Genomic DNA, 55,452 nt, shown 5'->3' on the forward strand with positions numbered 1-55,452 from the left:
AACAGCTTGAAGAAAACGGCGACTACACCGCGCGTCTGGCGCTGCTGGAGGAGCAAAAATCCCTGCCGTGGCAGGCGGTATGGGAGATGTACTGCCAGCGTCACGATGCGCCTGCTGGCAGCCAGTGGCTGGACAACGTGCGGGCGTATGAGAAAGACGTGCTCGCCGCTCGTCAGTAAAAAATATCGCCCGGCAGCGCATTGCATGCCGGGCCTACAGGTAAAAGCAGGCCGGGTAAGCGTAGCGCCACCCGGCATTTTCAAAGGAAACACTGTATGCAGACCATCACCACCTCCTGGTTCGTCCAGGGCATGATCAAAGCCACCTCCGACGCCTGGCTGAAGGGCTGGGACGAGCGCAACGGCGGCAACCTCACGCTGCGCCTGGACGATGCGGACATCGAGCCGTACGCCGCCGATTTTCACCAGAAGCCGCGCTATATTGCCCTGAGTCAGCCGATGCCGCTGCTCGCCAACACGCCGTTTATCGTTACCGGTTCCGGGAAGTTCTTCCGTAACGTTCAACTGGACCCGGAAGCCAATCTCGGCGTCGTGAGGGTAGACAGCGACGGCGCGGGATACCACATTCTGTGGGGGCTAACGGACGACGCGGTGCCGACCTCTGAACTGCCGGCGCACTTCCTCTCCCACTGCGAGCGCATCAAGGCGACTGACGGCAAAGACCGCGTCATCATGCACTGCCACGCCACTAACCTGATCGCCCTGACCTACGTGCTGGAAAATAATTCTGATTTCTTTACCCGCAAGCTGTGGGAAGGCAGTACCGAATGCCTGGTGGTCTTCCCGGACGGTGTCGGTATTCTGCCGTGGATGGTGCCGGGTACCGACGAAATCGGTCAGGCGACCGCGACGGATATGCAAAAGCACGCCCTGGTGCTGTGGCCGTTCCACGGCGTCTTCGGCAGCGGCCCGACGCTGGATGAAACCTTCGGCCTGATCGACACCGCCGAGAAATCCGCGGAGGTGCTGGTGAAGGTCTATTCCATGGGCGGCATGAAGCAGACCATCACCCGGGAAGAGCTGATCGCGCTGGGCAAACGTTTTGGCGTTACCCCGATGCAGTCGGCCCTGGATTTATACGCGTAACGCCACAGGCGATAGTTAAGGAGAATTATCATGAGCTTTATGTTGGCACTTCCCAAAATTAGCCTGCATGGCGCGGGTGCAATCGGCGATATGGTCAACCTGGTAGCGACCAGGCAGTGGGGCAAAGCGCTGGTTGTCACCGACGGCCAACTGGTGAAACTGGGCTTGCTCGACAGCCTGTTTACCGCGCTGGACGCCCATCAAATGTCATGTCAACTGTTCGATGAGGTGTTTCCGAACCCGACGGAAGCGCTGGTGCAAAAAGGATTTGCGGCTTACCGGGACGCGGAGTGTGATTACATCATCGCCTTTGGCGGCGGCAGCCCGATTGATACCGCCAAGGCGATTAAAATCCTCACCGCTAATCCAGGCCCGTCTACCGATTACTCCGGCGTCGGCAAGGTGAAAAATGCAGGCGTGCCGCTGGTGGCGATTAACACTACCGCAGGCACCGCGGCAGAGATGACCAGCAACGCGGTGATCATCGATTCCGCGCGTCAGGTGAAAGAGGTGATTATCGACCCGAACATCATCCCGGATATTGCCGTGGACGATGCCAGCGTGATGCTTGATATTCCGGCCTCCGTGACCGCCGCGACCGGTATGGATGCGTTAACGCACGCCATTGAAGCCTACGTGTCCGTTGGCGCGCACCCGCTGACCGATGCCAACGCGCTGGAAGCGATTCGCCTGATCAGCCTCTGGCTGCCGAAAGCGGTCGACGACGGTCATAACCTGGAAGCGCGCGAGCAGATGGCGTTTGGTCAGTACCTGGCAGGTATGGCGTTTAACAGCGCCGGGCTGGGGCTGGTACATGCTCTGGCGCACCAGCCGGGCGCAACGCACAACCTGCCGCATGGCGTGTGCAACGCCATCCTGCTGCCGATCATCGAAAACTTTAACCGCCCGAACGCGGTCGCGCGTTTTGCCCGCGTGGCGCAGGCAATGGGCGTCGATACCCGCGGGATGAGCGATGAAGCCGCCAGCATGTCCGCCATTCAGGCGATTCGTGACCTGAGCGCCCGCGTCGGCATTCCGTCTGGCTTCAGCCAGCTCGGCGTCACCAAAGCCGATATCGAAGGCTGGCTGGATAAAGCCCTCGCCGATCCGTGCGCGCCGTGCAACCCGCGCACCGCCAGCCGCGACGAGGTCCGCGAGCTGTACCTGGAGGCATTATGATCCGCAAAGCGTTTGTGATGCAGATAAACCCGGACGCGCACGAGGAGTACGCGCGTCGCCACAATCCGATCTGGCCCGAACTGGAAGCGGTGCTGAAAGCCCACGGCGCGCACCACTACGCCATTTATCTCGACAGAGAACGCAACCTGCTGTTTGCGACGGTGGAGATTGAGTCGGAGGAGCGCTGGAACGCGGTGGCGAATACCGACGTGTGCCAGCGCTGGTGGAAATATATGGCTGACGTCATGCCGTCGAACCCGGATAACAGCCCGGTGAGTTCGGAACTGAAAGAGGTGTTTTACTTAGCGTAACGGCAAAGCAGGTGATGGAACGCACGCGTCACCTGCTTTTAGCGCAAGGTTCTCAATCCATAAACTACCGTATCATGCTCCCAGATGATGGTTTCGTTCCTCTCTTTCGCATCGTGACAGTACTGTTCGATAACGGCAATCTGCTCGGGCGATAACGCACAAAACGGTTTCGTATAACGATAGATATTGAGCTCTTCTAGTGAGCAAACGCGTCTGGCATTCTCAAACAGCCCTACCTTTTTCATCACCTTAAGCAGATTAATATCAAGGGCTTCGATGATAAGTTCAATCTTGTTTATCTTGACTCTTATCGTATCAATCGCCGTTCTTGCGTCATTCACGTTTGGCGCTTTAACCCAGACAGGTTCGTGATGGGAAATACGGTTGCGATACTCTCTCAGTTCAAAGATGAGATCGATCAGCGTTTTTCTGACTTTTTGCGGGTTCGTGTTGATTCTGGCGTAATTTTTAAAGACTTTACTCAATGATTTTGGCCATAAATACCCGTGGTTATCTCGCGGCGCGGGAGCGTTAAACTCATTATTCAAAACATAATGCCAGGTACTAAAATCCGTTGAGGCAATAATACGATCGTGACTCCATTCCGGGACCGGTTGCACCTGAGCATAAGCTCCTCGCCTGCGTCTCATCTCTTTTTTGCGCCATTCCCGGGTAAGGCACTCTTGAGCCTTTTCGATGTTTTTATAGAAATGACACTCATCCCGGTCTTTTGTGCAGTGAATCGTTTCCCACCACATATCGCCAAATCTCACCCTGGCTTCTCTGTCGACGGCGTTTCTTAAAGAGATCTCAAGGTTTTGGAGGAGAGGATAAATGGACGCTGCTGCATGCTGAGACCAGATGTATATGCCGTATAATTCGCATTCATTATTCGGACGAAACGTTGTGCGATATCCGTCCAGACGTATTGATGAGATCAATGAAAAAATCGGTTTATAATTAGTAGCTTGCGGCATTTATTCGTGCTCCCAGAACGATGTGCCGAAGCATACCATAGACCTGTAGATACAGTTGACGGTGGATCCTTCAACCGTTAGAATTTGGTCCTGAAAGCCTGTACTGTCTACTTCCCCTTTTTATAGGTTCTGGTTGCGTACACCATAGGCAAAGCGATTTATGAAACCCACCTCTGGTGGGTTTCGTCGTTTTACAGCGCCTATGCCTGGTTCGCCTCCACCGTGTTACTTCGTGCAGCAATCTCCCGCCTGCTGCTCAGCGTAAACGCCGACACCACCGTAATCGCCAGCACGAAACAGCCCAGCATCAGGTACGTCTCCTGGAAGCCGATCCGGTCATACATATTCCCGGCAAAGGCGGAGAGGAAAATCGCTGCCGACTGTTTGGCAAACTGAAAACCAATCAGATAGATTGTGGCCGACAGGCGCGTATCAAACACTCCGGTAATGTATTTGAATGCCCCCACCAGCAGGAACGGGACTTCCAGGGCGTGCAGCATCTTGAGGGCGATGACCTCCACGGCAGTGGTGGCAAACGACGAGCCGATAATGCGCGTCGCCATAATCACCCCGGCGATCAGCAGCGTGTTCTTCGCGCCGATGCGGTTAATGATCCACGGCGAGCAGAACATGATGATGGCGTTACAAATCTCCCCCGCCGTGGTGGCAAAACCAAAGGCGCGGGTCCCTTCCTGCGGCGTGGCGAAGAAGGTTTTAAAGAAGGTGGCAAACTGCTGGTCGAAAACGTCATACACGCAGGCCACGCCAATCACGTACAGGATGAACATCCACATTCTGCGCTGGCGGAACAGGTTGAACACGGTTTTAGCGGTGATCTGCGGCTGGTTCGCGCCCAGGGCGTTCATCACCTGCGCCGTCTGGTTGGGTTTCGGTTTCGCGACCACCAGCAACAGCATCAGCAAAAGCGCCGCCGCCGATCCCATCCAGAAAACATACGACGGGTCGATGCCGAACAGGATGCCGCCCGTTGAGGCGCACAGCCCCCAGCCGAGGCAGCCAAACATGCGCGCCTTGCCGTATTCAAAGAGGCTGTTGCGGCTCACGCGTTCAATGTAGGCCTCAATGGCCCCGGATCCGGCTGAAAAAACAAAGCCGATATACAACCCGCCGCTCAGCGCGCCCAGCCAGATATTGGTTTTCAACAGTGGCGCGAAGACGTACAGGAAAAACGGCGCGAACAGAAACAGCAGCACCGAGATTATCCACAGCAGGTGTTTTTTCAGCCCCAGCTTGTCCGAAATGACGCCCAGCACCGGCTGGAAGGCAATGGCCGATAGCGAGATGCAGGAGAAGACAATCCCGGTATGGGTTTTGTTCAGACCGATGATGTCCGACAGCCAGATCGGCAGGAACGGAAAACAGGTGGCCATGATGAAGAAGTAGAGAAAGAAGAACAGCCCGAAGATCCAGAAATTGGGGTTGTCTTTGTGGGTACAGGTTGTTGTGTTCATTATTTTTATCCTCAACGGAGGGCCGGTTGCCCGGCCCGTCACCTTTACACGCGTTCTACGCCAATCAGAATGGCGGTTTCCGGATCCAGAATCGGCAGCGCAATACCCGCCCGCATCAGCCATTCGCCGCTTGCCGTTTGCGGAGCTTCCATCCACGCCGGCAGCTTGCGCATGGTGTGCCCGCCCTCGCCCGTGATCTGAATGTTCGGGTGATCCAGCAGCGTGATGCGGTACTGCGCGCTGGCGTCTAGCCCCGGCATGCGCAGCGGCATCATCAGGGTGTAATCCGGCATCGCGAGCTGGCTGACCATAAACAGCCCCTGCGTTTTGTCTTCGCTCACTATACCCTGCGCCAGCGTGGTGGCATCCGGCATGTCCACGCGCCACTGGGTACCGTGATGAATCACCTCACGCCACCGCTTATACAGCGCGGCATAATGGCGATAGCCCTCACGCTCCTGCGCATCGACGGTGAGCGGATCCAACTCCAGCCCCATGTGCCCAAACAGCGCCGTCAGCCCACGGAAAGCGATGCTGTGCTGGCGGAAGGTAGCGTGACATTTGTGATGACCGATATGCGCCCCCATCACCTCCGGCGGGAAAAAGTAGCTCATGCCGCGCTGGATCGTGTTGCGCTCCAGCGCGTCGTTGTTGTCGGAAGCCCAGAAGCGGTGGCTGCGGGTCAGCACTTCATAATCGATTCGCCCCCCGCCGGAGGAGCAGGATTCAAATTCAATGTGCGGAAAACGCTCGCCCAGCACGTCCAGCAGGCGGTAAAACTGGCGGGTCTGCGCGTCGGCGGCGGCTTTACCGTTGTGCCCGGGCTGCACCAATTCGCGGTTCATGTCCCATTTCACGTAGTCAACCGCATGCTCGCCCAGCAGCCAGCTCATGCGCTCCACCAGGTAATCAAAGGCCTGCGGGATGTTGAGATTGAGCACCAGCTGGTGTCGTCCGGTCGCCTGGGGATAGCCCGGCAGCGCCAGCACCCAGTCAGGATGCGCGCGATAGAGATCGGAATCCGGGTTAATCATCTCCGGCTCGATCCAGATGCCAAACTCCATGCCGAGCCGTTTAACGTGACTGATTACCGGCGTCAGGCCGTTCGGGTATTTTTTCTCATCCAGGTACCAGTCGCCCAGCGCGGCATGGTCGTCGTTGCGGCCTTTGAACCAGCCGTCGTCAATGATAAAGCGCTCCACGCCCAGCGCGGCGGCCTCATCGGCCATGCGCATGATGTACTCCGGATCGTGGCTGAAGTAGATCCCCTCCCAGGTATTGAGGTGTACCGGGCGCGGTTTGTTTTCCGGGAAGCGGATGATGCTGTCGCGCAGGTAGTGGTGGAACTGCTGGCTCATGCCGTTCAGCCCGTGCGGGGAGTAGCTGGCATACAGGCGCGGCGTCCAGAGCGTTTCGCCCTCTTCAATCGCCATTTCACCCGACAGGTAGAGCGCTTCGGCCTGTATATAACGGCGACCATCGGTTTTCGCTTCCGCGCGCAGGCGGTGGTTGCCGCTCCAGCCCAAATGCACGCCCCAGACGTCGCCCTGCATTTCGCTGAACGATGGCGTACCGGCGATCAGCGCCGGGAAATGTTCGTGGGACGTTTTACCCCGACGGTTTTCAATCACAAAGCTGTCGTGTTCAAGCGTGACGCGGTGCGGCTGAAATTCCCTGATCCAGCGTCCGTGAAAGGCCATAACCTCCTGCGCGCGCTCGGCCACCGGCAGCGTGACGGCGAATCGGTCCACCTGCCACGCCAGCGCTTTCAGGTTGGTTACTCCATGGCGCACCACCAGCACGCCGCTGGCCTCCAGCGTCAGCTCGCTGGTCAGACGCAGTCCCGCGCATTCATCTTCGGCGGTTATCGTCAGGCTGTTTACGTCCTGCTGCACCTGCGTGGTTTTAAACACCGGGGAACCGTCCAGCCCATGGCGATGTCCCTCAATACCGGGCGAGCCAAACAGCCCGTGCCCCAGCTCGGCCATCAGCGTTACCGGGGAGTCCACATCCAGCCTGCCGTTTGCCACCGGCCGCGCCAGCGTAGCGACATTCTGCGGCGAAAAGTGCTGAAGGTGCGGCCCCCAGTAGAGAATTTCGGCGAACGGTTGGGTTTTTATCACCACATCAATCGTGGTGCTTTCGAGTCGTAAAATGGCATCTTGCATCAGACATCTCCTGTCGTCGGGATGCCTTGAGTGTTGATCCGAAACGTTTCGGATGCAAACCAAAACGTTTCGGATCTGTGATCGGGTTTGGAAATTTACGCGGTTTAGGCCGTCTGGCCCGGGAAGAATTCGGGCTGCCAGAGCACCTGGAGCCGTTCGACGTCGTCGCCGTTAATCAGCTGGCGCACCATATCGGCAATCTGTTTCCCGACGCCCTGACGAGTGGACTGGATCACTGCCGCCACGTCAGCATCAACGATGCTGTCCTGCGGAAGTCCGTCATAAACCACCAGCGCAACGGCGTTCTCGCCTGTCAGGCGGCCCAGTTCCGCCAGCGCCATCGCCGCGCCATCGCCGTGGGTGTTGCAGTCTGTAATGATGGCCGTGGGGGGCTGCGGCAGGGAGAGAAGTTCTTTCGTGGTGGCATACCCCACGCGGCGCGAAGGGGGCATAGCGCGCAGCCATTCGCTGGAGAGCCCGGCTTCCCGCAGCGCGTCCAGGTAGCCCTGTCGCCGCTGGGTGATGAATGCCTGATTATTGCTTTCGCCCAGCAGGGCGATGCGCTGATGGCCTTTCTCAATCAGCCAGCGGGTGGCCTGGTACGTGCCAGCATAGTTGTCGAAGTCGAACCATGCGTACGGCTGCGGCAGCTGGCTGCGGCCGAGCGCCAGGAAGGGGAAACCGGCGGCCTGAAGCTGCTCAAGACGCGGATCGCGATCCAGCGTATGGGCCACAATCAGCGCATCCACGCGGCGGCTTTGCACCATGCGCATATAGCTGTGCTTATCCGCCAGATCATCGTCGGCGATGAGCAGCAGGTCGATCTCATGTCGCGCCAGTTCGTGGCTAATTTCGCCGACCATGTCCATAAAAACGCTGTTATTGAGCGGAACAGGATGCACGGGAAAAACGAGGCCGACGGCATCAATTTTGCCCATCTTCAGGCGGCGCGCAAACGTATTAGGTCGGTAACCACGGCGCTGGGCCTCCGCCTCCACGCGGGCGCGCGTCTCAGCAGAAACATCGTCATACCCGTTGAGGGCGCGGCTGACGGTAGTGACGGACAGCCCCAATTCTTTAGCAATGGCTTTGAGCGACATGATTTTCCGTATCTTCGTTAATTTTGTTCCGCCACCAGAAGGGCGTGGGTGTCTGGCTCCAGCGCCTTAAAGATATGCGGCTGATCGGCAGGGTAGCAAATGTAATCGCCCGGGCCGAGTTCTTCCGCCGCGTCGATCAGGCCGACCATCGCCCGCCCCTGGGTCACGATAATATGCTCAACCGACCCCGGCGGATGCGGCTGGGAAATACGGTCTGCGCCCGGCTGCGTCAGCAGCAGATAGATATCACGACGCGCGCCCGGCGGACACGCCGCCAGCAAAATCGCCTCGTAGTTTGCCTGCCCGGCAACCACCTTGGTGCCCTCGCCACGGCGGATCACCTGCGTGACGGGCTGCTGCGGCTCCAGTAACCGGGCAAACGGGATATCCAGCGCCACGCAAAGCGACCAGAGCGTTTCCAGGCTAGGATTGCCGTTGCCAGACTCCAGCTGAGAAAGCGTAGATTTGGCGATCCCGGCACGGCGGGCAATTTCCGCCAGTGACAGCCCGGTTCGCAGGCGTTCCCGCACCAGGCTTTTGGCGATCACGCTGATTGGCTGCGTCATAAAAACGGCCTCTGTCTCTCTATAACGAACGATTCGTTCATCTTGTAAAACGATTTTGATGCGTTCATTATAATGGAAATACGTTCGATATGGCTAAAATGATATGAAGAATCCCCTCTCTTGCCTGAAAGGCGACACGATAAAAGCGATAATTTTGGTCTGCCTCGCGGTAGGCGTGGTCGGCATGTCTTACGGCTCCCTGGCGATGGCCTACGGTTTTCCGCTGTGGGTGCCGTTTGCGCTTTCCCTCACGGTGCTGGCGGGCGCATCCGAGTTTATGTTTATCGGCATTGTGGCAAGCGGAGGTAACCCGCTGGCGGCAGCGGCCGCCGGTTTGCTGGTCAACGCGCGCCATGTGCCGTTTGGCGTGACGGTGCGTGAACTGGTGGGCAAACGGGGTTTGAGCTATCTCGGCTGTCACATCATGAACGATGAAAGCGTGGTGTTTGGCCTGTCGCAAAAAACGCCCGAGCAGCGTAAAGCGGCCTACTGGCTGTGCGGTTTAGGTGTGGCGATTATCTGGCCGGTGGGGGCACTGTTGGGTGCCATGGTCGGTAAACTGCTGCCGGACCCGGAGACCATCGGGCTGGACGCGGTGTTTCCGGCGATCCTGCTGGCGTTAGTGGTACCCGCGTTTAAGAACCGTACCACGCTGATCCGCGCCTGCAGCGGTGCCGCGCTATCACTGGCTGCCGTGCCGTTTGCCCCGGTGGGTTTACCGGTTCTGCTCTCGTTACTCGGTCTCGCTGCGAGGAAAAAATAATGGGAAACATGACGTTTTTTATTCTCGGCATCGCCATTCTTTCTGCCGGAACCTACCTGATGCGTCTCGGCGGGGCAAAGCTGGGCAACCGGCTGGCTCTCTCTGAACGATCGCAGGCGCTGCTTTCCGATGCGGCTACCGTTTTGCTGTTCTCCGTCGCGCTGGCGACCACGTTTTATGAAGGGGAACATTTTGCGGGCATGGCGCGCGTGCTGGGCGTGGGGTTCGCGGTGTTTCTGGCATGGCGAAAAATGCCGTTAATTGTGGTGATCGTCGCGGCGGCGGTGGTGACGGCGCTGCTACGTCTGGCGGGTATAAATTAAAAAAGCGCCCCAGGGGCGCTCTTTCGACGGTATAGCGAAATTATTTGTTCAGTTCAGCGGTCATGTGTACGCGGTTACCGGTGAACGCCTGGGTAATTTTGTAGGATGACGCGCCCGCTTCCTGAGCCTGAGCCGCGATTTTCGCTTCTGCGCTATCAATGGTGGAAGCAGAGGCGGTCACTGTCTGTGCAGCGAAAGAACCGAAAGAAGCAGCCAGAGCGATTACAGCGACAAAAGTTTTGATGCTTTTCATGATATAAACCCTTTCATTAAGTTGTTTAGGTAAGGCACCGTGCCTTGATGAGATAAATACTAGCCCTCATCCTGAACAACTAAAAGCGGAAGGATTTGCTATTATCATTCAAAATTACTGATCAACCATTAACCGCTGCGGATGGGTATAAATCGTCGCCCTGCCCGGCTTGCAGAACCCCACCAGCGTCAGATTGCAGCGCTCCGCCACCTCCACCGCCAGCGTGGTTGCCGCCGACACCGCAAACAGAATTTCCACGCCGCACATCGCGGACTTCTGCACCATCTCATAGCTGGCGCGGCTGGAAACAAGCGCCGCGCCCTGCTGCCAGAGATCGCTCTCCCCCGCACGACGGCCTAATAGCTTGTCGAGCGCGACGTGGCGGCCCACGTCCTCATGCCCTCCAGCAATATCTCCTGACGGCAATACCCACGCCGCCGCGTGCGTGCAGCCGCTCAGTTGGCCGATGGGCTGAACATCGTTGAGATTTTCCAGCGCACGGTCGAGATGCGCCAGATTGAAGGTCTGGGTAAACGGCAGTGGCGCAACGGGCTTGCCAATATCATTAAGCTGCTCAACACCACAGACACCGCACCCTGTACGCCCGGCCAGCGCGCGGCGGCGCTCTTTCAGCCCCATAAAGCGGCGGCTGGAGAGTTCGATTTGCACTTCAAGACCGTTACACGCCTGAACCACGTCCATGCCGTAGATCTCCTGCGGGTGCGCAATGATGCCTTCCGAAAGGGAAAAACCGATGGCGAACAGTTCGAGATCTTTGGGTGAGGCCATCATCACCACGTGCGAAATACCGTTGTAAACGAGGGCAACGGGCACTTCTTCAGCCAGAAAATCGGGTGTGGCATGGGTAATGCGGGGCGGTCTGCGTACCGACATTTCCACAATGCCCGCAGGCAGTGGCGATGAGCGGGTAGCACGGTTTTGTTTAGACACAGCGGTATTCCTGAACAACCACGGAAGTAGGCCTGCTATTGCAGCATAAACCGCAGGCCTTACGCATAGTATGGATCAACTTTTCGACACTCATTGTCCTACTCATTAAGAAGAGGTGCAACCCGGCCCCCGCTACACACCTTTAACATGCAGAGCTTATAGTGTGATCAGTGTCACACTTTATAATCAACACAGTGATAATACGTTCACTTTGTATTAACGCCGTTGGAACAGGTATACCGACATTGTGGTATTCTGATGATATCCCTCGGAGAAATGAGGGATTAACGCAAATTTTTCTCCTTTGCGGTCAATTCTCAACCGCGAAGTTAAAACTACATATATAAGCAATGTCGAACAAGGAGTGACCCATGCAGGTCAGCAGAAGGCAGTTCTTTAAGATCTGCGCTGGCGGTATGGCAGGCACCACGGCGGCGGCACTGGGCTTTGCGCCCGGCGTAGCGCTGGCGGAAACGCGGCAGTACAAACTGCTGCGCACCCGCGAAACCCGTAACACCTGTACGTACTGCTCCGTCGGCTGTGGGCTGTTGATGTATAGCCTCGGCGACGGTGCGAAAAACGCCAAAGCGTCTATTTTCCATATCGAAGGCGACCCGGACCATCCGGTCAACCGCGGCGCGCTGTGCCCGAAAGGGGCCGGTCTGGTGGACTTTATCCACTCCGAAAGCCGTCTGAAATTCCCGGAATATCGCGCACCTGGCTCCGATAAATGGCAGCAAATCAGCTGGGAAGAGGCGTTTGACCGCATCGCAAAACATATTAAAGAAGACCGCGATGCCAACTTTATTGAGAAGAACGCCGACGGCGTCACGGTCAACCGCTGGCTCTCCACCGGGATGCTGTGTGCTTCTGCCTCCAGCAACGAAACCGGCTATTTAACCCAGAAATTCACGCGCGCACTCGGTATGCTCGCGGTCGACAACCAGGCGCGTGTCTGACACGGACCAACGGTAGCAAGTCTTGCTCCAACATTTGGTCGCGGTGCGATGACCAACCACTGGGTCGACATCAAGAACGCCAACCTCATTGTGGTGATGGGCGGTAACGCCGCTGAAGCGCACCCTGTCGGGTTCCGCTGGGCGATGGAAGCCAAAATCCACAACGGTGCGAAACTGATTGTGATCGATCCCCGCTTTACGCGTACTGCGTCAGTGGCGGATTTCTACACCCCTATTCGTTCAGGTACTGACATCACTTTCCTGTCAGGCGTACTGCTGTACCTGATGACCAACGAAAAATATAACCGCGAGTACACCGAAGCCTATACCAACGCCAGCCTGATCGTGCGTGAGGATTACCACTTCGAAGATGGCCTGTTCAGCGGTTATGACGCGGAAAAACGCAAGTACGACAAAACCAGCTGGAACTACGAGCTGGATGAGAAAGGCTTTGCGAAGCGCGACACCACTCTTCAACACCCGCGCTGCGTATGGAACCTGCTGAAAGAGCATGTTTCCCGCTACACGCCGGACGTTGTTGAGAACATCTGCGGCACGCCGAAGGCGGACTTCCTGAAGGTCTGCGAGCTGATCGCGGAGACCAGCGCGAAGGACAAAACCGCGTCGTTCCTGTATGCACTCGGCTGGACGCAGCACTCCATCGGCGCGCAGAACATCCGCACCATGGCGATGGTTCAGCTGCTGCTCGGCAACATGGGGATGGCAGGCGGCGGCGTGAACGCCCTGCGCGGTCACTCTAACATCCAGGGTTTGACCGACCTCGGCCTGCTGTCTCAGAGCCTGACGGGTTACATGAACCTGCCAAGCGAGAAACAGACTGACCTGCAGACCTACCTGACGGCCAGCACGCCAAAACCGCTGCTCGAAGGCCAGGTGAACTACTGGGGCAACTATCCGAAGTTCTTCGTCTCGCTGATGAAAGCCTTCTACGGCGACAAAGCGACGGCGGAAAACAGCTGGGGCTTTGACTGGCTGCCGAAGTGGGACAAAGGTTACGACGTTCTCCAGTACTTCGAAATGATGCATCAGGGCCAGGTCAACGGCTATATCTGCCAGGGCTTTAACCCGGTGGCGTCGTTCCCGAACAAGAACAAGGTTGTCGAGTCTCTCTCGAAGCTGAAGTTCCTGGTGACGATTGACCCGCTCAACACCGAGACCTCGACCTTCTGGCAGAACCACGGTGAGTCGAACGACGTCGATCCGTCGAAGATTCAGACCGAAGTGTTCCGCCTGCCGTCTACCTGCTTCGCGGAAGAGAACGGTTCTATCGTCAACTCCGGCCGCTGGCTGCAGTGGCACTGGAAAGGCGCGGACGCCCCGGGCATCGCCATGAACGACGGCGAGATCCTGGCCGGCATCTTCTTACGCCTGCGTAAGATGTATGCGGCAGAAGGCGGCGCGAACCCTGAGCCGGTGCTGAACATGACCTGGAACTACTCGACGCCGGAAAATCCTGCGCCGGAAGAAGTGGCCATGGAGAGCAACGGTAAGGCGCTGGCGGACGTTATCGACCCGGTCACCGGCGCGGTTCTGGCGAAGAAAGGCGATCAGCTCAGCACCTTCGCGCACCTGCGCGATGACGGTACCACCTCCAGCGGCTGCTGGATCTTTGCCGGTAGCTGGACGCCGAAAGGCAACCAGATGGCCAACCGCGACAACGCCGACCCGTCGGGCCTCGGCAATACGCTGGGCTGGGCATGGGCATGGCCGCTGAACCGCCGCATCCTCTATAACCGCGCCTCCGCTGACCCGCAGGGTAACCCGTGGGATCCGAAGCGTCAGCTGCTGAAGTGGGACGGCGCGAAATGGGGCGGCGTGGATATTCCGGACTACAGCACTGCCGCACCAGGCAGCGACGTTGGGCCGTTTATCATGCAGCCTGAAGGGATGGGCCGTCTGTTTGCTATCGATAAGATGGCGGAAGGGCCGTTCCCGGAACATTACGAGCCGTTTGAGACGCCGCTGGGCACCAACCCGCTGCACCCGAACGTGGTCTCTAACCCGGCAGCGCGTATCTTCAAGGGCGACTTTGAAGCGCTGGGTAAAAAGGACAAGTTCCCGTACGTGGGCACCACTTACCGTCTGACCGAGCACTTCCACTACTGGACCAAGCACGCGCTGCTTAACGCCATCGCGCAGCCGGAACAGTTTGTGGAGATCGGCGAGAAGCTGGCGAACAAGCTCGGCATTGCCCATGGCGATACCGTGAAGGTCTCCTCTAACCGCGGCTACATCAAGGCCAAGGCGGTGGTGACCAAGCGTATTCGCACGCTGAACGTTCACGGTCAGCAGGTGGATACCATCGGCATCCCAATTCACTGGGGCTATGAGGGCGTGGCGAAGAAAGGGTTCATTGCGAACACCCTGACGCCGTTCGTCGGCGATGCGAACACGCAGACGCCGGAGTTTAAGGCCTTCCTCGTGAACGTGGAAAAGGTGTAACGGAGACGACTTATGGCTTATCAATCTCAAGACATTATCCGTCGTTCCGCGACTAACGGTTTCACGCCCGCGCCACAGGCGCGGGACCACCAGCAGGAAGTGGCGAAGCTGATCGACGTGACCACCTGTATCGGCTGTAAAGCCTGTCAGGTGGCCTGCTCTGAGTGGAACGACATCCGTGACGAAGTGGGTCATAACGTCGGGGTGTACGACAACCCGGCAGACCTGACCGCAAAGTCCTGGACGGTAATGCGTTTCTCGGAAGTGGAGCAGAACGACAAACTGGAATGGCTTATCCGCAAAGACGGCTGTATGCACTGCGCGGATCCGGGCTGCCTGAAGGCGTGTCCGTCAGAAGGGGCTATCATTCAGTATGCCAACGGCATCGTCGACTTCCAGTCCGAGCAGTGCATTGGCTGCGGCTACTGCATCGCGGGCTGTCCGTTCGACGTGCCGCGCATGAACCCGGAAGACAACCGCGTCTACAAATGTACCCTGTGCGTTGACCGCGTTAACGTGGGCCAGGAGCCTGCATGCGTGAAGACCTGCCCAACCGGCGCTATCCACTTTGGCTCCAAAGAGGATATGAAAACGCTGGCGGCAGAGCGCGTGGGCGAGTTGAAAACCCGTGGTTACGACAACGCGGGCCTGTACGATCCGGCCGGGGTTGGCGGTACGCACGTGATGTACGTCCTGCACCACGCCGACAAGCCGAACCTGTATCACGGCCTGCCAGAGAACCCGGAAATCAGCGCCACCGTGAAGTTCTGGAAAGGCATCTGGAAACCGCTGGCCGCGGTGGGCTTTGCTGCCACCTTCGCAGCGAGCATCTTCCACTACGTCGGCGTCGGTCCGAACCGTGCGGAAGAGGAAGACGACAACCTGCATGAAGAGAAAGACGAGGTGCGCAAATGAGAAAACGTGACACCATCGTGCGCTACACCGCGCCGGAACGCATCAACCACTGGGTCACCGCCTTCTGCTTCATGCTGGCGGCGATAAGCGGGCTGGGGTTCTTCTTCCCCTCCTTCAACTGGCTGATGCAGATCCTGGGCACGCCGCAGCTGGCGCGCATCCTTCACCCGTTCGTGGGTGTGGTGATGTTTGCCTCGTTTATCATCATGTTTTTCCGCTACTGGCACCATAACCTAATCAATCGGGATGATATCTTTTGGGCGAAGAATATTCGTAAGATCGTCGTCAACGAGGAAGTAGGTGATACCGGGCGTTATAACTTCGGCCAGAAATGCGTATTCTGGGCGGCGATTATCTTCCTGGTCCTGTTGCTGGTGAGCGGCGTGATCATCTGGCGTCCGTACTTTGCGCCTGCTTTCTCAATCCCGGTGATCCGATTTGCGCTAATGCTGCATTCATTTGCCGCAGTGGCGTTAATTGTGGTTATCATGGTGCATATTTACGCCGCCCTCTGGGTGAAAGGCACCATTACCGCGATGGTGGAAGGATGGGTAACCAAAACGTGGGCGAAGAAACATCACCCGCGCTGGTACCGTGAAGTCCGCCAGAAACAGGAAAAGTCATCTGAATGAGTATTCGCATAATCCCGCAAGATGAGCTGGGGTCGAGCGAGAAACGTACGGCGGAGTATATTCCGCCGTTGTTATTCCCCAGACTCAAGAACCTCTACAACCGCCGCGCAGAGCGTCTGCGCGAGCTGGCAGAGAACAACCCTCTGGGCGATTTTCTGCGTTTTGCCGCGCTGGTCGCCCATGCACAGGAGGTGGTGCTGTACGACCACCCGCTGCAAATGGACCTGACCGCGCGCATTAAAGAAGCTAACGAGCAGGGCAAGCCGCCGCTGGATATTCACGTCCTGCCGCGCGACAAGCACTGGCATAAGCTGCTTCATTCGCTGATTGCCGAGCTGAAGCCGGAGATGAGCGGCACCGCGCTGGCGGTCATCGAGAATCTGGAAAAAGCCTCTGACCTGGAGCTGGAAGAGATGGCGAGCGCGCTGTTTGCATCCGACTTCTCGCTGGTCAGCAGCGATAAAGCGCCGTTTATCTGGGCTGCGCTGTCGCTCTACTGGGCGCAAATGGCGAGCCTGATCCCGGGCAAAGCCCGCGCCGAATACGGCGAAGCGCGCCAGTTCTGCCCGGTCTGCGGCTCAATGCCGGTCTCCAGCATGGTGCAGATTGGGACCACGCAGGGGCTGCGCTACCTGCACTGCAACCTGTGTGAAACCGAGTGGCACGTGGTGCGCGTGAAGTGCAGCAACTGCGAGCAGACTCGCGATCTCAACTACTGGTCGCTGGAAAATGAAGACGCGGCGGTGAAAGCCGAAAGCTGCGGCGACTGCGGAACCTACCTGAAGATCCTGTATCAGGAAAAAGACCCGAAAGTCGAAGCGGTGGCCGACGATCTCGCCTCGCTGATTCTGGATGCGAAGATGGAGCAGGAGGGCTTTGCCCGCAGCTCGATCAACCCGTTCCTGTTCCCGGGCGAAGGGGAGTAATCTCCGTGAGAGTGCCGGGCGGCGCGAGCTTGCCCGGCCTACACCTGGTAAGGCGTAAGGACCTCGTCAATACCCGCAAAAACTTTCGTGTTGCGAGAAATCAACGGACATTTTCTGCTCTGCGCTGTAGCCAGGATGATAGCATCAGGCAGTTTCATTCCATGCTTCTCACGTAGTAAAACGCTTCTTTCCGCGATATCCCGAGACACATCAATAATTTCAAAAGCGCCCATCACGGCTGCCGTTTTCGCTTCATGACCATGCCTGCGAGCGCCCACCATCACTTCCATCCAGGTAATTAAGCTGATGGCACGATGCGACGCGGTATGCTCAATCGCATCCGCAGCTTCAACACGGTTGTTGAAAAGATCAATGAGAATATTGGTATCAAACACTGCCATGTGCTCCATGATTACCACTCCTCACGCAGCTTGCGTTCATACTCAAGCCCGTCCTCTTTTCTGTCTCCCCACAGACCAAGCGCATTTCGGATAACAGAAGAACTCTGCTGGTCGAGATACAGCTCAATCGCTTCGCGAAGCAGTTCAGCACGTGGTTGATTTCGCAATTGCTTGAGGTTATCCAAACGTTGAATCACGTCATCAGACAAATCGATAAGTATTCTGCCCATATCAAGTTCCGCCAAAACGCTCATATATCACCTTAGTATATCATCATTGGTTAATTTTCAGGCAAAATACTCTTTATCAATTTAGGGTGAAAGGACGTTTTTTAGGGAATGATCGATTTTGCGAGCCGATTTCCACAATATGCACCTCTCAACATTTCTCTGTTTTCATCTGCTGTAAACCAGGCTATAAACTGTATAAACGCACAGTAAAAGGACGTAACCATGGCTCTGGAGAAGGGTATTGATAAGCTGGTACAGGAGTTTATTGCCGCAGGACGACCTTCCTCGCGAAAGCAGAGTATTGATGACCGGAGAAGCGGATATGTCGCCAGCACAGCGCTGGCCGGGGAAAAAGAAACTCGTGTCCAGGTTGAAACGCTAGTTCTTGAGGATTTGACCTTTCGGGTATTTTCGCCTGTCAATGCCCCTGAAACGTTACCTTGTGCCCTCTACTATCATGGCGGTTGTTTTGTCAGCGGTGGGTTTGAAACCCATGATAATCAGCTTCGCCAACTGGCGTTTTACGGTAACTGTCGGGTCATTGCGGTTCAGTACAGACTCGCACCCGAGCATACCTTCCCGGCTGCGCATGACGATGCAGAGAGAGCGGCAGATCTTGTCTGGCAAAATGCAGAACAATTAGGTGTGGATAAAAACCGGATTACACTTTGTGGAGACAGCGCGGGAGGCCATCTTGCGCTGGTAACATCATTGCGGCTTAAGGCCAAAGGTCTCTGGGATCCCGCACAGCTCATTCTTATCTACCCCATGCTCGACGCTACGGCCAGTTTTGAAAGCTATACCCTCAATGGCATGGATTACGTGATTACTCGCGATACCCTTTTGAGCGGCTATGAAATGTATCTGGCTGGAGCCGACCGTCAGCATCCTGAAGTCAGCCCGCTGTGGCGCAACGACTTTAGCGGTCTGCCAAAGGTCCACATTGTTACCGCTGAGTATGATCCGTTACGCGACGAAGGCGAGGCGCTTTGTCAGCGCCTCACGGAGCAAGGCGTGAAGTGTACCGCTCAACGATGGCGGGGTGTAATACACGGCTTCTTTCAGTTGGGTGGAATTAGCCAGTCAGCGCGAGACGTTATGCGAGATATTGCCTGGCGCATTAACCATGACGGGCGAGAGTGAGAAGGAGACTACTCCTCCTCGTTCCCGCCCTCTTCATAAGCGCCATACGGCTTCGCAGGAAGAACGATATAGGTGCCTTCAAACACCGCGCCCGGCGTTTCATCGCCGAACAGCTCAACTTGCATTTGCACGCGCGCTTTGCGGCCACGTGCCAGACGATCGAGATCGCCGCCCAGCGCGCCAAGGTCCGCCACCGCGCTCGGCTTGCCGCTGATAGGCGCACTGTAGCGGATGTGGGCATCGGCCAGAATAATGGTGCCGCCAAGATGCCGCTCGCGCAGCATTAGCCAGATCAGCCCCCAGCCGGTGAGCGTCGCCAGGGAAAACAGGCTGCCGGCAAACAGGGTGTGGTGAGGGTTCTGATTGCCGGTTTCCGGCATGGTGGTAATGAATTTTTGCCCGGTGTACTGCTGAATGCGCACGCCCATCTTTTCACTCAGAGGGATGTGTTCATACCAGGCCTGCTGCAGCTGCCCGCACCAGTCCGCGCGATGAAGAATATCGTCCAGCGTGGCGATGGGTTTGATCATCAAAAAGTGGCGAATCGGCGTGGTTTGCGGGGCGGTGATTTCACCCTGGTTAACAAAACCGAGTTTGGCAAAAAACTCCACGGCATCTTCCCGGGCGCTACAGGTGACGCGCTTAACGCCTTCCTGACGGGCGACGGACTCCAGCGTCATCGCCATTAGCGTCCCCAGCCCTTTATCCTGCACGGAAGGGTGAACCGCCATAAAACGAATCGACGCTTCGTTATCAGCGTTGATATACAGTCGCCCGACGGCGACGAGGTTGCCCTCTTCGTCCATCACCATCTGATGATGGGCCATCGCATCCCAGGCGTCGCGTTCAGATCCTTTTGGCTGATGCAGTGGCTTGCGCAGCATTTCCCAGCGGAACTGGTAATACGCTTCTAACTCTTCTTCCGTTTGCGGTACTCGAAGGTGATACATAGCTGTACTCTCTCTTGTTACCCGCGGCCACGCCGCCAGTTGGCTCATACCTGGAGCCAGAATGTGACGGGGCCATCGTTCACCAGCGAGACCTGCATATCTGCAGCGAATCGTCCGGTTTGCGTATTCATTTCCTGTTGGCGACAACGCTCAACAAAGTATTCGTAAAGTGCTTCTGCACGATCCGGCGCGGCGCCTTTAGAGAAACTCGGGCGCATGCCGCGCTCGGTATCCGCTGCCAGCGTAAACTGGGAAACCACCAGCACGCTGCCGCCCGCCTGCTGGACGTTCAGATTCATCTTGCCTTCCGCATCGCTGAATATGCGGTAGCCCAGCACGCGCTCGCATAAGCGGTTCGCTTTTTGTTCGTCATCATCCTTTTCGACACCTAACAACACCAAAAGTCCTGGGCCAATTTCACCCGTCACCTCTCCCTCCACGGTGACGCTGGCACGGGTTACGCGCTGTATCAATGCAATCATGGTTGGTCTGCTTCTAATTGTTTTTCAGCTTCTGCTGCTTTTTTAAGTTCGCGGTATACGCCGAGAGTGACAGTTATTTCGGCGCCAAGCAAGACGATACACCAGGTCCAGTAAACCCAGACAAATAAAATGGGGATCACCGCCAGCACGCCGTAAATCAGCTGATAAGACGGGAACATGGTGATGTAAAGGGCAAACCCTTTTTTACCCAGTTCAAAAAGCACTGCCGCCACCAGCGCCCCAACTACCGCATCGCGGTTAGGCACGCGCGTGGTCGGTACAACGCTATAGAGCAGCCAGAACGAGAGCCAGGACAGGATCAGCGGAAAAATACGCAGCACGTTATCAATCACGCTGTTTAAATCACTCGCCCAGCGCAAGGAGAGAAGATACGAACTGATTGCCAGACTCGCCCCAGCCAGCAACGGCCCCAGCGTTAAAATCATCCAGTAGACGGCAAAGGAATAGACCTTAGGACGGATTTTTTTGCTTCGCCAGATGGTGTTAAGCGCGCTGTCGATAGAGTACATCAGCAGCAGCGCGGTGACGATAAGGCCGCACGCCCCCACCGCCGTCATTTTGCTGGAGTTGGCAACAAACTGCTCGATGTAGTTCTGGATAACATCCCCGGTGGCCGGGATGAAGTTCGCGAAGACGAAATGGCGAAGCTGCAGGCTAACGTCCGCGAACATCGGGAAAGCGGAAAAGAGCGCAAAGATAACCGCCACCAGCGGCACTAATGAGAGCAACGACACGTAGGCGAGGTTACCCGCCAGCGTGGTCATGTTGTCCTCATCAATGCGGTGCCAGAGCAACTTCAGCCAGGCCCTCAGCGGGCGAGTATGATGCGTGGCTTTTTGATGAACGGTTTTTAGCATAACTGCTTCGCAAAGTAGTTCGGTATCGTCTCTTTTCCGGTCACCAGAATTGACGTGATACCCAACTGGTTAGCTCCCTCTATATTATCGGCGTTGTCATCGAAAAAGACCGCATCGGCCGCGGTGAATCCCTCTGCCTGCAAAACAGCCTGATAAATTCGCGCTTCAGGCTTACGCATACCCATCTCTTGCGAAAGATAGATCTTATCTGCCGCCGCCTTAACTTCGGGATATTCCTCTGGCCAGAAGGTCGTGTGCAGACGGTTGGTGTTAGACAGCACGACCACCCGGTGCCCCTGCTCGCGCAGTTTGTGCATAATGTCGATCACTTCCGGACGGATCGCGACGAATACCGCCTGCCAGCCGTGAGAAAATTGTTCATAGCTTAACGAAAGCCCCATCTCCTGGCAGAAGCGTTCAGCAAACTCTTCATCGCTAATCTCGCCGCGCTCATGCTGATGGAAGGTCTCACCCATCGCGAAATCCTGCTTTAACGTCGCCAGCGGCACACGGCTAAAGTCGCTCCAGGCACCCAGCACCCGGTTAAAATCGATATCGACGATTACGTTTCCTAAGTCAAAGATATAAAGCATGTTTATCTCCTTTCGCCGTGGAGAGATAACTGTAGCGGGAATCACGAGATTTGACTATGCGTGCCGTCTAAGGTGTGCGATTGATTTTTACGGCGCGTTTTTACGGCAGTACAGCGAAGGGACGTTTGACGCGGCAAAAAGCCACGCTCCATGGTACTCATCAATCATCAGGCTCAGATCTCTTCCCGGCGTGCGATAAAAACCCGGTAGCGTTGCATTGATATCAGCCTCATCCGCACTATCGGCGAAGGTTTTAACAATACGATCGTTATTTAATACGCGCGCGTTCTGGTGATCGCTGTAGTGGAAATAGATGGTGCGGTTGACTTCAGAAACCACGTGACCAAACAGTTTACCGTTAATGACAGCGGTCCCTTCCCGATGCTGCATTCGCCATGAAACCGTTCCTACAAATCGGTTTTTTCCAATCGTCCACTCCACATCACCTGTACAGCGTATCGGCGCACTCGAAAAATGCGAATACGCTAGCCAGCCGCTGGTAACAGCAGCCCCCAGCAACGCCGCCAGCAAAATAATACGATTCCCGAGTGTCATCATTGCTCATGCGCCCAAAAATAATGCGTGGTACATAACGCTGCCGCGTCATGTCGCGCATCGTTATTACAGACAAACGCCGCGATTCGCTCCGTTTTACTATAGCCGATGAGAAAAACGTATCGGTTTCCGGCACACAGGCTGGGATAATTTTTTAACAAGCGAAGGTAATGGTCCTGCATATGTTCATTAGGTGCATAAAAGAGTTGGCAGGCGTTGGTCGTGCTGCCCATTGAAAGTGGAATGTAGTGACTAAACGGCATGTTTTGGTGATGTTTATATAATATGACCCCGTTAATAAGCGCGATCAGAAAAAGCGTAGCGGTGGCTATTATTAACCACGCCGGCTTCTTCATCGCGGTGCCTTCGGCTATTGCCGCGTCTTCACTGGCAATTACCGGCTCGGCGGTTGGGGTAAATACTTCAACCTGGGTGGCTTCGGAAAGCGTCAGCCCGCGACGCGAAATCGTTTTTACCGTATCGCGCGGTAACCCCACTTCAGCCAGCGCATTGCGCAATGTCAAAATGGCCTGGTAAAAGGTATTCGGTGTGGTGACATCATTACGCTCACCCCATCCCACCACCATTAACTGATTTTGCGAAATTATTTCGCCAGGATGGGTAACGAGATAAAGAAAGCAGAGATTGGCAGGAAGCTGCAAATGTATCGTGCGCCCGGTAATATGATTCGCCAGGGTTTTGTTTTCGGGGTCATACTCGACCAGCTTGTTAATAAGATACAATTTTACCTTCCTCTGCAATAACAATATTTAACCCCACAAACCCAAAAAACATACGTATATTTAACAACAGTATAGGTCAGAAGGATTAGAGCGCGACACACCCGTACCTAAGATTAGAAACATCGCATTATTTTTCAATTGATTACAAGTCGGTTTTCTTAGGTGAGCCTCAGCTAAAAGGACATAATGAGATTTCATTACACTTCACCAGGTCAAATAATTATATTGAGCCACACGTTGAGAAAAGACTGACGTTCAGGCAGATCGAGGTGACGATTCTTTAGCTATTAGTGCTATTTCGTCAATTTACTTCCGGGGTTGTTTTTGCCGAATAATCTTAGTGGATTGATGAATATTCCTGGGTAAGGTCTGGCAATCAATGTTCTGTCGCTATGTCTGCGGCCTGCAAGAATAGAGACAGCCAGGAATTTATTTTCTCTGGCATTATTTCTCATAAATACGACAGAAACGCTGGATATGTTTCAAGATTGACACATTTGAAAGGCAGTGAAATATTGATAATGAAAATAAGACAGGAGTGGACTGGATGATAACATCGTCGCAAAAGGTTGTCCGCTGTATAAGCTGCGAATTGTCCTGTCAGTTATTTCCGGATAACACGGTGCGCTCACAATACTGTGGCAGCGCCTCCTTCGCAGTTTGGCCGGTGGGAAATCATTTCCTGCAACTTGCAGTAGAAAATAAAATATTGTCTGGAAACAAGAATCATTTATTACGCGGATTTATTTTTGTAGATTTTTCGATGTATAACCTGCGCCTGCTTGTCGATCCGCAATGGATTGAACATCTGGCGATGACCAACATGCACATCGTGCTTATCGCGGACCGTAAACTGGAGGCGTTGGCTCACTACTTTTTCGCTCACCACAGTGAAATAAAGGGAATTATTTATTCAGATGACGATGACGCTATATTGCAGGAAAAAATTAACCATCTTTTTTCCGGCAGGCGAGTGAGCAGCCGGCGTGGTAATACCCTGAACACTGTTGAATTCACTTTACTTAACAGACTTATTTCAGGGGTGTGTCTCCGGGAGATAATAAAAACAACCAGCGTTGATGTGAAAAAAATTTACGTTCATAAAATACGATTAGAGAGGAAGTTAGGTACCAGCATTCATAAAATACTCGTTTCTATTTTGTAATTTCAACTTCTTAACATACCCACATTTAATGGTGTGGAGGATGTTTTACGCCTGAAAGAAAGGGGGCAGTTATGCCATATTTATTGAAACATTCACCTGTCGCCGTTGCGATTTCGCTGGCACTATCGTCAGCGCTATTTACCGCGAATGCTGCAGTTATCGATTTTGCTAATTTACCAGCCACCGGAGCAGTAACGGATTTGCCTGCGGAAATACAGGCGCTGATTCCTGCAACGGCAAACGCGAACTTTAGCAAAAATACCAGCAATCCTAACTATGTCTACCAGTACAGCCCTGGCAATATTCCAGTCTACGGGGATGGGATCACTCTCGAAGGGCCGGGGGCGGAAGCCTTTGAGCACTCCGTGACCGTTATTCAGAACTCCACGTCCGGCAGCCCGGGGGTGATATTTGGTGACGACCTGACTATTCGTACCCAGTCAAAAGTGGCTGCCAATAACGGTAAAGATGTCGACGGTATTCGTACCCACGGTATGAACACGCCGAATAACCCGGTGTTTATCATTACCGGCGACCGCACCCACATTTACGTTAATGGCCAAAGCGGCGATGGCATCAATGCCGGGTACAGCTCCTTCAGCCAGGGTTCTCTCGGCTCCGCCAATATTTATGTGGGTGACGATCTCTATATCGAAACCACCGGCAGTACCGGTCGCGGTATTAGCGCCTATGCACTGAATGATGCCTCGAAGGCCAAAAATAACATTGTTGTCGGCGATCGTGCGCATATTGTGACGCGGGGTACCTACGCCGAGGGGATTCGTACCAACCAGAGCGGCTCATCCGTCCGTCTGGGGGATGAGGCCACCATCGAAACGTATGGCACTTCGGCCTACGGCCTGTATGCGGGTTCTGCCTCCAGAATCGAGCTGGGAAAAAAAGCGACCATTACCACCGACGCAGCCAATGCCTCCGGCGTGTACTCTACCGGCTCGTCAACCATCACCCTTGATGAAGGCGCGACCATCACCACCAACGGTGCCAGCGCGCATGGCATCTACGCTTATACAGCAGCGGTAAATGTGGGAGATAACATCACCATTGCGGTCAACAGCAGCGAGAAAACCAGCAGCTCCGCCCAGGCGCCGCACGGGATGTATGCCTGGTCACGCGGCGTAATAACGCTCGACGGTGGGGCAACCATTACCACCGCAGGCCAGCGCGAGCAGGGTAGCTATGCCCTGAACGCCAGCAATGGCGGAATTATTGATGCCTCTGCAGGAGGAAAATTCCTCCTTAACGGCGATATCCTCGCCGCAGGTGGCGTCGCGGCCAACAGTGCCCTTCCGGCACAAAACAGTACCATTACGCTGACAATGGGTAACAGCTCGCTGTGGAACGGAGCATCGTACATAGAAAGCAACGCTGCCGGGACCGGTACTCTCGCGCTTACGATGAATGATGCCGTCTGGAATATGCGTGACAGCTCAACGCTGACCAGCCTGACCCTGAACGCGGGCGGCACGATAAATTTCCAGCATGCTGAGGACGCGGCCTGGCAAACCCTGACCATCAACGAGGATTACACAGGCAACGGCGGCAAGCTGGTTTTCAATACCGTGCTGTCTGACGATACCTCTGAAACTGACAGGCTGATTGTTGAAGGAAACACATCCGGTCGTACCGCGGTTGACGTAAACAACATTGGTGGTGCAGGCGCACAAACCGTTGAAGGGATTGAAATAGTCAGCGTTGGCGGCAACTCGGAGGGAACGTTTGAGAAGGCCAGCCGTATCGTAGCGGGGGGTTATGACTATAACGTTGTGCAGAAAGGTAAGAACTGGTTTCTGACCAGCCTGGCTGAACCCGTTGACCCACCGATCGACCCGGTAGACCCTCCTGTTGACCCGGTAGACCCTCCTGTTGACCCGGTAGACCCTCCTGTTGACCCGGTAGACCCACCGGTCGACCCCGTCGACCCGCCTGTTGACCCGGTGGATCCACCTGTTGACCCTGTCGACCCGCCTGTCGTCCCGGTAGATCCGCCCGTCGACCCGGTGATTCCGCCGCAAGAACCGGTACCGCCACCTGCGCCGCCGAAAAGCGAGCATCAGTATCGCCCAGAATTTGGCAGCTATCAGGCAAACAGCTATGCGGCAAATACGCTGTTTATGACCCGCCTGCACGATCGTCTGGGTGAAACGCAGTACACCGACATGCTCACCGGCGAGCAAAAAGTGACGAGCCTTTGGATGCGAAACGTCGGCGGGCATGCGCGTTTCAACGACGGCAGCGGCCAGCTAAAAACGACAGCCAACCGTTACGTACTGCAGTTGGGTGGCGATATCGCCCAATGGAGCACAGATGGCCTGGACCGCTGGCATCTTGGCCTGATGGCGGGCTACGGTAACAGCCAGAGCCGGAGCGCTTCCAGCCTGACCGGATACCACTCACGTGGCGAAGTGAATGGCTATAGCGCAGGTCTGTACGGTACCTGGTACGCAAACGAAGCCGATAAAAGCGGCACCTACGTTGATAGCTGGGTGCTGTATAACTGGTTTGACAATAAGGTGATGGGGCAGGACCAGGCGACCGAGCGTTATCGCTCCAGCGGCATAACCGCCTCTGTCGAAGCGGGCTATAGCGTTAAGGTGGGTGAAAGCGGCCGCAACAGCTACTGGATCCAGCCGAAGGCGCAGGCCGTTTGGATGGACGTGCAGGCTGACGACCATCGCGAGCGTAACGGCACGCGGGTGAAAGACGAAACCCAGGGCAACCTGATGACGCGTCTCGGCGTGAAGGCCTATATCAGCGGACATAACGCGATGGATGACGCTAAATCACGCACCTTCCAGCCGTTTATTGAAGCGAACTGGATCCACAATACCCAGACCACGCGCATCCGCATGGATGACGTCAGCAATGAGATGCGCGGTACGCGCAATATTGGTGAGTTAAAGACGGGCGTAGAGGGGCAGATTACCCCGCAGCTTAGCGTCTGGGGCAATGTGGCACAGCAGATTGGCGATAAAGGCTACAGCGATACGCAGGGAATGCTGGGGGTAAAATACAGCTTCAAATAACAAAAAAGCCGCTGAGAAATCAGCGGCTTTTTGCTTCAGGCGATATCATCGCTGGTACAGGCCAGCACCGTTTCAACCTTGCTGGATTTCAGATGATTTTGCAGCGCCGAGCCGGGCATCTCATCGGTGAAAAGAGCCGTTGTCTGCGCCACGTTGCCAATTTCCACCGCGGCGGATGCGTTAAATTTCGTATGATCGGCCGCCAGTAAAATGTGGCGGGAGTGGGCAATCATGGTTTTCACCACGCTGGCTTCGTTGACGTCAAATTCCATCATCGCGCCGTCGTGTTCAATCGCCCCGACACTGGTCACAAGGTAGTCCGCCCGGAAGCCCGACACAAACGCCGTCGCTGCCGGGCCGATAATGCCGCCGTTGTGCGGACGCAGCGTGCCGCCCGGCACCATCACTTCAAAGCGCGGATTCTTATACAAAATATGCGCCACCCGCAGGCTGTTGGTGATGATGCGCAGATGATTATGGTTAAGCAGCGCCCGGGCAACGTGCTCCACGGTGGTCCCGATAGTAATAAAGATGGTCGAGCCATCGGGAATATAGTCCGCAATGGCTTCGGCAATCGCCCGCTTCTCTTCGGTCAGCGACACTTCGCGCTGTTCGAACGCCGTGTTTACCACGCTGGACGCCCTGCCCGCGCCGCCATGATGACGCGTAATCAGCCCCTGCTCGCTGAGCTTACGGATATCCCGGCGCACCGTTTGCGTCGACACGTCCAGCAGCTGCGCCAGTTCATCAATGTTCATATAGCCACGATCGGCAATCAGCGTCAGCAGCTGATCGTGACGCGGGTTGCCGGTCAGTTCGGTAAGGCTCATGGGCTGTCCTCTGAAAACCATCACGCCCCGCATTTTATACAAAAAGTGACAAAAAAGAGCGGGTTTGATCACAGTCGGGTATACCTGCGCGCCCGCCGGGCTTTGTGCATTTCAGCGCTGCGACGGCGCTGGCAAAACGCACGGCGTCTGCGGCGGTGGATTGCTGTCCCAGGCTGAACGCCAGCGCGCCGTGGAAAACGTCGCCCGCGCCGGTGGTATCCACCACGTTCACCTCAAAGCCGGATTGATGACACAAGGCGCCGTTTTCCAGCCAGTAGCAGCCGTCTCGCCCCTGAGTGACATACACATGTCCATTTGTGAGCGTTTGTGCTTTTTTAAGGGCATCTTCTGCTTTATCCAACTGAGTTAGTCGCCGCAGGCCCGGCGCGGAGAAGGCCGCGTGGTCGCTTAAGGCTATCAGCTCCGCGATGTCCTGCGGGGTAACGTCGGCATCAAGCAAAGTAGGAACGCCCTGCTGACGGGCCAGGGTAAACGCCTGTTTTGCCCCGTCATGCCAGCGCACGTCTGCTAACACGATATCCCATTGCGAGAAGTCGATTTCATGCAGCCAGCCTGCCTCGGCGGGCAGATCGGGGCTGGGGTAGTTGGCAATCACTCGTTCTCCGCCTGCGTCCACCAGCACCGCGGATTGTGACGAGCGGGCACCTTTAAACACGCGTGTATAGCGGGTGTTCACCCCCAGGGATTCCAGCTCCGCGAGCAGCCGTCTGCCGGTATCGTCGTCCCCCACCCGGCCAATAAAATCCACTTCCGCACCCAGTTTTGCCGCGGCCACCGCCGCCGTGGCCGCCGGGCCGCCGCCCACTTCCGTATAGTCTTTTGCGACATATTTCCCTCCTTCCTTAGGTAAATCATCGAGATACCAGATGCGATCCAGCACGGTAATGCCGACACAAACGATGCGAGTCATGGTGATTCCTTCTGCGATTTCTGATGCCTTCATTTTAATTTCACCAAATGTTTAAAAAGTGACCCGTGTCAATTTTTTGACTATAAATTACAAATACGATCAAAAACAGACAACACAAACGCGCAGAAATTGACACGATGTGACAGGAGAGAGGCATGTCAGCAATCGCATTTATCGGTTTAGGGCAGATGGGCGCGCCAATGGCGAAGAATCTGTTAAAGCAAGGCCACCAGCTTAACGTGTTTGACGTGAACCCGCAGGCGGTTCAGGCGCTGGAAGAGAGCGGCGCACGGGCGGCGGCTACGCCTGCTCAGGCCGCAACGGACGCCGAATTCGTCATTACCATGCTGCCAAACGGCGACCTGGTGCGCAGCGTGCTGTTCGGCGAGCACGGCGTGTGCGAAGGGTTATCCCGCGACGCGCTGGTGATTGATATGTCCACCATCCACCCGCTGCAAACCGACGCGCTGATCCGCGATATGGCTGAACGCGGCTTCAGCCTGATGGACGTGCCCGTGGGACGCACGTCTGACCATGCCATCGCCGGCACGCTGCTCCTGCTGGCGGGCGGCACCGCGCAGCAGGTGGAACGCGCCACCCCCGTCTTAATGGCGATGGGCAATGAGCTGATTAACGCCGGCGGGCCAGGCATGGGCATCCGCGTGAAGCTCATCAATAACTACATGAGCATCGCCCTGAACGCGCTTTCCGCCGAGGCGGCCGTGCTGTGTGAAGCGCTTGGCCTCTCCTTTGACGTGGCGCTGAAGGTGATGAACGGCACGCCGGCGGGTAAAGGCCACTTCACCACCTCATGGCCGAACAAGGTGTTGAAAGGCGATCTTTCACCCGCCTTCATGATCGACCTTGCGCATAAAGATCTGGGAATCGCCCTGGACGTGGCTAACCAGCTCCACGTTCCGATGCCGCTGGGCGCGGCGTCCCGCGAAGTTTACAACCAGGCACGCGCCGCCGGGCGCGGGCGCGAAGACTGGACGGCCATTCTAGAACAGGTTCGCGCATCTGCCGGGCTGAAAAAATCACACTGATACGAAAGGACTGAGGAATGACGATGTACACCCTGAAAGATATCACCCGACCTTCCGGCGGTTTTGCAATGCTGGCCGTGGATCAGCGCGAAGCGATGCGCCTGATGTTTGCCGCCGCAGGCGCGCCGGTGCCGGTAACCGACCAGCACCTGACGGATTTTAAGGTCAACGCGGCGAAGATTCTGTCGCCGTACGCCTCTGCCATTCTCGTCGACCAGCAGTTCTGCTATCGCCAGATTGTGGAGCAGCAGGCCGTAGCCAACAGCTGCGCGATGATTGTGGCGGCCGACGAGTTTATTCCGGGGAACGGTATTCCGGTCGACAGCGTGGTGATCGACAAAAGCATCGACACCCAGGCGGTCAAACGCGACGGCGGCAAGGCGCTGAAGCTGCTGGTGCTGTGGCGTAGCGATGAAGATCCGCAGCAGCGCCTGGAGATGGTGAAAGCGTTCAATACGCTGTGCCACGACAACGGGCTGCTGAGCATTATCGAGCCTGTGGTGCGTCCTCCGCGTCGTGGAGCCGAATTTAACCGCGAACAGGCGATTATCGATGCGGCTAAAGAGCTGGGCGACAGCGGTGCCGACCTCTACAAGGTGGAGATGCCGCTGTTTGGTAAGGGCACCCAGCAGGAACTGCTGACGGCCTCGCAGAAGCTGAACGAGAACATCGCCATGCCGTGGGTGATCCTCTCCTCCGGTGTGGACGATAAGCTGTTTCCGCGCGCCGTGAGCGTGGCGATGCAGGCTGGGGCATCGGGCTTTTTAGCCGGTCGCGCCGTCTGGTCATCGGTGATTGGCCTGCCGGATACCGAGCTGATGCTGCGTGATATTTCCGTACCAAAACTTCAGCGTCTGGGTGAGATCGTCGACGAAATGATGGCTCGCCGTTAAGAAAGGACCCGAACATGAAATGGTTTAACACCCTGAGCCACAACCGCTGGCTCGAACAAGAGACCGACCGCATTCTCGATTTCGGCAAAAACGCCGCCGTACCGACCGGCTTTGGCTGGCTGGGCAATAACGGGCAGGTTCGCAGCGATATGGGCACCCATCTTTGGATCACCGCCCGCATGCTTCACGTGTACGCGGTGGCGGCGAACATGGGCCGTCCCGGCGCGTATGCCCTGGTTGAGCACGGCATTAATGCCCTCAACGGCCCGCTGCGCGACAAACAGCACGGCGGTTGGTACGCCTGCGTAAACGATGAGGGCGTCATTGACGCCTCCAAGCAGGGCTATCAGCACTTCTTCGTCCTGCTGGGCGCGGCGAGCGCCGTCACCACAGGACACCCGCAGGCACGCAAGCTGCTGGACGATGCCATCGAGGTGATTGAGCGCTACTTCTGGAGCGAACAGGAGCAAATGTGCCTCGAGTCCTGGGATGAAGCCTTCAGCAAAACGGAAGATTACCGCGGCGGTAACGCCAACATGCACGCCGTGGAAGCCTTCCTGATTGTCTATGACGTAACTCACGACCGCAAATGGCTCGACCGCGCCCTGCGCATCGCCTCGGTGATTATTCACGACGTGGCGCGCAAAGGTGAGTACCGCGTTAACGAGCATTTCGACACCGACTGGAACCCGATCCGCGATTACAACATCGATAACCCTGCTCACCGTTTCCGCGCCTACGGCGGCACGCCGGGACACTGGATTGAGTGGGGCCGCCTGATGCTGCATCTGCGCGCCGCGCTGGAAGCGCGCTTTGAAACCCCGCCGGAGTGGCTGCTGGAAGATGCAAAAGGCCTGTTCCACGCCACCATCCGCGACGCCTGGGCACCCGACGGCGCCGACGGGTTTGTCTACTCCGTGGGCTGGGACGGCAAGCCTATCGTGCGGGAACGCGTGCGCTGGCCAATCGTCGAGGCGATGGGCACGGCCTATGCCCTCTATACCGTGACCGGCGAGGCGCAGTACGAAGCCTGGTATCAGAAGTGGTGGGATTACTGCATCAAGTACCTGATGGATTACGAAAACGGTTCCTGGTGGCAGGAGCTGGACACCAATAACGAAGTGACCACCAAAGTCTGGGACGGCAAGCAGGATATTTACCATCTGCTGCACTGCCTGGTGATCCCCCGCCTGCCGCTGGCGCCGGGCTTAGCGCCTGCCGTCGCCGCCGGATTGCTGGACAGCCAGGCCAAATAATAAAGACGGAGTTTTTATGCGTACCCTACACAATATTGACCTGAAAAATAACGAACGTGGCTTCACCCTGCGCTGGCAGGATCGCCTGATTTTGTCCCACTCCGAAGAAGCGCCTTGCCTGTGGATCGGCGCAGGCGAGGCCGATATCGAGATGTTTCGCGGCAACTTCAGCATTAAAGACAAGCTCAACGAAAAGATTGCCCTGACGGACGCGACCGTCTCGCAGCAAAGCGCGGGCTGGGCGATCCGCTTTACCCGCGGCGATGCGGTGAGCGCCACGCTGCTGGTGGGCGTGGATGCGGAAGGCCGTCTGGAGCTGAAGCTGAAAAATGATGCTCCCGGCCATAACCGCATCTGGCTGCGGCTGGCGGCGCAGCCGGAAGATCATATCTACGGCTGCGGCGAGCAGTTCTCGTATTTCGATCTGCGCGGCAAGCCGTTCCCGCTGTGGACCAGCGAGCAGGGCGTGGGCCGCAACAAGCAGACCTACGTCACCTGGCAGGCCGACTGCAAAGAGAACGCGGGCGGCGATTACTACTGGACCTTCTTCCCGCAGCCTACCTTCGTGAGCACCCAGAAGTACTACTGCCACGTGGATAACAGCTGCTACATGAACTTTGACTTCAGCGCCCCGGATTTCCACGAGCTGGCGTTCTGGGAAGATAACGCCACGCTGCGCTTCGAATGTGCGGAAACGTACGTCGATCTGCTGGAAAAACTGACCGGCCTGCTGGGACGTCAGCCGGAGCTGCCGGACTGGGTTTACGACGGCGTGACGCTGGGCATCCAGGGCGGCACCGAGGTGTGCCAGCAGAAGCTCGACGCCATGCGCGAGGGCGGCGTGAAGGTGAACGGCATCTGGGCGCAGGACTGGTCCGGCATCCGCATGACCTCCTTCGGCAAACGCGTGATGTGGAACTGGAAGTGGAACAGCGCGCTCTATCCGAAGCTTGATGAGCGGATCGGGCAGTGGAAGCAGGAAGGCGTACAGTTCCTCTCCTATATCAACCCGTACGTGGCCAGCGATAAAGATCTCTGTGAAGAGGCGGCGAAACGCGGCTATCTGACCAAAAACGCCGACGGAGAGGACTACCACGTTGAGTTCGGCGAGTTCTACGCGGGCGTTATCGACCTGACCAACCCGGAAGCCTACGGCTGGTACAAAGAGGTCATTAAAAAGAACCTGATCGAACTGGGCTGCGGCGGCTGGATGGCCGATTTCGGGGAATATCTGCCGACCGATACCTTCCTGCACAACGGCGTGAGCGCGGAGATCATGCATAACGCCTGGCCTGCCCTGTGGGCGAAATGTAACTACGAGGCGCTCCAGGAGACCGGCAAGCTCGGGGAGATCCTGTTCTTCATGCGCGCGGGCTACACCGGCAGCCAGAAGCACTCGGTGATGATGTGGGCGGGGGATCAGAACGTTGACTGGAGCCTGGACGACGGTCTGGCGTCCGTCATCCCTGCGGCGCTGTCGCTGGCGATGACCGGGCACGGCCTGCACCACAGCGACATCGGCGGCTATACCACCCTGTTCGAGATGAAGCGCAGCAAGGAGCTGCTGCTGCGCTGGTGCGACTTCAGCGCCTTTACGCCGATGATGCGTACCCACGAGGGCAACCGCCCTGGCGACAACTGGCAGTTCGACGGCGATGCGGAAACCATCGCGCACTTCGCGCGCATGACCACCGTCTTCACCACCCTGAAGCCGTACATCAAAGCTGCGGTTGCGCAGAACGCGAAAAGCGGCCTGCCGGTGATGCGTCCGCTGTTCCTGCACTACGAGGACGACGCGCGCGCCTACACGCTGAAATACCAGTACCTGTTTGGCCGCGATCTGCTGGTGGCACCGGTTCATGAAGAGGGCCGCCGGGACTGGTCGCTCTATCTGCCACAGGACAGCTGGGTCAATGCGTGGACCGGGGAAACCTGCCAGGGCGGTGACGTGACCGTTGATGCCCCGATCGGCAAGCCGCCGGTCTTCTATCGCCAGCACAGCGAATGGGCAGATCTGTTTAGCACCTTACGTGATATCTGATAAGGCTCGCCCGCAGGGAAACCTGCGGGCAGACGGAGAACAATAATGAGTCAACATACTTCCGATCCGGCAACCCTACGCCTGCCGTTTAAAGAAAAACTCGCCTACGGGATGGGCGATCTCGGCTCTAACATCCTGCTGGATATCGGCACGCTCTATTTGCTGAAGTTTTACACCGACGTGCTGGGGCTGCCCGGCACCTACGGCGGGATTATCTTCCTGATTGCGAAGTTTTTTACCGCCTTCACCGATATGGGCACCGGGATCATGCTCGACTCCCGGCGCAAGATCGGCCCGAAAGGGAAATTCCGCCCGTTCGTGCTGTATGCCGCCTTCCCGGTGACCTTACTGGCGATTGCCAACTTCGTCGGTACGCCATTTGAGATGACCGGCAAAACGGTGATGGCGACGGTGCTGTTCATGCTGTACGGCCTGTTCTTCAGCATGATGAACTGCTCCTACGGCGCGATGGTGCCCGCCATCACCAAAAACCCGGACGAGCGCGCCTCGCTGGCGGCCTGGCGTCAGGGCGGCGCCACGCTCGGCCTGCTGCTCTGTACAGTGGGCTTTGTCCCGGTGATGAACCTGATTGAGGGTAACGACCAGCTTGGCTACATCTTTGCCGCCACCCTCTTCTCGCTGTTCGGGCTGTTCTTTATGTGGTGGTGCTATAAGGGCGTTACCGAGCGTTACGTCGAGACGCAGCCTGCTAACCCGGCGCAAAAGCCGGGGCTGCTGCAGTCGTTTCGCGCTATTGCCGGGAACCGTCCGCTGTTTATCCTGTGTATCGCGAACCTGTGCACGCTGGGCGCGTTTAACGTTAAGCTCGCCATTCAGGTCTACTACACGCAGTACGTGCTGAACGACCCGATCCTGCTGTCGTACATGGGCTTCTTCAGCATGGGCTGTATTTTTATCGGCGTCTTTATGATGCCCGGCGCGGTGCGGCGCTTCGGCAAGAAAAAGGTCTATATCAGCGGGCTGGCAATTTGGGTGGCGGGCGATCTGCTCAACTACTTCTTCGGCGGCGGCTCGGTGAGCTTTGTGGCGTTTTCCTGCCTGGCGTTCTTCGGCTCCGCGTTCGTGAACAGTCTGAACTGGGCGCTGGTGTCCGATACCGTGGAATACGGCGAGTGGCGCACCGGCGTGCGCTCCGAAGGGACGGTCTACACCGGCTTTACCTTCTTCAGGAAGGTATCCCAGGCGCTGGCCGGCTTCTTCCCGGGGATCATGCTCACCCAGATCGGCTACGTACCGAACGTGGTGCAGTCCGCCGGGACGGTTGAAGGGCTGCGGCAGCTGATATTTATCTACCCGAGCCTGCTGGCGGTCATCACCATCGTGGCGATGGGCTGCTTCTACAACCTCAACGAGAAGATGTATGTGCGCATCGTGGAAGAGATCGAACTGCGCAAACGTACGGCCTAAATGACGTGATAGAGCGCCCTGCGGGGCGCTCTGAGGATCGACCATGACATACAATACTGATCCGTTAACCCTGAAATTGAGCCTGCGAGAGAAGTGCGCCTACGGGATGGGCGATTTTGGCTCGAATCTGATGCTGTGTATTGGCACGCTGTACCTACTGAAGTTTTACACCGATGAACTGGGGATGCCCGCGTTCTACGGCGGCATTATTTTCCTGGTGGCGAAGTTTTTTACCGCGTTTACCGACATGCTGACCGGCGTGCTGCTGGATTCCCGGCGTAACATTGGCCCGAGGGGGAAGTTCCGGCCATTCATACTTTACGCCTCCGTCCCGGTGGCGCTGGTCGCGACGGCGCAGTTTATGGCCAACGACTTTAGCCTGACGGTCAAAACGGCCATCGCCACTGTGCTCTTCATGATGTTTGGGCTCTGCTACAGCCTGATGAACTGCGCCTACGGTGCGATGGTCCCTGCCATCACCAAAAACCCGAACGAGCGCGCGCAGCTTGCCGCGTGGCGTCAGGGCGGCGCAACGGTGGGGCTGTTGCTCTGCACCGTCGGCTTTATGCCCATTCAGGCGCTGTTCGTCCACCAGCCCTCCCTCGGCTATCTGGTGGCTGCGCTGGTGTTCGTCACCGGCGGCCTGTTCTGCATGTGGTGGTGCTACAGCGGGGTGAAAGAGCGCTACGTCGAGATAACGCCCGATCACCATAAGCCCGGCATTCTGAAATCGTTCTGCGCGATTTTTCGCAATCCGCCGCTGCTGGTGCTGTGCATTGCCAACCTGTGTACTCTCGCCGCGTTCAACATCAAGCTGGCGATTCAGGTCTATTACACCCAGTACGTGCTGAACGATCTGCATCTGCTGTCGTGGATGGGCTTTTTCAGCATGGGCTGCATTCTGATTGGCGTGTTTCTGGTACCCGGCGCGGTGAAGCGCTTTGGCAAGAAGCCGGTCTATCTGGGTGGACTGGCGCTGTGGGCGGTGGGCGACGTGCTGAACTTCTTCTGGGGAACCAGCTCCCTGCTGTTCGTGCTCTTTTCCTGCATGGCCTTTTTCGGCACCGCGTTTGTGAACAGCCTGAACTGGGCGCTGGTGCCGGATACCGTTGATTACGGCGAGTGGAAAACCGGCATTCGCGCCGAGGGATCGGTTTACACCGGCTACACCTTCTCGCGCAAAATCTCCGCCGCTCTCGCCGGCTTCCTGCCCGGCATCATGCTGACCCAGATCGGCTACGTTCCTCACGCCGTGCAGAGCACGGGCACGCTGCTGGGTTTGCGTCAGCTTATTTTCCTCTGGCCGTGCGGCCTGGCAATCGTCGCCGCCGTGACCATGGGGCTGTTTTATAAACTCAACGAAGCGCGCTTCGCCTTTATTATCGAGGAGATTGGAAAACGGAAAAAACAGTCAGCGAATACCCCTGAGATAACACCCAACAATAAAGCGTCAGCAGTCACTTTATAACAATAAATTCGGCCCGTATTTCCTTCCTGTTCATCAGGAGGGAGGCCTTTCTGTACCTGATACATGGACAAATTATGAAAAGAATCATCACTGTACTGATCGTGTCGTCTGTGTCCTGCCCGGTATTCGCCGGGGCCTATGTTGAAACCCGTGAAGCCTACAATACGGCCTCTGAGCTGCACGAAGTGATCCTGCGTGCCGGCTATAACTTCGATATGGGCGCGGGGCTGATGTTCACCAACGCCTACAACGTGGGGAGATGGGATGAGCTAAAGCACAGCTATAACGAAATAGAGGGGTGGTATCCGCTCTTTAAACCGACGGACAAACTCACCTTCCAGCCGGGCGGGTTGATCAACGACAGCAGCGCCGGTTCGGGTGGCGCGGTTTATTTAGATACCAACTATAAATTCACGGACGGGTTTAATCTGACGTTCCGCTATCGCTATAACCATAACAATTACGATACGCCGGACTATAACGGGCAGATGGATAAGAACGACACGCACGAATTCGCCAACTACTGGAATTTCAAGGTGACGGATGCGTTTTTCTACACCTTTGAGCCGCACTTTTTCCAGCGGATAAATGATTACCACAGCAAAAATGGCAAAGACCATCACTGGGAAATTACCAACAAGTTCAGCTATAAGATCGACAGAAACTGGCTGCCGTACCTCGAACTCCAGTGGCTGGACAGATGGAATGATTACAACCGCGAGCAGTACAGGATCCGCCTGGGGTTACGTTATTCGTTCTAATAAAAAAGCCGCTGATTTCTCAGCGGCTTTTTTTACTACGGATTGACCGTATTAGTCTTCTTTCGCACCGCGCATAGCACGTTTACGATCGTTCTCGGTCAGGTGACGTTTACGGATACGAATTGACTGTGGAGTCACTTCTACCAGTTCGTCATCATCGATGAACTCCAGAGCCTGCTCCAGGGTCATCTTGATCGGTGGAACCAGAACCGTTGCTTCGTCAGTACCGGACGCACGCATGTTGGTCAGCTTCTTACCGGTCAGGCAGTTTACCGTCAGGTCGTTAGAACGGCTGTGAATACCGATGATCTGGCCTTCGTAAACTTCAGCACCGTGACCCAGGAACAGCTTACCGCGATCCTGCAGACCGAACAGCGCAAACGCAACCGCTTTACCCTGACCGTTGGAGATCAGTACGCCGTTGTTACGCTGGCCCACTTCGCCCGGACGAACGTCGTCGTAGTGGCTGAAGGTGGAGTACAGCAGGCCGGTACCGGAGGTCATGGTCATGAACTCAGAACGGAAGCCGATCAGGCCACGGCTTGGGATCACGTAGTCGAGACGTACGCGGCCTTTGCCGTCTGGATTCATGTTTTTCAGGTCGCCTTTACGCTCGCCCAGTGCTTGCATCACAGAACCCTGGTGCTGCTCTTCTACGTCCAGCGTTACGTTTTCGAACGGCTCTTGTTTACGGCCATCGATTTCGCGGAAGATTACTTTCGGACGGGAAACCGCCATCTCGAAACCTTCACGACGCATGTTTTCGATCAGAACAGACAGGTGCAGCTCACCACGACCGGAAACGCGGAATGCATCAGCGTCTTCGGTTTCTTCAACGCGCAGCGCAACGTTGTGCACCAGCTCTTTGTTCAGACGGTCAAGGATCTGACGAGAGGTAACGAACTTACCTTCTTTACCACAGAACGGAGAGGTGTTGACGTTGAAGAACATGGATACGGTTGGTTCATCAACGGACAGGGCTGGCAGCGCTTCGACGTTCTGCGGATCGCAGATGGTGTCGGAGATGTTCAGTTCACCCAGACCGGTGATCGCGATGATGTCGCCCGCTTCAGCGATGTCGCTCTCGATACGCTCAAGACCCAGGTGAGTCAGGACTTTACCGACTTTACCGTTACGGGTTTTGCCTTCGCTATCGATGATAGTAACCTGCTGATTTGGCTTCACTTTACCGCGCTTGATACGGCCAATGCCGATTACACCAACGTAGTTGTTGTAGTCGAGCTGGGAGATCTGCATCTGCAGGGTGCCTTCCAGGTCAACGTTTGGCGCAGGAACACGGTCAACAATCGCCTGATACAGCGGGGTCATGTCTTCAGCCATGTCTTCGTGGTCCAGACCTGCGATACCGTTCAGCGCAGAGGCGTAAACGATAGGGAAGTCCAGCTGCTCGTCGGTCGCGTCGAGGTTAACGAACAGGTCGAAGACCTGGTCAACAACCCAGTCAGGACGCGCGCCAGGGCGGTCAACTTTGTTGATAACAACGATTGGCTTCAGACCATGGGCAAAAGCTTTTTTGGTCACGAAGCGCGTCTGTGGCATTGGGCCATCCATTGCGTCAACGACCAGCAGAACGGAGTCTACCATGGACATTACACGTTCAACTTCACCACCGAAGTCGGCGTGCCCTGGGGTATCAACGATGTTGATACGGTAGTCATTCCATTTAATCGCGGTGTTTTTCGCGAGGATGGTAATCCCACGCTCTTTCTCCAAATCGTTGGAGTCCATCACGCGTTCTTGGGTTTCGGCACGCGCATCAAACGTACCGGATTGCTGCAGCAGCTTATCAACCAGGGTAGTTTTACCATGGTCAACGTGCGCGATGATGGCGATGTTACGCAAATTTTCGATCACAACTTTGCCTCAGGCATTTAGAAATAGCGCGTTATTGTACACGGATTAATCGCACTACAAAACAGGATCACAAACATCCCCCGCAAACAAGTATTGCAGAGATGCTTTGTGATCGCTTTCACGGAGCGGTAAAAGGGCACTTTAACGTAAATTGCACCAATATGGTGCTTAATGTTCACATTGAAGCACTATACTGGTGCAACAAATCCATCATGGTGCAGCCCTTTTGCACTATGGTGCGCATGATAACGCCTTTTTGGGGTGTTTTAAAAGTTGGCACAGATTTCGCTTTATAAAAAATACATGGCAACAGCCAGTACCAACAGAAATTGAAGACCTCGTTACCACGACGACAATGACCAATCTGGAGAGTTAAGTATGTCCGCTGAACACGTTTTGACGATGCTGAACGAACATGAAGTGAAGTTTGTTGATCTGCGCTTCACCGATACCAAAGGTAAAGAACAGCACGTCACAATCCCTGCTCATCAGGTGAACGCCGAATTCTTTGAAGAAGGCAAAATGTTTGACGGCTCCTCCATTGGTGGCTGGAAAGGCATTAACGAATCCGACATGGTTCTGATGCCAGACGCAACCACTGCGGTCATTGATCCATTCTTCGAAGAACCAACCCTGATCATCCGCTGCGACATCCTCGAGCCAGGCACGCTGCAGGGCTACGACCGCGACCCACGTTCTATCGCAAAACGCGCTGAAGAGTACCTGCGTTCTACCGGCATCGCGGACACCGTTCTGTTCGGGCCAGAGCCAGAGTTCTTCCTGTTCGACGACATCCGCTTCGGTGCCTCTATTTCTGGCTCCCACGTGGCTATCGACGACATCGAAGGCGCATGGAACTCTTCCACCAAATACGAAGGTGGTAACAAAGGTCACCGTCCTGGTGTGAAAGGCGGTTACTTCCCGGTTCCTCCGGTCGACTCTGCGCAGGATATCCGTTCCACCATGTGTCTGGTGATGGAAGAGATGGGCCTGGTTGTTGAAGCGCACCACCACGAAGTGGCGACTGCGGGTCAGAACGAAGTGGCAACCCGCTTCAACACCATGACCAAAAAAGCGGACGAAATTCAGATCTACAAATACGTTGTGCACAACGTTGCGCACCGTTTCGGTAAAACCGCGACCTTCATGCCAAAACCAATGTTTGGCGACAACGGTTCCGGTATGCACTGCCACATGTCTCTGTCCAAGAACGGTACCAACCTGTTCTCTGGCGACAAATATGCCGGTCTGTCCGAGCAGGCGCTGTATTACATCGGTGGTGTTATCAAACACGCTAAAGCGATCAACGCCCTGGCGAACCCAACCACTAACTCCTACAAGCGTCTGGTCCCGGGCTACGAAGCCCCAGTTATGCTGGCCTACTCTGCGCGTAACCGTTCTGCTTCCATCCGTATCCCGGTGGTGGCGTCTCCGAAAGCGCGTCGTATCGAAGTGCGCTTCCCGGACCCAGCGGCTAACCCATACCTGTGCTTCGCAGCGCTGCTGATGGCCGGTCTGGACGGTATCAAGAACAAGATCCACCCAGGCGAAGCGATGGACAAAAACCTGTACGACCTGCCGCCAGAAGAAGCGAAAGAGATCCCACAGGTTGCTGGCTCTCTGGAAGAAGCCCTGCAGGCGCTGGATGCAGACCGCGAGTTCCTGACTGCGGGTGGCGTATTCACTGACGACGCTATCGATGCTTACATCGCCCTGCGCACTGAAGAGAACGACCGCGTGCGTATGACTCCGCATCCGGTTGAGTTCGAACTGTACTACAGCGTTTAATTTAGTTGTTTTACCCGGCGTCAAAAGCGCCGGGGGTAGTTGCCGTGGAAACTTTTAGCCCATCTCCGGATGGGCTTTTTTCTCCACCAACAACCTGATCTCACGCGCTTTTTACGCCGAAACCGCTATACTGCACTAAAACAGTGCAACGACTCCAGGAGACTGCTGAATGGCAACTGGCACGCTGCCCGATGCTGGGCAGATCCTCAATTCTTTGATTAACAGCATCCTGCTGGTCGACGACGAGCTGGCCGTCCATTACGCCAACCCGGCGGCGCAACAGCTGCTCGCCCAGAGTTCACGCAAACTGTTTGGCACCCCGCTTCCTGAGTTGTTGAGCTATTTCTCGCTGAATATTGGCCTGATGCAGGAGAGTTTGCAGGCCGGTCAGGGGTTCACCGATAACGAAGTCACGCTGGTGATCGACGGGCGCTCACATATTCTTTCCCTTACCGCGCAACGTTTGCCGGAAGGACTGATCCTGCTGGAAATGGCGCCGATGGATAATCAGCGTCGCCTGAGCCAGGAGCAGCTTCAGCATGCGCAGCAAATTGCCGCCCGTGACCTGGTGCGCGGTCTGGCGCATGAAATCAAAAACCCGCTGGGTGGATTACGCGGCGCGGCGCAGCTTCTGACCAAAGCCCTGCCCGACCCTGCGCTGGCGGAGTACACCAACGTCATCATTGAGCAGGCGGACCGCCTGCGTAACCTGGTCGATCGCCTGCTCGGACCGCAGCAGCCGGGTATGCACGTTTCAGAAAGCATTCATAAAGTCGCTGAACGGGTGGTGAAGCTCGTCTCTATGGAGCTGCCGGAGAACGTCACGCTGGTGCGTGATTACGACCCAAGCCTGCCGGAACTGGCGCATGACCCGGACCAGATTGAGCAGGTTCTGCTGAATATTGTGCGCAATGCCCTGCAGGCGCTGGGGCCGGAAGGCGGCGAGATTATTTTACGCACCCGCACCGCCTTCCAGCTTACGCTGCACGGCGTGCGCTATCGTCTGGCGGCACGCATCGACGTTGAGGATAACGGGCCTGGCATTCCTTCTCATCTGCAGGACACCCTGTTCTACCCAATGGTCAGCGGGCGCGAAGGCGGTACGGGACTGGGCTTATCTATCGCCCGCAGCTTGATCGATCAGCACTCCGGAAAAATTGAATTTACCAGTTGGCCGGGACATACCGAGTTTTCGGTTTTCCTGCCGATTAAAAAATAAAGGTGACGTTTATGCAACGAGGGATAGTCTGGGTAGTCGATGACGATAGCTCCATCCGTTGGGTGCTTGAACGCGCGCTCACAGGGGCAGGTTTAAGCTGCACGACGTTTGAGAGCGGCAGCGAGGTGCTCGACGCACTCACCACCAAAACGCCGGACGTTCTGCTGTCGGATATTCGCATGCCGGGCATGGACGGGCTGGCGCTGTTAAAGCAGATCAAACAGCGCCATCCTATGCTTCCGGTCATCATAATGACGGCTCATTCCGACCTGGATGCCGCGGTGAGCGCCTATCAGCAAGGGGCGTTCGATTACCTGCCCAAACCGTTTGATATCGACGAAGCGGTGGCGCTGGTTGAGCGCGCGATTAGCCACTACCAGGAGCAACAACAGCCGCGCCACGCACCCGATTTTGGGCCAACCACCGACATCATCGGCGAAGCGCCGGCGATGCAGGACGTGTTTCGCATTATTGGCCGTCTGTCCCGCTCGTCCATCAGCGTGTTGATTAACGGGGAATCGGGTACAGGTAAAGAGCTGGTGGCGCATGCGTTACATCGCCACAGCCCGCGGGCAAAAGCGCCGTTTATCGCCCTGAACATGGCGGCGATCCCGAAGGATTTGATTGAGTCCGAGCTGTTCGGCCACGAAAAAGGGGCGTTTACCGGCGCGAATACCATTCGCCAGGGGCGCTTTGAGCAGGCTGACGGCGGCACGCTGTTCCTGGACGAGATCGGCGATATGCCGCTGGACGTTCAAACTCGCCTGCTGCGCGTGCTGGCCGACGGGCAGTTTTACCGCGTGGGCGGCTATGCGCCGGTGAAGGTGGACGTGCGCATTATCGCCGCGACACACCAGAACCTGGAGCTGCGCGTGCAGGAGGGCAAATTCCGTGAGGATTTATTCCATCGCCTGAACGTGATCCGCGTCCACCTGCCGCCGCTGCGCGAGCGTCGGGAAGATATCCCGCGCCTGGCGCGTCATTTCCTGCAGGTGGCGGCCCGCGAGCTGGGCGTGGAAGCCAAGCAGCTTCACCCGGAAACCGATGCCGCCCTCACCCGTCTGGCGTGGCCGGGCAACGTACGCCAGCTGGAAAACACCTGCCGCTGGCTGACCGTGATGGCCGCCGGCCAGGAAGTGTTGATTCAGGATCTCCCTGCCGAACTGTTTGAGGCCACCGCGCCCGAAAGCAGCACCGGGCACGCACTGCCGGACAGCTGGGCAACGCTGCTGGCGCAGTGGGCCGACCGCGCGCTGCGTTCCGGTCATCAAAACCTGCTGTCTGAGGCTCAGCCAGAGATGGAGCGTACGCTGTTGACCACCGCGCTTCGTCATACGCAGGGCCATAAGCAGGAAGCGGCGCGCCTGCTGGGATGGGGACGTAATACCCTGACGCGCAAGCTGAAAGAGCTGGGAATGGAGTGATCGTACACCGCTGTGTAAAGGTTATTAATTGAGCGCAAATTGCCGTTATTTTGCGCTTTACTGTTCCGATGAGTTTTGTATGATCGTGCCCGGAAATTGGGGGAACCATCATGCTGGAATCATTAGTGACTTTACTGTCGAGCGGAGCAGCTGAAAGCCACACGCCGCAAACCGCTGTTGCTGCGGTATTATGTGCGGCGCTGGTTGGGCTGTTTAGCTAGCAGGTTGAAATGTAAAAGCCGGGTAGCGGCTTCGCCTTACCCGGCTTTGCGCCTTAAATCACTCGTGAAAACTGCTGCATACGCGCCTTCTGGCGCAGATACGCGTCAAAGCACATGCAGATATTACGGATCAACAGACGCCCTTTCGGCGTGACCTCAATCGCGTTCTCCGACACATCCACCAGCCCGTCTTTCGCCAGCGGCGCAATCAGCTTCAGGTCTTCCGCAAAATATTCGCTGAATGTCAGATCCCACTGTGCTTCCACGTCGCTAAAGTCGAGACGGAAGTTGCAGATAAGCGCCTTAATCACATCACGACGAATGCAGTCGTCACGGGTCAGCGCGATGCCGCGCCATAGCGCGTTGCCGGTTGCATCAACCTGCTGGTAGTAGAGCTTCAGCTCTTTCTGGTTCTGCGCGTAGCAATCACCGATCATGCTGATGGCGGAGACACCCATGCCGAGCAGATCGGTATCGCCCTGAGTGGTGTAACCCTGGAAGTTGCGGTGCAGAACGCCGTCACGCTGGGCAATCGCCAGCTCGTCATCCGGACGGGCAAAGTGATCCATGCCGATAAATTGATAGCCGCTCTCGGTCAGAGAAGTGATAGTTTCCTGCAGGATATCCAGCTTCTGCTGGGCAGAAGGCAAATCGGCATCTTTGATTTTGCGCTGGGCGGCGAATAGCGTCGGCAGGTGCGCGTAGTTAAAGACGCTCAGGCGGTCCGGGCTAAGTTCAGCCACGCGCTTCAGCGTGAAGGCGAAGCTCTCCGGCGTCTGCTTTGGCAGGCCGTAAATCAGGTCGATGTTGGTCGAGGTAAAGCCGATGTCACGCGCGTGGTTGAGTAAGGCGAAGATAAATTCCTCGTCCTGCTCGCGGTTGACCAGACGCTGCACCTCTTTATTGAAATCCTGCACGCCCATGCTCAGACGATTAAAGCCTTCGGCGCGTAAGTGATCCAGTACATCCAGCTCAATTTCACGCGGATCGACTTCGATCGAGATTTCAGCGTCGTCGTTAAAATTGAAATTTCCGCGCAGCAGCGTCATCAGGCGGCTTATTTGCGCCTTATTGAGATACGTTGGCGTGCCTCCCCCCCAGTGAAGCTGGCTGACGTGACGACCTTTAAAAAGCGGTGCGCGGTGCACAATTTCCTGTTCGAGCGCATCGAGGTATTGATCGGCTTTATGCTGCTGACGGGTCACGATTTTATTGCAGCCGCAGAAGTAGCAGAGCTTGTGGCAGAACGGAATATGGACGTAGAGCGACAGCGGACGCTCTGGATAGCGCGCGACGGCCTGCTGAAAATCCTCCTCGCCGAAGGCATCGGAGAACTCCAGCGCGGTGGGGTATGAGGTATAACGCGGCCCGGAATAGTTATACTTCTGGATTAGGGCCAAATCCCAGTCGATAGTTGGTGCTGACATGCTCACTCCTTCCGTTGGTGTCGCGTTCGTATACGGCGGCCCGTTCTGGCCCCATCGCGGGCCATCATTCGGGTGCGCAGCCACTTCTGTCGCCGCGACAACCGCCGTAGTTTAACGAATAACCACACCAGATAACATATAACCGGAAGGGTTATAAGCAGGACTATCGTGCCTGCCGGGTGCAAATGTTAGTTTCCACCTTTCAGAAGACGCATCATATCTTCCTGCTTTTCTTCTTCCTCTTCGTCGTCTTCGTCATCGTAAGACAGACCCAGCTTCTGCATCAGCTCATCAATGCGGTCCAGTTTGGCATCTACCCATGACTGCTCTTCGGCGGTCAGGGTTTCACCCTCTTCAAGACGTTCCAGCAGCGCGTCCAGGCGCTCATCGTTCTCCAGCATATCCAGCTCAGCCTGCGGTGAAAGCATAGGTTTCTCGCTCTTTGGTTTGTGCTGCTTAGTGACCGGGGTGTCTGTCACGCCCAGTGGAATGGGAGTTTTACTGCCGATACGAGGGTCTTTCTGCTGTTTGCCTTTTGCAGAAGCGCCCGCTGCACCACCGCCGTTGGCACGGCTACCCGCAGCATGGCCACGATGCTTCTTATCGCGTTTGCGATCGCGCGCTTCCTGGTTTAGTTCTTCGCGCGTTTTGCGGCGTGCTTTTGCAGGGCGTTTCGCGCCCGCAGCGGAGGTTGGTTTTTTCATGATGTTTTATCTTAAAGTCGTTTTCTTCAGTATAGAATTGCGGCGAAATCTAGCAGAAAGCAAGCAAAGAAAAAAGGCGACAGAGCAATCTGTCGCCTTTTTTCCTGACTCACAACCCTTAACGGGTCAGACATTCCGTGTTTGCCTACAACAAACCCTGTTTATCCCTTGGCTACTACCGTCCGTGATACGGTTCCGTTTCCTGTTAAAAACGCCTCCAGGCGCTGGTCGTCCTGACTATCCTGCGTCTTCGCCTCCTGGCGCTCCTGACCCTAATCCTTAAGTCGATTTCCTGTTGGCTTCCTCGCCTTGCCGCATACTTTACCTTGTTCCGTTAAACTAACAAGCAACTAAACGGTACAAATACGGATTTTCAGATAATTACCTGGAAATAAGCTTATGATTTAAAACAGTTTGCATTTTTTAACGCCTGCGAATTCTCTGAAATCTCCCATAGCAACATTAGCCGATCTCTTACAGCCGTTTGGGCATTCGCCTGCAAGCCTCGTGCAATGAGAAAAGCCTTTTGCCCGCATTCGGGTATAATCCCTCCAGATTACGATTTTTGGAGACGACCACGTGACTACCTGGAACTACCAACAGACGCATTTTGTCACCAGTGCGCCCGATATTCGCCACCTGCCTTCTGATACCGGTATTGAAGTGGCATTTGCTGGCCGCTCAAATGCGGGGAAATCCAGCGCCCTGAATACGCTGACCAATCAGAAGAACCTGGCGCGTACCTCAAAAACACCTGGCCGTACCCAGCTGATTAACCTCTTTGAAGTGGCTGAAGGCAAACGCCTCGTAGACTTGCCGGGATACGGCTACGCGCAGGTGCCTGAAGAGATGAAGATCAAGTGGCAGCGTGCGCTGGGCGAATACCTGGAAAAGCGCTTGTGCCTGAAAGGTCTGGTGGTGCTGATGGATATTCGTCACCCGCTAAAAGATCTCGATCAGCAGATGATCGACTGGGCCGTAGCAAGCGATATTGCCGTGCTGGTGCTGCTGACGAAAGCCGACAAGCTGGCAAGCGGCGCGCGTAAAGCGCAGGTGAATATGGTTCGCGAAGCGGTACTGGCCTTCAATGGCGATGTACAGGTTGAGCCTTTCTCTTCGCTGAAAAAACAGGGCGTGGACAAGCTGCGTCAGAAGCTCGACAGCTGGTTTAACGAGCTGGAACCCGCGACGGAAGCGGAAGAAGAGTAATACCGAGCGCGGCGATGTCCGCGCTTTTTTTTGCCCGAACTTTTCTTTGCCGCAATAAAAAACGCCCCAGTCATTACTGACTGGGGCGGCTAAAATATTCAGCCAAATCCGATTACGTGAAGTAAAAGGTCTGAAAGATAGAACATCTTACCTCTGTACCCTACGTCGATAACTCTACCCCTTTTTTTGCTGTAGAAAAAGCACTTTTTGTAGTTTTTTTTCATTCTTTACATAGGGAATTCTAATGATCGTCACAAAACGCGCGTTGTTATGTTGCTAACTTACATAAAAAGCGCGTTATTCACAGAACCTTTAGTGAGCCTGATCCCAGTTTTCACCACTTCCCACTTCCACCAGCAACGGCACGTCTAGCGTCATGCTGCTTTCCATGAGTTCGTGGATCTTTTTCGACACAATATCGAGATCGTCTTTGTGCACTTCAAACACCAGTTCATCGTGTACCTGCATGATCATTTTCACGCGCGGCTTCTCTTTCTCCAGCCAGGCATCAACAGCGATCATTGCGCGCTTGATGATGTCCGCTGCGGTACCCTGCATCGGGGCGTTGATCGCCGCACGCTCTGCGCCAGCGCGGCGCGCCGCGTTGCTGGATTTGATGTCCGGGAGATAGAGACGACGGCCATCCAGGGTTTCAACGTAACCTTTCTCTTTCGCCTGCGCGCGGGTGCGTTCCATATATTCCAGAACGCCCGGATAACGCTCGAAGTAAAGATCCATATACTTCTGCGACTCTTTGCGCGGAATGTTTAGCTGGCGTGAAAGGCCAAACGCGCTCATGCCGTAGATTAGACCGAAGTTGATCGCTTTTGCACTGCGGCGCTGTTCGTTGGTCACGTTGTCCAGCGGTAAACCAAAGACCTCCGCCGCGGTCGCCCGGTGGATGTCTTTCCCTTCCGCAAATGCCGTCAGCAGACCTTTATCGCGGGACAGGTGCGCCATAATGCGCAGTTCAATTTGCGAGTAGTCAGCCGAGACAATCAGGTAGTCATCAGGAGCTATAAAGGCCTGACGAATGCGGCGCCCTTCCTCATTACGCACCGGAATGTTCTGCAGGTTAGGATCGGTTGACGAGAGACGACCGGTCGCCGCCACAGCCTGATGATATGAGGTGTGCACACGGCCCGTTTTCGGGTTGATCATCAGTGGAAGTTTGTCCGTGTAGGTAGACTTCAGCTTCGCGAGACCGCGGTACTGCAGAATCACTTTTGGCAGCGGGTAGTCCAGCGCCAGCTCTTCCAGCACCTCTTCAGAGGTTGAAGGCGCACCGCCAGGGGTTTTCTTCAGCGGCTTGATGCCCTGCTTTTCAAACAGGATAGTTTGCAGCTGTTTCGGTGAAGAGAGGTTAAACGGCTCGCCGGCAAGGTCATGCGCTTTCTGCTCGAGCTCAGTCAAACGCTGCGCGAGCTCGCCAGAGTGGTTATGCAGCACCGTTGGGTCGATCTTAACGCCATTGCGTTCGATACGGGACAGCACGGGCACCAGCGGCATTTCAATATGCTGGAATACGTTCAGCGGACCTTCGTGCTTCTGCAGTTTTGGCCACATCTTCAGATGCAGTTGCAGCGTGACGTCGGCATCTTCCGCCGCGTAGCGCCCTGCTTCTTCAAGAGCAATCTGGTTAAAGGTGAGCTGATTTTTCCCTTTACCGGCAATCTCTTCAAAGGTAATGGTTTTGTGCTTGAGCCAGCGGTCAGATAAGGAATCCATATCATGACGGCCCGCCACGCTGTCCAGAATGTAGGATTCGAGCATAGTGTCAAAGGCAATCCCGCGCAGCTCAATGCCGTAGTTCTGCAGAATGCCGCGGTCGTACTTGAGGTTTTGACCAACCTTCAGCGCCTTTTCGTCTTCCAGAATCGGCTTCAGTAGCTCAAGCGCGCGCTCTCGGGAGATCTGCTCCGGCGCATCCAGGTAGTCGTGCGCCACGGGAACGTAGGCGGCAATACCCGGCTCTGTCGCAAAGGACAATCCCACCATATTGGCTGAGATGTTGTCGAGGCTGTCTGTTTCGGTGTCAAAGGCAAAGACCGGCGCTTTTTTCAGTTTCTCGATCCAGGCGATCAGCTGTGACTCTTCCAGAATGGTTTCGTAGTTGTCGAAGGAGAGCGCTGCGGCTTCTTCTTCCGCCTGATCTTCGGCATCAACGACAATCGTCTCTTTCGGCTTAGCAGCAGGTTTGGCCCCTTTTGCCTGCAGCCATTTACCGGCTTCTACGTCAGTGGTCCAGCGCTTGAATTCGTATTTCTTAAACAGGCTCAGCAGGTCGTCAGCGGAAGGCTGTTGCACTTCCAGCTGCTCACAGCCCAGTTCCAGCTCCACATCGGTTTTGATCGTTGCCAGCTTATAGGAGAGATAAGCCACCTCTTTGTTCTCTTCCAGCTTCCCGGCCATGGTTTTTGCGCCACGGAAGGAAAGTCCGGCGATTTTGTCTGGTTCAGCGTAGAGCGTGTCCAGACCACCCAGCCCCTGAAGCAGTGCCTGCGCGGTTTTTTCACCGACGCCAGGAACGCCAGGAATGTTATCCGAGGAGTCGCCCATCAACGCGAGGAAGTCGATAATCAGCTCTGGCGGCACGCCATACTTAGTGACAACTTCTTCTGGCCCCAGAATGGTGTTGGTCATGGTGTTGATCAGGGTAATACCTGGCGTCACCAGCTGCGCCATATCTTTATCACCGGTGCTGATCAGCACCGGACGGCCCATTTTTTCAGCTTCACGCGCCAGCGTACCGATGACGTCGTCAGCCTCCACGCCAGAGACGGCCAGCAGCGGCAGGCCCATTGCTTTCACCATGGCGTGCAGTGGCTCAATCTGCGCACGCAGATCGTCAGGCATTGGCGGACGATGGGATTTGTAATGTTCGAACAGCTCATCGCGGAAGGTTTTGCCTTTCGCATCAAAAACGACAGCCGCATGGGTGGGCTGATACTGAAGAATCAGGCTGCGCAGCATGTTCAGCACGCCGTACATCGCGCCGGTAGGTTCCCCTGCGCTATTGGTCAGAGGAGGAAACGCATGGTACGCCCGATACAGGTAAGAAGAGCCGTCGACGAGAATAAGTGGGTTTTCTGGGATCTGAACCATAATGTCCGTGCCTTTAATCAATTTATGCGTAAAGGATGCCACAGAAGGATGAAAACATCAGTTATTCAGGTTCGATACAGGAAAAGATTTTGCGATCGTGAGGATCGCTCGCAAAATTCAAACTGTGGATAAGTTTGTGAATATTTTCACTTCAAATGAAAAACAGATACTTAAAGCAGGCGCGCGTTGAGAATAAATTATTACATATCATAATGTTAACAACTAACACTGCATGAAAATAGCCTGCTGATGGCAATTTAGTCTATGTGGATATAAGTCCTGATTAGCGCACAATATTAGAGAAATCTTCTGCTTCAGGGGAAAAGCCGTCTATTGACGATATGAAAGCGCCATAATTTTGTCACTTTTCTGATAAAATCAGCCCCCGGCACCGTATCATCGGCCGGTCCATTAAAGCTAACCACCTGAAAAAGCTCATCATGTCGAGATTGCTCGCTGCAATAACATTACCGCTAAGCATCATTTTAACTATTCTGGTGACGATTGCGTGTTCTGTGCCAATCATTATCGCCGGGATCGTTAAACTGCTGCTGCCTGTGCCTGCGGTGTGGCGATCCGTCTCTGCGTTTTGTAATTTCATGATGTATTGCTGGTGTGAAGGGCTAGCGATCCTGCTGTGCCTGAATCCGCATCTGAAATGGGATGTCGAAGGGCTTGAGAGCCTCAACAAAAAGAACTGGTACCTGCTGATTTGCAATCATCACAGCTGGGCGGACATCGTGGTGTTATGCGTGCTTTTTCGCAAACATATCCCGATGAACAAGTACTTCCTGAAGCAGCAGCTCGCCTGGGTGCCCTTTATCGGGCTGGCCTGCTGGGCGCTTGATATGCCGTTTATGAAACGCTATTCGCGCAGCTATCTGATTCGTCATCCGGAGCGTCGCGGTAAGGATGTGGAGACCACGCGCCGCTCCTGTGAAAAGTTTCGCGCACATCCAACGACCATCGTGAACTTTGTTGAAGGCTCACGGTTTACGGAAGATAAACGTCAACGAACACGCTCCCCTTATCAGAACCTGCTTCCGCCAAAGGCGGCGGGTATTGCGATGGCGCTTAATGTGCTGGGTGCACAGTTCGATAAACTTCTGAACGTTACGCTCTGCTATCCGGAAAATGACAGGACGCCATTCTTCGATATGCTAAGCGGCAAGCTGACGCGCATTGTTGTTCGGGTGAATTTAGTGCCGATCGATGCCGGGCTGCACGGTGACTACGTTAACGATAAGAATTTCAAACGTGGTTTCCAGCAGTGGCTTAATACGCTCTGGAAAGAGAAAGACGAACAGATAGACAGCATTAAATCTTCATACAAAAACGCCGGTCAGTGACCGGCGTTTTCATATCAACGAAATTACTTCTTCTCAACCAGGTATTTCACGGTATCAGCATACTGCTGTACGAAAATATCCATGCTGCTGGTGTCCATGCCCTGCATGTTCAGCTGATATTTGCCGTTAACAAACATCGCCGGAACGCCCTGAAGCTGCAGATCAGCGGCCGCTTTTTCCTGCTGAGCAACCAGAGATTTCACTACAAAGCTGTTCCACGCGGCGTCGTACTCTTCACCTTTCACACCGGCATCAACGAACACTTTGCGGATATCCGCAGTGGTCTGAACGGTCTGGGTTTTCTGTACGGCTTCGAACATTGGAGCAGTGATTTTATCTTCCACGCCCAGCGCCATCGCAACCGCCCACGCCTGAGTCAGGTCTTTACCCAACGGGCCCAGGAACTCAACGTGGTACTTGGTCATTTTGGTGCCTTCCGGCAGCTTCTTCTTCACGTTGTCAGAAACATGCAGCACCTCTTCGAATTGATAGCAGTGCGGGCAATAGAATGAGAAGAACTCCAGAACCTGTGGCTCGCCAGCAACCGGCTTTTCCAGCGTGATAAACTGTTTACCGTCGGTAAACTGCGCAGCAGAAGCGCTAAATGCCAGAATCATACCTGCCAGCGCCAGCCAAATTTTTTTCATGATTAACTCTCTCCTGGGTGTGTCCAATTAATACATCGGCGTTAATTGCAGAGGGGGTTCCTGAAGAACCTTAACCTGCTGAGTGAATGTAGATATCTGGCTGCGCCAGTAATCTTCTCCGGTAAGCCACGGGAAATTACGAGGAAATGCGGGGTCGTCCCAACGCCTGATTAACCATGCGAGATAATAAACAAAACGCATCGCACGTAAAGGCTCAATCAGGGCAATTTCGTCTGAATTAAACGGGCTAAATTCTTCATAGGCTTCAATAATCGTTTCAAGCTGCATGCGCTGCTCGGCTTTGTCGCCATTGAGCAGCATCCACAGATCCTGAACCGCTGGTCCCATACGCGCATCGTCGAGATCGACAAACAGCGGTCCATCGCGCCAGAGAATATTTCCGGCGTGACAATCGCCATGCAGGCGCAGAACGGAAATATCATCACGCCAGCAGGTTTTCACCGCAGCAATAAGCTTATCGGTGGCGTTGAGGAAATCATCCTTTAACGCAGCGGGGATCAGCGCAGACGTTTCGAATATCTGACGTGGTTCGGTGAGATATTCATGAATCCCGATCGTTGGTCGGGCAGTGAACGCTGTTTTACGTCCCGTCTGATGAATGCGTCCCAGATAGCGAGCAACCCACTCCATCTGATCGATATTATCCGCTTCAAACTGGCGGCCACCCAGACTGGGAAATACGGCGTAGTAAAACCCTTCATGCTTGAGCAGCGTTTGGTTATTGAACTTTATCGGCGCGGCAACGGGGACGTCATCAACCAGCAGATCGTGAGCAAACTGGTGCTCCTCCTGAATTTGCTGTGCAGACCAACGTTCAGGGCGATAGAACTTTACGACGAAGCGCTGACGATCCTCGTCCTGAAATTGATAGACGCGGTTTTCGTAGCTGTTTAACGGAGTTAGCCCGGAATCCACACGAATACCCTGTTCAAACAGGGCATCCATAATGGTATCCGGGTGTAGTGTCTGGAAAGTAAAAGCCTGGTCGTTCATCCGATCATCCGGAAATTATACGAATGATTCAGGATATCATCTTGTAGCGATTTCGGTGGCTCCGCTTACAAGCTTTTACTCTTTAATTACGCCTCGGGCGCGCAGCAATGCAGTTTTAAAATCTTCCTCATAATCCTTCTGAATACCAGGAATAACAGCATCTTTGGCTGAGTCGCGCATTTTGAGGTGGTAGATCAGGATGTCGTCAGAAAGGTCTGCCAGATCGCCGTCAAAACCTGACTCTTTTGCCAGTTTCTGTAAGAATTGCATCAGATTCAGCTCTGGCTCTTTTTGCCAGGCTGGCTGGAGGAGTTCAATGACTTCATTCAGACGTTTACATTTCATGGTGGTGCTCCTTTCATTTAGAGTGACACGTTAGCAGGGTCAATCCCACAATAAAAGAGGCGATATTCGTGAATCTTAGCCTGGAAATCACTGGGGTCGTTCTGGCAGGCGGCAGAGCTACGCGGATGGGCGGGGAAGATAAGGGGCTTCAGCTCCTGAAAGGCAAGCCCTTATGGCAGCATGTCGCTGATACGCTTGTCGATCAGGTGTCAGCAATGGCGCTGAGCGCAAATCGCCATATCGATATTTACCAGCGCAGCGGGTTTCCCGTTTATCAGGATAATCTCGCAGATTTTCCGGGGCCGCTGGCCGGTATGCTTTCGGTGATGCAGCAGTCGCAGGGAGAGTGGTTTCTCTTTTGTTCGTGTGATACGCCTTTTATACCCACCTGCCTGGTGGAACGGATGGTGCAACAGCGAGGTGATTCACCCGTGGTCTGGGTGCATGACGGCGAGCGCGACCACCCAACTATCGCGCTCATTAACCGATCCATGATTCCTGCTATGAGCGACTATCTGGCTTCCGGAGAACGAAGAGTGATGGTGTTTATGCGTAAGGTCGGCGGACATGCTGTTGATTTTAGCGACATGAAAACATCGTTCGTGAATGTGAACACAATAGAAGATTTACAGGCCATGCAGGAGAAGAGATGAACTCTGTTTTAGCCATTTCCGCCTGGAGTGGGACAGGAAAAACCACGTTGCTGAAAAAACTGATACCCGCGCTGTGCGCCCGCGGTATTCGTCCTGGCTTGATTAAGCATACTCACCATAATATGGATGTCGATAAGCCGGGCAAAGATAGCTATGAGCTGCGCAAAGCGGGTGCCGCGCAGACAATGGTAGCAAGCAACCAGCGTTGGGCATTGATGACAGAAACGCCGGATGAGGCGCCGCTTGATCTCGCTTATCTGGTCAGCCGGATGGATCATGCCACGCTGGATCTGGTGCTGGTTGAGGGATTTAAGCATGAGGCCGTGCCTAAGATCCTGCTGTTCAGAAGTGATGCCGGGCATGACATCAGCGAGTTAACGCTGGATGAGCATGTGATTGCGGTGGCCAGCGATGTTGCTCTCGATATTGAGGTTCCGGTGCTGGATTTAAATGATGAGGATGGGATTGCTGAGTTTATTGTGAAGTGGTGTGCGGTCTGACTTGCCGGGTGGCGGCTTCGCCTTACCCGGCCTACATTTTTCGGTATATAAACGCAAAAAGGCCATCCTT

The 55,452-nt window shown here is 55.4% G+C and carries 52 protein-coding genes (1 of these 52 cut by a window edge); 28 read left to right on the forward strand and 24 right to left on the reverse strand.

Features of this window, described 5'->3' with window-relative positions; genetic code table 11:
* The 4 genes from rhaA to rhaM all read left to right on the forward strand — a co-directional run.
* Positions 1-179, forward strand: partial view of an L-rhamnose isomerase gene (gene rhaA / locus INF77_RS18380; protein ID WP_063437464.1) — the final stretch only. The gene continues 1,081 nt to the left of window position 1, outside the view; only the last 179 of its 1,260 coding nucleotides appear in the window; its start codon lies beyond the left edge, outside the window; its stop codon occupies positions 177-179.
* A 96-nt stretch (positions 180-275) separates the two neighbouring features.
* Positions 276-1,106: a rhamnulose-1-phosphate aldolase gene (gene rhaD / locus INF77_RS18385; protein WP_045260243.1), complete on the forward strand. Its 831-nt coding sequence runs from the start codon at positions 276-278 to the stop codon at positions 1,104-1,106.
* Positions 1,107-1,136: 30 nt separating this feature from the next.
* The gene (gene fucO / locus INF77_RS18390; RefSeq protein ID WP_193532481.1) at positions 1,137-2,285 is read left to right on the forward strand and encodes a lactaldehyde reductase; all 1,149 of its coding nucleotides are present in this window, start codon (positions 1,137-1,139) and stop codon (positions 2,283-2,285) included.
* On the forward strand, positions 2,282-2,596 hold the full coding sequence (gene rhaM, locus INF77_RS18395; RefSeq protein ID WP_193532480.1) for an L-rhamnose mutarotase: 315 nt from the start codon (positions 2,282-2,284) through the stop codon (positions 2,594-2,596). Before fucO ends, rhaM begins: the two co-directional genes overlap by 4 nt.
* Before the next feature lie 38 nt (positions 2,597-2,634).
* Here the strand turns inward: rhaM and INF77_RS18400 are convergent, their stop codons facing one another.
* The 5 genes from INF77_RS18400 to INF77_RS18420 form a co-directional block, all read right to left on the reverse strand.
* Positions 2,635-3,573 (reverse strand): Abi family protein, encoded by a 939-nt coding sequence (locus tag INF77_RS18400; protein ID WP_193532479.1) that lies wholly within the window; start codon positions 3,571-3,573, stop codon positions 2,635-2,637.
* Between the two features lie 200 nt (positions 3,574-3,773).
* On the reverse strand, positions 3,774-5,045 hold the full coding sequence (locus INF77_RS18405) for an MFS transporter (RefSeq protein WP_192972064.1): 1,272 nt from the start codon (positions 5,043-5,045) through the stop codon (positions 3,774-3,776).
* A 44-nt stretch (positions 5,046-5,089) separates the two neighbouring features.
* Positions 5,090-7,213, reverse strand: a complete 2,124-nt coding sequence (locus INF77_RS18410; protein WP_193532478.1) for an alpha-galactosidase — start codon at positions 7,211-7,213, stop codon at positions 5,090-5,092.
* A gap of 104 nt (positions 7,214-7,317) precedes the next feature.
* Positions 7,318-8,313, reverse strand: a complete 996-nt coding sequence (locus tag INF77_RS18415; protein WP_193532477.1) for a LacI family DNA-binding transcriptional regulator — start codon at positions 8,311-8,313, stop codon at positions 7,318-7,320.
* A 17-nt stretch (positions 8,314-8,330) separates the two neighbouring features.
* Positions 8,331-8,879 (reverse strand): helix-turn-helix domain-containing protein, encoded by a 549-nt coding sequence (locus INF77_RS18420; protein WP_003861973.1) that lies wholly within the window; start codon positions 8,877-8,879, stop codon positions 8,331-8,333.
* 103 nt (positions 8,880-8,982) lie between these two features.
* On the opposite strand from INF77_RS18420, the gene INF77_RS18425 reads away from it, so the two are divergent.
* Entirely contained in the window at positions 8,983-9,642 is a 660-nt protein-coding gene (locus INF77_RS18425) for an AzlC family ABC transporter permease (protein WP_193532476.1), read from the forward strand.
* Positions 9,642-9,965, forward strand: a complete 324-nt coding sequence (locus INF77_RS18430; protein ID WP_028014868.1) for an AzlD domain-containing protein — start codon at positions 9,642-9,644, stop codon at positions 9,963-9,965. Before INF77_RS18425 ends, INF77_RS18430 begins: the two co-directional genes overlap by 1 nt.
* 40 nt (positions 9,966-10,005) lie before the next feature.
* Here INF77_RS18430 and INF77_RS18435 read toward each other — a convergent pair whose 3' ends face one another.
* Together INF77_RS18435 and fdhD are read right to left on the reverse strand one after the other, a co-directional pair.
* Positions 10,006-10,218: a DUF1471 domain-containing protein gene (locus INF77_RS18435; protein ID WP_041911778.1), complete on the reverse strand. Its 213-nt coding sequence runs from the start codon at positions 10,216-10,218 to the stop codon at positions 10,006-10,008.
* Between the two features lie 114 nt (positions 10,219-10,332).
* The gene (gene fdhD / locus INF77_RS18440; RefSeq protein WP_028014870.1) at positions 10,333-11,169 is read right to left on the reverse strand and encodes a formate dehydrogenase accessory sulfurtransferase FdhD; all 837 of its coding nucleotides are present in this window, start codon (positions 11,167-11,169) and stop codon (positions 10,333-10,335) included.
* Between the two features lie 371 nt (positions 11,170-11,540).
* Between fdhD and fdnG the strand changes: the two genes are divergently transcribed.
* From fdnG to fdhE, 4 genes are read left to right on the forward strand one after another with little or no spacing between them, the layout of a single operon-like run.
* Positions 11,541-14,591 (forward strand): formate dehydrogenase-N subunit alpha, encoded by a 3,051-nt coding sequence (fdnG, locus tag INF77_RS18445; protein WP_120266897.1) that lies wholly within the window; start codon positions 11,541-11,543, stop codon positions 14,589-14,591.
* 12 nt (positions 14,592-14,603) lie between these two features.
* Positions 14,604-15,506 carry a formate dehydrogenase subunit beta gene (fdxH, locus tag INF77_RS18450; RefSeq protein WP_003861960.1) on the forward strand — a complete coding sequence of 301 codons (903 nt, stop codon included), beginning with the start codon at positions 14,604-14,606 and terminating at the stop codon, positions 15,504-15,506.
* On the forward strand, positions 15,503-16,138 hold the full coding sequence (gene fdoI / locus INF77_RS18455) for a formate dehydrogenase cytochrome b556 subunit (RefSeq protein ID WP_015569914.1): 636 nt from the start codon (positions 15,503-15,505) through the stop codon (positions 16,136-16,138). Before fdxH ends, fdoI begins: the two co-directional genes overlap by 4 nt.
* Complete coding sequence (gene fdhE, locus INF77_RS18460; protein ID WP_028014872.1) at positions 16,135-17,064, forward strand: formate dehydrogenase accessory protein FdhE; 930 nt, start codon at positions 16,135-16,137, stop codon at positions 17,062-17,064. Before fdoI ends, fdhE begins: the two co-directional genes overlap by 4 nt.
* Positions 17,065-17,102: 38 nt before the next feature.
* Here fdhE and INF77_RS18465 read toward each other — a convergent pair whose 3' ends face one another.
* Both INF77_RS18465 and INF77_RS18470 read right to left on the reverse strand, forming a co-directional pair.
* Complete coding sequence (locus INF77_RS18465; RefSeq protein ID WP_045260265.1) at positions 17,103-17,477, reverse strand: PIN domain-containing protein; 375 nt, start codon at positions 17,475-17,477, stop codon at positions 17,103-17,105.
* On the reverse strand, positions 17,477-17,719 hold the full coding sequence (locus tag INF77_RS18470) for a ribbon-helix-helix domain-containing protein (RefSeq protein ID WP_015569912.1): 243 nt from the start codon (positions 17,717-17,719) through the stop codon (positions 17,477-17,479). The genes INF77_RS18465 and INF77_RS18470 overlap by 1 nt, the downstream gene beginning before the upstream one ends.
* A gap of 198 nt (positions 17,720-17,917) precedes the next feature.
* Here INF77_RS18470 and INF77_RS18475 point away from each other — a divergent pair, with 198 nt between their 5' ends.
* Positions 17,918-18,838 (forward strand): alpha/beta hydrolase, encoded by a 921-nt coding sequence (locus tag INF77_RS18475; RefSeq protein ID WP_193532475.1) that lies wholly within the window; start codon positions 17,918-17,920, stop codon positions 18,836-18,838.
* Between the two features lie 8 nt (positions 18,839-18,846).
* Here the strand turns inward: INF77_RS18475 and fabY are convergent, their stop codons facing one another.
* The 6 genes from fabY to INF77_RS18505 form a co-directional block, all read right to left on the reverse strand.
* Positions 18,847-19,788: a fatty acid biosynthesis protein FabY gene (gene fabY / locus INF77_RS18480; protein ID WP_028014875.1), complete on the reverse strand. Its 942-nt coding sequence runs from the start codon at positions 19,786-19,788 to the stop codon at positions 18,847-18,849.
* A 44-nt stretch (positions 19,789-19,832) separates the two neighbouring features.
* Positions 19,833-20,270, reverse strand: coding sequence for a D-aminoacyl-tRNA deacylase (dtd, locus tag INF77_RS18485; RefSeq protein ID WP_008501836.1), 438 nt, complete (start codon positions 20,268-20,270; stop codon positions 19,833-19,835).
* Positions 20,267-21,148 (reverse strand): virulence factor BrkB family protein, encoded by an 882-nt coding sequence (locus tag INF77_RS18490; protein WP_045260235.1) that lies wholly within the window; start codon positions 21,146-21,148, stop codon positions 20,267-20,269. The genes dtd and INF77_RS18490 overlap by 4 nt, the downstream gene beginning before the upstream one ends.
* Entirely contained in the window at positions 21,142-21,741 is a 600-nt protein-coding gene (yihX, locus tag INF77_RS18495) for a glucose-1-phosphatase (RefSeq protein ID WP_045260234.1), read from the reverse strand. The genes INF77_RS18490 and yihX overlap by 7 nt, the downstream gene beginning before the upstream one ends.
* 87 nt (positions 21,742-21,828) lie before the next feature.
* Positions 21,829-22,299 (reverse strand): hypothetical protein, encoded by a 471-nt coding sequence (locus INF77_RS18500; RefSeq protein ID WP_193532474.1) that lies wholly within the window; start codon positions 22,297-22,299, stop codon positions 21,829-21,831.
* The gene (locus tag INF77_RS18505; protein ID WP_048959977.1) at positions 22,296-23,039 is read right to left on the reverse strand and encodes a winged helix-turn-helix domain-containing protein; all 744 of its coding nucleotides are present in this window, start codon (positions 23,037-23,039) and stop codon (positions 22,296-22,298) included. Before INF77_RS18505 ends, INF77_RS18500 begins: the two co-directional genes overlap by 4 nt.
* Before the next feature lie 547 nt (positions 23,040-23,586).
* Here INF77_RS18505 and INF77_RS18510 point away from each other — a divergent pair.
* Together INF77_RS18510 and INF77_RS18515 are read left to right on the forward strand one after the other, a co-directional pair.
* Positions 23,587-24,204: a transcriptional regulator gene (locus INF77_RS18510; protein WP_048959976.1), complete on the forward strand. Its 618-nt coding sequence runs from the start codon at positions 23,587-23,589 to the stop codon at positions 24,202-24,204.
* A 71-nt stretch (positions 24,205-24,275) separates the two neighbouring features.
* Complete coding sequence (locus INF77_RS18515) at positions 24,276-27,248, forward strand: autotransporter outer membrane beta-barrel domain-containing protein (RefSeq protein ID WP_193532473.1); 2,973 nt, start codon at positions 24,276-24,278, stop codon at positions 27,246-27,248.
* A gap of 35 nt (positions 27,249-27,283) precedes the next feature.
* Here the strand turns inward: INF77_RS18515 and INF77_RS18520 are convergent, their stop codons facing one another.
* Together INF77_RS18520 and INF77_RS18525 are read right to left on the reverse strand one after the other, a co-directional pair.
* Positions 27,284-28,078: a DeoR/GlpR family DNA-binding transcription regulator gene (locus tag INF77_RS18520; RefSeq protein WP_193532472.1), complete on the reverse strand. Its 795-nt coding sequence runs from the start codon at positions 28,076-28,078 to the stop codon at positions 27,284-27,286.
* Positions 28,079-28,112: 34 nt separating this feature from the next.
* Positions 28,113-29,009 carry a sugar kinase gene (locus INF77_RS18525; RefSeq protein WP_193532471.1) on the reverse strand — a complete coding sequence of 299 codons (897 nt, stop codon included), beginning with the start codon at positions 29,007-29,009 and terminating at the stop codon, positions 28,113-28,115.
* 155 nt (positions 29,010-29,164) lie between these two features.
* Here INF77_RS18525 and yihU point away from each other — a divergent pair, with 155 nt between their 5' ends.
* The 7 genes from yihU to ompL all read left to right on the forward strand — a co-directional run bounded on the left by yihU (position 29,165) and on the right by ompL (position 37,902).
* Complete coding sequence (gene yihU, locus INF77_RS18530; protein WP_193532470.1) at positions 29,165-30,055, forward strand: sulfolactaldehyde 3-reductase; 891 nt, start codon at positions 29,165-29,167, stop codon at positions 30,053-30,055.
* A 17-nt stretch (positions 30,056-30,072) separates the two neighbouring features.
* A complete protein-coding gene (gene yihT, locus INF77_RS18535; RefSeq protein ID WP_193532469.1) occupies positions 30,073-30,948 on the forward strand; it encodes a sulfofructosephosphate aldolase in 876 nt (291 codons plus the stop codon).
* 14 nt (positions 30,949-30,962) lie between these two features.
* Positions 30,963-32,204, forward strand: coding sequence for a sulfoquinovose isomerase (gene yihS / locus INF77_RS18540; RefSeq protein WP_023345127.1), 1,242 nt, complete (start codon positions 30,963-30,965; stop codon positions 32,202-32,204).
* Positions 32,205-32,220: 16 nt separating this feature from the next.
* Positions 32,221-34,245, forward strand: coding sequence for an alpha-glucosidase (locus INF77_RS18545; RefSeq protein WP_193532468.1), 2,025 nt, complete (start codon positions 32,221-32,223; stop codon positions 34,243-34,245).
* A 45-nt stretch (positions 34,246-34,290) separates the two neighbouring features.
* Positions 34,291-35,673, forward strand: coding sequence for an MFS transporter (locus INF77_RS18550; RefSeq protein ID WP_022649848.1), 1,383 nt, complete (start codon positions 34,291-34,293; stop codon positions 35,671-35,673).
* A 43-nt stretch (positions 35,674-35,716) separates the two neighbouring features.
* Positions 35,717-37,141, forward strand: a complete 1,425-nt coding sequence (locus INF77_RS18555) for an MFS transporter (protein ID WP_150145375.1) — start codon at positions 35,717-35,719, stop codon at positions 37,139-37,141.
* Between the two features lie 74 nt (positions 37,142-37,215).
* Positions 37,216-37,902, forward strand: a complete 687-nt coding sequence (gene ompL, locus INF77_RS18560; RefSeq protein ID WP_045260222.1) for a porin OmpL — start codon at positions 37,216-37,218, stop codon at positions 37,900-37,902.
* 51 nt (positions 37,903-37,953) lie between these two features.
* Here the strand turns inward: ompL and typA are convergent, their stop codons facing one another.
* On the reverse strand, positions 37,954-39,777 hold the full coding sequence (typA, locus tag INF77_RS18565) for a ribosome-dependent GTPase TypA (RefSeq protein ID WP_028014891.1): 1,824 nt from the start codon (positions 39,775-39,777) through the stop codon (positions 37,954-37,956).
* 378 nt (positions 39,778-40,155) lie between these two features.
* Here typA and glnA point away from each other — a divergent pair, with 378 nt between their 5' ends.
* The 4 genes from glnA to INF77_RS18585 all read left to right on the forward strand — a co-directional run bounded on the left by glnA (position 40,156) and on the right by INF77_RS18585 (position 44,429).
* Entirely contained in the window at positions 40,156-41,565 is a 1,410-nt protein-coding gene (gene glnA / locus INF77_RS18570; protein ID WP_008501856.1) for a glutamate--ammonia ligase, read from the forward strand.
* Positions 41,566-41,734: 169 nt separating this feature from the next.
* The gene (gene glnL, locus INF77_RS18575; protein ID WP_014172250.1) at positions 41,735-42,784 is read left to right on the forward strand and encodes a nitrogen regulation protein NR(II); all 1,050 of its coding nucleotides are present in this window, start codon (positions 41,735-41,737) and stop codon (positions 42,782-42,784) included.
* Between the two features lie 11 nt (positions 42,785-42,795).
* Positions 42,796-44,208, forward strand: a complete 1,413-nt coding sequence (glnG, locus tag INF77_RS18580; RefSeq protein WP_028014893.1) for a nitrogen regulation protein NR(I) — start codon at positions 42,796-42,798, stop codon at positions 44,206-44,208.
* Positions 44,209-44,318: 110 nt separating this feature from the next.
* Positions 44,319-44,429: a YshB family small membrane protein gene (locus INF77_RS18585; RefSeq protein WP_017382667.1), complete on the forward strand. Its 111-nt coding sequence runs from the start codon at positions 44,319-44,321 to the stop codon at positions 44,427-44,429.
* A 53-nt stretch (positions 44,430-44,482) separates the two neighbouring features.
* Here INF77_RS18585 and hemN read toward each other — a convergent pair whose 3' ends face one another.
* Positions 44,483-45,856 (reverse strand): oxygen-independent coproporphyrinogen III oxidase, encoded by a 1,374-nt coding sequence (gene hemN, locus INF77_RS18590; RefSeq protein ID WP_047362452.1) that lies wholly within the window; start codon positions 45,854-45,856, stop codon positions 44,483-44,485.
* A gap of 188 nt (positions 45,857-46,044) precedes the next feature.
* Entirely contained in the window at positions 46,045-46,560 is a 516-nt protein-coding gene (gene yihI, locus INF77_RS18595) for a Der GTPase-activating protein YihI (protein WP_028014895.1), read from the reverse strand.
* A gap of 579 nt (positions 46,561-47,139) precedes the next feature.
* Between yihI and yihA the strand changes: the two genes are divergently transcribed.
* Positions 47,140-47,769 (forward strand): ribosome biogenesis GTP-binding protein YihA/YsxC, encoded by a 630-nt coding sequence (gene yihA, locus INF77_RS18600; RefSeq protein ID WP_045630625.1) that lies wholly within the window; start codon positions 47,140-47,142, stop codon positions 47,767-47,769.
* Positions 47,770-48,081: 312 nt separating this feature from the next.
* Here yihA and polA read toward each other — a convergent pair whose 3' ends face one another.
* Entirely contained in the window at positions 48,082-50,874 is a 2,793-nt protein-coding gene (polA, locus tag INF77_RS18605) for a DNA polymerase I (protein ID WP_126327363.1), read from the reverse strand.
* A 440-nt stretch (positions 50,875-51,314) separates the two neighbouring features.
* Here polA and INF77_RS18610 point away from each other — a divergent pair, with 440 nt between their 5' ends.
* Positions 51,315-52,223: an acyltransferase gene (locus tag INF77_RS18610; RefSeq protein WP_193532467.1), complete on the forward strand. Its 909-nt coding sequence runs from the start codon at positions 51,315-51,317 to the stop codon at positions 52,221-52,223.
* A gap of 23 nt (positions 52,224-52,246) precedes the next feature.
* Here INF77_RS18610 and dsbA read toward each other — a convergent pair whose 3' ends face one another.
* From dsbA to INF77_RS18625, 3 genes are all read right to left on the reverse strand, one after another.
* The gene (dsbA, locus tag INF77_RS18615; RefSeq protein WP_028014899.1) at positions 52,247-52,870 is read right to left on the reverse strand and encodes a thiol:disulfide interchange protein DsbA; all 624 of its coding nucleotides are present in this window, start codon (positions 52,868-52,870) and stop codon (positions 52,247-52,249) included.
* Between the two features lie 27 nt (positions 52,871-52,897).
* The gene (locus INF77_RS18620; protein WP_193532466.1) at positions 52,898-53,884 is read right to left on the reverse strand and encodes a serine/threonine protein kinase; all 987 of its coding nucleotides are present in this window, start codon (positions 53,882-53,884) and stop codon (positions 52,898-52,900) included.
* A 75-nt stretch (positions 53,885-53,959) separates the two neighbouring features.
* Positions 53,960-54,229, reverse strand: coding sequence for a YihD family protein (locus tag INF77_RS18625; protein WP_008501866.1), 270 nt, complete (start codon positions 54,227-54,229; stop codon positions 53,960-53,962).
* Between the two features lie 68 nt (positions 54,230-54,297).
* Here INF77_RS18625 and mobA point away from each other — a divergent pair, with 68 nt between their 5' ends.
* Together mobA and mobB are read left to right on the forward strand one after the other, a co-directional pair.
* Positions 54,298-54,882, forward strand: a complete 585-nt coding sequence (mobA, locus tag INF77_RS18630) for a molybdenum cofactor guanylyltransferase MobA (protein WP_048959966.1) — start codon at positions 54,298-54,300, stop codon at positions 54,880-54,882.
* Positions 54,879-55,382, forward strand: a complete 504-nt coding sequence (gene mobB, locus INF77_RS18635) for a molybdopterin-guanine dinucleotide biosynthesis protein MobB (RefSeq protein ID WP_193532465.1) — start codon at positions 54,879-54,881, stop codon at positions 55,380-55,382. The genes mobA and mobB overlap by 4 nt, the downstream gene beginning before the upstream one ends.
* The last annotated feature ends 70 nt before the right edge of the window (positions 55,383-55,452 follow it).

Source organism: Enterobacter cloacae complex sp. P1B, assembly GCF_014982345.1.
GTDB classification, from domain to species: Bacteria; Pseudomonadota; Gammaproteobacteria; order Enterobacterales; family Enterobacteriaceae; genus Enterobacter; species Enterobacter bugandensis.

Excerpts from the sequence above, each read along its gene's own strand:
- rhaD (WP_045260243.1), top strand. The coding sequence starts at position 276 with ATGCAGACCATCACCACCTCCTGGTTCGTCCAGGGCATGATCAAAGCC.
- fucO (WP_193532481.1), top strand. The coding sequence starts at position 1,137 with ATGAGCTTTATGTTGGCACTTCCCAAAATTAGCCTGCATGGCGCGGGT.
- rhaM (WP_193532480.1), top strand. The coding sequence starts at position 2,282 with ATGATCCGCAAAGCGTTTGTGATGCAGATAAACCCGGACGCGCACGAG.
- INF77_RS18400 (WP_193532479.1), bottom strand. The coding sequence starts at position 3,573 with ATGCCGCAAGCTACTAATTATAAACCGATTTTTTCATTGATCTCATCA.
- INF77_RS18405 (WP_192972064.1), bottom strand. The coding sequence starts at position 5,045 with ATGAACACAACAACCTGTACCCACAAAGACAACCCCAATTTCTGGATC.
- INF77_RS18410 (WP_193532478.1), bottom strand. The coding sequence starts at position 7,213 with ATGCAAGATGCCATTTTACGACTCGAAAGCACCACGATTGATGTGGTG.
- INF77_RS18415 (WP_193532477.1), bottom strand. The coding sequence starts at position 8,313 with ATGTCGCTCAAAGCCATTGCTAAAGAATTGGGGCTGTCCGTCACTACC.
- INF77_RS18420 (WP_003861973.1), bottom strand. The coding sequence starts at position 8,879 with ATGACGCAGCCAATCAGCGTGATCGCCAAAAGCCTGGTGCGGGAACGC.
- INF77_RS18425 (WP_193532476.1), top strand. The coding sequence starts at position 8,983 with ATGAAGAATCCCCTCTCTTGCCTGAAAGGCGACACGATAAAAGCGATA.
- INF77_RS18430 (WP_028014868.1), top strand. The coding sequence starts at position 9,642 with ATGGGAAACATGACGTTTTTTATTCTCGGCATCGCCATTCTTTCTGCC.
- INF77_RS18435 (WP_041911778.1), bottom strand. The coding sequence starts at position 10,218 with ATGAAAAGCATCAAAACTTTTGTCGCTGTAATCGCTCTGGCTGCTTCT.
- fdxH (WP_003861960.1), top strand. The coding sequence starts at position 14,604 with ATGGCTTATCAATCTCAAGACATTATCCGTCGTTCCGCGACTAACGGT.
- fdoI (WP_015569914.1), top strand. The coding sequence starts at position 15,503 with ATGAGAAAACGTGACACCATCGTGCGCTACACCGCGCCGGAACGCATC.
- fdhE (WP_028014872.1), top strand. The coding sequence starts at position 16,135 with ATGAGTATTCGCATAATCCCGCAAGATGAGCTGGGGTCGAGCGAGAAA.
- INF77_RS18470 (WP_015569912.1), bottom strand. The coding sequence starts at position 17,719 with ATGAGCGTTTTGGCGGAACTTGATATGGGCAGAATACTTATCGATTTG.
- INF77_RS18475 (WP_193532475.1), top strand. The coding sequence starts at position 17,918 with ATGGCTCTGGAGAAGGGTATTGATAAGCTGGTACAGGAGTTTATTGCC.
- fabY (WP_028014875.1), bottom strand. The coding sequence starts at position 19,788 with ATGTATCACCTTCGAGTACCGCAAACGGAAGAAGAGTTAGAAGCGTAT.
- dtd (WP_008501836.1), bottom strand. The coding sequence starts at position 20,270 with ATGATTGCATTGATACAGCGCGTAACCCGTGCCAGCGTCACCGTGGAG.
- INF77_RS18490 (WP_045260235.1), bottom strand. The coding sequence starts at position 21,148 with ATGCTAAAAACCGTTCATCAAAAAGCCACGCATCATACTCGCCCGCTG.
- yihX (WP_045260234.1), bottom strand. The coding sequence starts at position 21,741 with ATGCTTTATATCTTTGACTTAGGAAACGTAATCGTCGATATCGATTTT.
- INF77_RS18500 (WP_193532474.1), bottom strand. The coding sequence starts at position 22,299 with ATGATGACACTCGGGAATCGTATTATTTTGCTGGCGGCGTTGCTGGGG.
- INF77_RS18510 (WP_048959976.1), top strand. The coding sequence starts at position 23,587 with ATGATAACATCGTCGCAAAAGGTTGTCCGCTGTATAAGCTGCGAATTG.
- INF77_RS18515 (WP_193532473.1), top strand. The coding sequence starts at position 24,276 with ATGCCATATTTATTGAAACATTCACCTGTCGCCGTTGCGATTTCGCTG.
- INF77_RS18520 (WP_193532472.1), bottom strand. The coding sequence starts at position 28,078 with ATGAGCCTTACCGAACTGACCGGCAACCCGCGTCACGATCAGCTGCTG.
- INF77_RS18525 (WP_193532471.1), bottom strand. The coding sequence starts at position 29,009 with ATGACTCGCATCGTTTGTGTCGGCATTACCGTGCTGGATCGCATCTGG.
- yihU (WP_193532470.1), top strand. The coding sequence starts at position 29,165 with ATGTCAGCAATCGCATTTATCGGTTTAGGGCAGATGGGCGCGCCAATG.
- yihT (WP_193532469.1), top strand. The coding sequence starts at position 30,073 with ATGACGATGTACACCCTGAAAGATATCACCCGACCTTCCGGCGGTTTT.
- yihS (WP_023345127.1), top strand. The coding sequence starts at position 30,963 with ATGAAATGGTTTAACACCCTGAGCCACAACCGCTGGCTCGAACAAGAG.
- INF77_RS18545 (WP_193532468.1), top strand. The coding sequence starts at position 32,221 with ATGCGTACCCTACACAATATTGACCTGAAAAATAACGAACGTGGCTTC.
- INF77_RS18550 (WP_022649848.1), top strand. The coding sequence starts at position 34,291 with ATGAGTCAACATACTTCCGATCCGGCAACCCTACGCCTGCCGTTTAAA.
- INF77_RS18555 (WP_150145375.1), top strand. The coding sequence starts at position 35,717 with ATGACATACAATACTGATCCGTTAACCCTGAAATTGAGCCTGCGAGAG.
- ompL (WP_045260222.1), top strand. The coding sequence starts at position 37,216 with ATGAAAAGAATCATCACTGTACTGATCGTGTCGTCTGTGTCCTGCCCG.
- glnA (WP_008501856.1), top strand. The coding sequence starts at position 40,156 with ATGTCCGCTGAACACGTTTTGACGATGCTGAACGAACATGAAGTGAAG.
- glnL (WP_014172250.1), top strand. The coding sequence starts at position 41,735 with ATGGCAACTGGCACGCTGCCCGATGCTGGGCAGATCCTCAATTCTTTG.
- glnG (WP_028014893.1), top strand. The coding sequence starts at position 42,796 with ATGCAACGAGGGATAGTCTGGGTAGTCGATGACGATAGCTCCATCCGT.
- INF77_RS18585 (WP_017382667.1), top strand. The coding sequence starts at position 44,319 with ATGCTGGAATCATTAGTGACTTTACTGTCGAGCGGAGCAGCTGAAAGC.
- hemN (WP_047362452.1), bottom strand. The coding sequence starts at position 45,856 with ATGTCAGCACCAACTATCGACTGGGATTTGGCCCTAATCCAGAAGTAT.
- yihI (WP_028014895.1), bottom strand. The coding sequence starts at position 46,560 with ATGAAAAAACCAACCTCCGCTGCGGGCGCGAAACGCCCTGCAAAAGCA.
- polA (WP_126327363.1), bottom strand. The coding sequence starts at position 50,874 with ATGGTTCAGATCCCAGAAAACCCACTTATTCTCGTCGACGGCTCTTCT.
- INF77_RS18610 (WP_193532467.1), top strand. The coding sequence starts at position 51,315 with ATGTCGAGATTGCTCGCTGCAATAACATTACCGCTAAGCATCATTTTA.
- dsbA (WP_028014899.1), bottom strand. The coding sequence starts at position 52,870 with ATGAAAAAAATTTGGCTGGCGCTGGCAGGTATGATTCTGGCATTTAGC.
- INF77_RS18620 (WP_193532466.1), bottom strand. The coding sequence starts at position 53,884 with ATGAACGACCAGGCTTTTACTTTCCAGACACTACACCCGGATACCATT.
- INF77_RS18625 (WP_008501866.1), bottom strand. The coding sequence starts at position 54,229 with ATGAAATGTAAACGTCTGAATGAAGTCATTGAACTCCTCCAGCCAGCC.
- mobB (WP_193532465.1), top strand. The coding sequence starts at position 54,879 with ATGAACTCTGTTTTAGCCATTTCCGCCTGGAGTGGGACAGGAAAAACC.